Genomic DNA, 57671 nt, shown 5'->3' with positions numbered 1-57671 from the left:
GCGCAACGTTGTATTGACGGAGTCTTGCCACCGTTCAAGGTGTTCCGGCGCCGTGAGGCGCCCTGGGAGATGCCGCTCGATATGTGTGCGCAAAATCATCGTGCCCAGAGCCAGGATGAGCGAGTTGATGGCTGCCCACGTCAGATCGACGTCGGGGCGCGTCTCGCCGCGTTCATCCCGTTGCTTCCACCGAGCGATCCCAAGGTCCATCAGGGTGTCGAAGATCGTCATCCCCAGCGGGCTGCCGTCGAGGAGCGCGCGCCCGACATAGTCCACGACGTCGGGGTGCTCGGAGACCATCCGGGTCACCCGGTTACCCATTTCGTCGAGCGAGTCTGCCGGCGGCTCGGGTATTGGCCCCGCTACCGCCGCGATCACCACAGCCATGGCATGGTCATCGACGGCTTTGACAAGGCCGGCCTTAGTCGCGAAATGGTGTTGCACCAACCCCACGGACACTCCGGCGGCAGCGGCGACCGTGCGTAGCGATGTCGCCGACGCCCCGTACGTGGCGAAGCACTTCAGCGCCGCGTCCCGGATCCGCTCGGTACTCGATAGCGCGATCGCGCCAATGCCATCTGCGAGCGGCTGCACGGCTGTCATTCAAACGCCCCGGGGAGGAGAAGTCACACCCGACACGTAGACAATACATCTGTATCGTGTGACCATACAGACGTATTGTCGGACAGCCCGCCGTCTGGTGTCGACAGCGATTTCGGGGAGGCCAACGCCGTTGCACAACGACGCACGACCAGCTGCACAGACACCACGTAGCGACGTGATTGCTCTATGCCCTGGCAATGGCGCCATGGCGCCCGATGAAGCGCCGCTTGGCGCGTGCACGCGCGACCCCGATCGGTGGACTCAGACCGCCGATGAGGGCGCCAAGGCAATATGCCGTGCCTGCCCGCGACGCTGGCGGTGCGCTCAAGAAGCCTGTGAAACGCCGGCCGCTGAGGGCATCTGGGCCGGCATTCTGATACCCGAGGCCGGTCGCGGCCGCCAATTCGCACTCAGGCAATTGCGGTCGCTCGCTGAGCGCAATGGCTTTCCGGTTCGACACCCACAGCGAGTTGTCGCGCAATCGCCTGCCGGCGGTTCGATCGCTAGCTGATCGCAGGCGCGGCCAAATACTCTGTGGCGGTGACTGCGCGTTTGGCGGGCCATGTCGCCGTGGTGACGGGCGGCGCGTTGGGCATCGGCGGCGGTATCAGCCGGCGCCTGGCTGCGTCCGGCGCGCATGTGGTGCTGGCTGACATCGACGAGAGAGCGGCCGCCCTAACGCGCGGTTCGATTGTTGGGGCCGGCGGAGCCTGCACGGTTGTCGTCGGCGATATCCGCGACCGCAATGTGGTGGCGGATGTGACGGAAACAGCTCTGGCCGTTGATGATTCGCGAGTAGACATTCTAGTCAACAACGTCGGCGATTTCCGGCCGGCCGCCAAGACATTTCTGCACAGCACCGAGGAGCATTGGCAGACGCTCTACGAGCTCAACCTCTTGCACGTCCTGCGCATGTGTCATGCGCTGTTGCCCGCGATGGTGCGTCGTGGCAGTGGCGCGATCGTGAACAACGCGACGGTCGAGGCGTTCCGCGGCATTCCGTATGCCGCCGCGTACGCGGCATTCAATGCAGGTGTCGTCGCGTTCACCCGCAGCCTGGCTGTCGACGTCGCGCAGCACGGCATCCGGGTCAACGCGATCGCGCCCGATCTCGCCGACACGCCACAGACGCCGGCGGAACTGATGCTGCGGGGCCGTGATCCCCGCCTGATCAGGACGTGGATACCGGCCGGCCGGTTCGGGCAGCCCGACGATTACGCGGCCGTCGTGGAGTTCCTGGCCTCCGATGACGCGCGGTTCGTGACCGGCCAGACGATTCCCGTCGATGGCGGCACGCTGGCGGCTTCCGGTTGGTATGCCCGCGCCGACGGCAAGGGCTGGACGAATATGCCCAACGAGGCCTAACTGATGTCTTGACCTTCGGGCGGAACTGTCGCCATCGCCTTGCGAATCGCGTCTATCCGCAGCGCCTCGTTCGCCGGATACGTGCCCTCGCCGGTGAGGGATTGCATTTCTGTGGCACCCGCGTGATGCAATCCGATCAGTTCCCACTGGCTATCGAAAACGGGACTGCCGGAGCTGCCGGGTTCGGTTGGCGACCGGTAGTGAAGGCGCGTGTCGTTCTTGGCAAGCATCAAGTTGTCCTGGAGTGAGAATTGCGGCTGTTCTAGACCCCTTGGATGACCAATCACATATGCGCGAGCATTCGTGATGTCCACCGGAAACCTGCCGGCCACCGGGATGGTTTCGACGTCGTGCGGACATCCGTCGAGTTCCAACACTGTCGTATCGAGGTGTGGCCGATTGGATGGCTCATGCCACCACTGCCGCACGACTTTGAACTGCTTGGGGCCCTGAGCATCCGATTCAAGGCCATGGAAGACCACTACGGCGTCGTATGGTTTGAGTCCCTCTGGGATGACATGACCATTGGTCACCAAGACCGTTGAAGGCAGCGACGGGTGAAGCGCACTGCCCGCGACCAGGAATCCGGTGCCGATTCCGTCCTCGTTGCGGTTTTCTATCCTGGCGACTGCCCTGCATCGCAGCAATCCCTTGCGGTACCAGGTCAGGGACTGATAGCGATCGAATCCCAAAACCTTTTCCAGCTGTTGGCTTTCGAGGCTCTTGATCCGGCGGCTTGCGACGTCCTGGATCTCGACGTCGACGCGGCCGCCCTCTCTTTCGAGAAGCGCCGAGCGCAGCACCGGCAGCAGCGCGTTCCCAAGCATCTGGGTCGTGTCCAATTCCCACACCTTGAGCAACTGGCGCAGAAACGACGCTATGGAGAACGCGTCGGTGACGGGATCTTTGACGAAGCCCGCGCCTCGGCTCACGGCCTTCTCGACTTCACCGAGGGCCACATGGGCCTCGCACGCTGTTGCATGCGCCCAGGGGTCGGCGTCATTTTCTGCCGGCAGAGCGTCGAGCACCTCTCTGGCGATCTCGCATGCTCGCTTCCCAGCGTCGGAAGTGCCTGGCACCGTTATCTTCTCGCGGTCGGCGCGCGCTAGGAGTGCGACCGCATTGATGCCGGGCCAACCCTTTTGGGGGTCGTTGCCGTACAACCCGAGATATGCATCGACTGACCTACGCAGATACTCGGCACGCCGCTTGGGCGCCGTGGTCGTCAGGAAGAGCTCTTTGTAGCATCGGCCGACGCCGCCGCGGGCTTCGTCGCGTTCACGCTCGGACGTGCTTCGGTCCGCGACCACGTCGGTGTAGATGCGCAGTGCGACGGCCGTCCTGTCCCGGTCTATCAAGGCCTGCGCGTATCGTCGCCAAATCGCAGGCGTGGCTGGCTTATTCGCGAGTGCCGCGTCCGCGACCAACATCAGTGAGGCGTACTGTCGACTCGCCCGAAGCAGATCAAGCACCTCGATGACGTCGTCCTGCGACACGGCCGTCGCGGCATGCAGTTGACGGGCGTACTCGCCAGCAAGTTGTGACAGCGAATTCCAGTCGAAACGTTGGGCCGCAGTTGTCATTCGATCGACGATGCCGTCCTCCGTCGATCGACCCTTCCCCCTGTCCGTCACGAGAGAACCTCCCGCATGAACACACGCAACGGAGCCTGCCCGAGGTACTTGCCAATACTGTGCCGCCAGGTGCCGGAGTTCGAAACGCCAACGTCTTCGACGCGGACGACGCCGCTGTGTCGATAGTGCTCGCCGATCACGCGATCGAGGAACCCACACACGGGGTCGAGACCGTCGGATACGTTGGTCCACCTGCCCCCGACGAGGCGCTGGGAGGGCCAGCCATCGTGAGATGTCCACGGCGGGGTGAGGCCATCGCGTACCTCCGAAATACCAAGCGGGCTACCAACTGTCAGGAGCGCATCCACCTCGGGAACCCCGTCGACAGCTGCGAGAGCGTCGTAGGCGATGACGCTGCCGAGGCTATGCCCAACTACAAGATGCGGTCGTCGATCAGCGGCGTCCTGCAGCTTCTCCAGCACTCGAGCCCGGACGTCAGTCCGGATCTTGTACGTCTCGCCCGGCCTGGGACTGAATTCGGCGTTGAAAAGGAAGTGGTGCACGTCCCGCAGGAGTGCTCGCATCAGCCGACGCTTGAGAGCCGGCGGTAGCGGAATGGCCTCGAGTTTGGAGCCCGGCACGATGGGGTCGGGTGCCACCTCGTCGGGCGTGGCGGTCACCTCAGCAAGCCCGAGTTTCTGGCCGAGCCCTTCGACAAACAGACGCTGATCCTCCGGAACGTCGTCGAGCCACGTCATGTCCGCGTCCTCTGGATCAACGGTTCTCTGCACTTCGAGCTCCGATGACTCCTGTCCCGTCCCGGCAGGAATTGGACTCGGATAGAGCAGGTCGGCCCAATACACCATCGACGACGTCACACCCATCGCGTCGAGGTCGAGGCCGTCGTCGTCGAACAACGCCACCCGCCAGTCGTTGAGGAGGTCCTCCGGCGCAGGCTTGTTGCCGATCCCATGGATGAATGTCACGTGCGGCATGGCTCCCCCACTTCGTCTCGACCGGGCCTCAAGCACCGCATCCCCTCGGCAGCCCGTTGCAATCGACCGATCCTGGTGTATCAGAAAGCGCTGGCCCATCACGTTGCTTCTGTAAAGACACCGCAAATGCCGATCGCGGGTCGCCATGCGCGCGGTGATCGGTCGGCCCTCTTAAGGTGTGGACATGGAAGATCCGACGCCCTGATGTCGACTGCGGACGGCCCAGCGATCATCCGGGTAACCAACGCTGGAGATCTCGACAGAGCATTACGCGACAACGCTGTTCAAACCGGACGCGCCGTGCTGGCATGCGTGGGCGGGGCGTCGGGAATCGATGATGGTGACCTCGCCGCGCTCGCTGAATTGCTGACGACTCACGTCATCCCCATGGTGGACAAATGTTCGGCCACGATTGTCGACGGCGGGACCGACTCCGGCATCATGCGCTTGATCGGCCAAGCACGATCGGCGACAGATAGGTCGTTCCAGTTGATCGGGGTAGTCGCCGCGGGCACCGTGCGCGTGCCGGACTCAGCCGAACCGCACATCGACGACGCAGCAGATATCGAGCCGAATCACACACACATCGTCGTGGTGCCTGGTGACTCATGGGGCGACGAGACGCCCTGGCTCTCCGCCGTTGCGGACAACATCGCGAGCGATATGCCGTCGGCCACGCTGGTGATCAACGGTGGCGCGATAACCCTCGACGATGCACTTGCGAGCGTGCTCGCACAACGGCCCGTGATTGTATTGGCGGACTCCGGCCGTGCGGCTGACGAGATCGCCGGCGCGCAGACAGGACAGAGCGCGCGAGAATCCGCGCAGGCGATCGCTGACTCGCCGCTGACAACCGTCGTATCGATGCGCGACCCGGCTCGCTTGATTGCCGCGATCACGGACGCACTAAACCCGTGACCTGGCACGACATAGTGCGGGCGGTGGGACTCGAACCCACACGCTCTCTCGAGCACGGGCACCTAAAGCCCGCATGCCTGCCAGTTACATCACGCCCGCGGCGTGCCGATCCTACCGCTTCGCTCGGCTACGAATCTGTCGGCGGCGCCGCATAGCGTGAGGCCATGCGGTCTGCGGAGCAGTTCGACGCCGCCAAGCGCCTGATGGCGGCGGGGCTGAACGATTGTGAGATTGCACGCAAATCGGTGTGCCACGAACGACCGTGCGCGACTGGCGCCGGCGACCGCCGATCAGATCGCGAGACCTGGGTGCGCCCTGCGGTGTATTACATGACTTCTCGCAGCTGCCCGCAGAGGCGTACTGCTACGTGCTCGGTATGTATCTCGGAGATGGTTCCGTGTCAAAGAGTCGCCGAGTCTGGCGGCTACGGATCACGCTCGATAAGAAATACCCGGCGATCATCGACCGGTGTCGTCAGGCGATCGAGGTCTTGATGCCTGGCCAGCGCACGGGGATAGTGCAGCGAGTCGGCTGCGTCGACGTCTCGCTATTTTCGAAGCACTGGCCATGCGTGCTTCCCCAGCATGGCCCCGGTATGAAGCACACGAGACGAATCGCACTCGAGCCGTGGCAGCAAGCGCTCGTCGACCAGGCCACCGAGGAGTTCATTCTTGGTTTGATCCACAGCGACGGTTGTCGCGTCGTCGCGAATGATCGCGGAGTCATGAGCATCCGCTATCACTTCTCCAACCGATCCGAAGACATCATCGGCCTGTTCACCGCCGCACTCGACGCCCTCGAAATCCCCTGGACACGGTCGACCAAGTACATCGTCTCCATCTACCGCAAGGCCGCGACCGCTCGCCTCGACACGTTCATCGGACCCAAGGATCGCGCGGTACCGTTAAATGGTGTCCACTACGCGGCGTAGGAGACCGGCGCTCATCGCTCTGGTGACCGTCGGCGCCGCTGGCTGCCTGGCCCTGGCCTGGTGGCAGTGGACCCGCTTCGAATCAGCATCGGGCGACTTCCAGAACCTCGGCTATGCCCTGCAATGGCCGCTGTTCGCGGGCTTCTGCGTGTACGCCTACTACAAGTTCGTCCGCTACGAAGAGGCCCCGCCAGAGCCGAAGCGTGACGCCGTCACCGAGATTCCGCAAGACCTCCTGCCTGAACGACCAACGGCCTCAACGCAATCCGACGATGATCCCACCTTGCGGGAGTACAACGCCTACCTCGCCGACCTGGCCAAGAAAGACAAGGAACAACCGACGCCATGACCGAAGCGCCGACTACCCCCATTGAGACCATCCGTAAGGCGCTGCTGGGCTATCGCGTGCTGGCGTGGACCACCGGCATCTGGCTCATCGCCCTCTGCTACGAGATGGTCATGAAGTACGCCTTCCACGATGACTCACTGGGCTGGATCGCGGTCGTCCACGGCTGGGTGTACTTCGTCTACCTGCTGTTCACCGCAAACCTCGCGGTCAAGGTGCGCTGGCCCATCGGCAAGACCATCGGCGTGCTGCTGGCCGGCACGATCCCGCTCGTGGGCATCATCGTCGAACAGGTCCAAACCAGCGACATCAAGCAGCGGTTCAATCTCTAGTGTCGTGAGTTGGTCAGCGCGGACCACTATGCAAAGTGCCAACCTCGCAGCGACAATCACGGTGTTGCAGAAAAGCTCGGCCCAAACTGAGCGTGTGCGCGAGAGTTTCGCGAAACCCCGCGCATATCTTCAGATTCGAGCCGCCAGCTCCCGCAGCGCCGGCAGCAGCGCCGCCAATGCGCGGCCGCGATGTGAAACGGCGTCCTTCTCGGAAGGGCTCAACTCCGCGGCGGTCCGCGTAGAGCCCGAAGGCAGGAAGACGGGGTCGTAGCCGAACCCGCCGTCGCCGCGCGGCTCTCGCACGATGCTGCCGGGCCACTCCCCGCGGACCACGGTTTCTCCGTGCGCGTCGCCCGCCCCGTACACCAACGCAACCGCCGATACGAACGCCGCACCGCGCCGCTCATCCGGGACGTCGCCCATCTGAGCCAACAGCAGCGAGGTATTGCCAGAGTCGTCACCATGCCGACCCGACCAGCGCGCCGACAACACTCCCGGCATGCCGTTGAGGGCATCCACTTCCAGCCCGGAGTCGTCGGCCACCGACGCCAATCCCGTTGCGGCATAAGCGTCGCGCGCCTTCGCCAGCGCGTTCTCCTCGAACGTCGCGCCGGTCTCGGGCGCCTCGTCGAACGCGGGGACGTCATCCAGCGACAGCAGCGTCAAGCCCGACACCCCTGCCGCGTCGAGCACTCTTCGAAGTTCGGCCAGCTTCTTGCGGTTGCGGCTGGCGACAAGCAGCTCGGTCAGCTTCCGAACGCCTTCTTCGCCGGCTCCGCCGATTCCGGCAGTACACCCGGATACGGCAACTCCAACGCCTCGCGCTGAATCACGAAAATCTGCTCACACGCCGCCATCGCGGCGTCGAGCATCTTGTCCAATGTCGAGCGCGGGAACGTCGCGCCTTCCCCAGTTCCCTGGATCTCGACCAACGTCCCGGTATCGGTTGCGACGACGTTCATGTCCACCTCGGCGCGAGCGTCCTCCGTGTACGGCAGGTCGACGCGGATGCGACCGTCGACCACGCCGACACTGACCGCCGCGATCGCACACGACAGCGGCCGTGGATCGCTCAGCCGACCCGCCGCTGCCAGGTACGTCACCGCGTCGGCCAGCGCCACATACGCACCCGTGATGGCCGCGGTGCGGGTGCCACCGTCGGCCTGCAGCACGTCGCAGTCAATCGCAATGGTGTTCTCCCCCAGCGCCGCCAGGTCGATGCACGCCCGCAGTGACCGCCCGACCAGCCGACTGATCTCTTGGGTGCGGCCGCCGACGCGGCCCTTGACCGACTCACGGTCGGACCGGTCGTGGGTGGCGGCGGGCAGCATCGCGTACTCGGCCGTGAGCCAGCCCTGACCCGAGCCCTTACGCCAACGCGGCACACCCTCCGTGACGCTGGCGGTGCACATGACCCGCGTCTGGCCGAACTCCACGAGCACCGAACCGGCTGGATGGTTAGTGAAGCCCCGGGTGATGCGCACCGGACGCAACTCGTCGTCGAGCCGGCCGTCTTCTCGTCTGGACACGCGCCAACACTATCCGGTTGGTCCGACGGTGCTCAGGACCGCGTGACGTCAAATGCTTCGCCGCAGACGACGGCGTGCACCGGCCCGTCGAACTCGGCCTTCGCCTCACTGATGACGTCCTCACGGGCCGTCCACGGCGGAATGTGGGTCAGCAGCAGTTCGCCCACCCCGGCCTGGGCCGCGGCGCGACCGGCCTCGGTGCCCGACAGGTGCAGGTTGGGTGGCCGCGACTCCGAATGTGTCCACGACGCCTCGCACAGGAAGACGTCGGCGCCACGGGCGAGGTCGATCAGCATGTCGCAGTATCCGGTGTCACCGCTGTAGACCAGCGTCGCGCCGGACGGATCGGTGATCCGCATGCCGTAGGACTCAGTCGGGTGGCAGACCAGCCGCGGGCACACCGACAGCGAACCGATTTGCACGGGCTCGTTGTCGACCCAGTGCCGGATGTCGAAGATGTCGGAGAAGTCGTCGATCTCCCCACCCTCGGGCGACGACGCCGCACCCAGCCGCGCCCATGTGTTCGCCGGCCCGTACATCACGCCGCGCTCCTTGGCCGGTGACGGATGGTATCGCCGCCACACGAACAGGCCGGGCAGGTCGAGGCAATGGTCGGCGTGCAGATGTGAGAGCAGTACGTGTACTGAGTTCGGATCGGCGTGACGCTGCAATGCGCCCAGCACGCCGCCGCCGAAATCGACCACCAACGGTGGCGTGTCCGGGGCGGTGACAAGGTAGCCAGAAGCAGGCGAATCAGGCCCGACAACACTGCCGGAGCACCCCAGTACGGTGATTCGCACGCCCATTAGCTTGCCATGCCCGCTATCCGCGTGACGAAAACATCGACGCAATTCGCGACGCGAATCATCCTCGCGCGCCAACGTGACGTTGAACAGGTCGAACGCCATCGAGTGTCGGGCCAAGGAAACGAGCCGCAAGTGTGGTGAACGCCTCAGGATCACCCGTCGACTCGAACAGCCGGCGGGCGGGCGGAGAGTCGTGCGGACGCAGCACGTCGAGCTCGGTGAGCACTCGTAGCAAGTCCTTTGCGGTTTCTTCGGCACTGGACACCAAACTGACGTGCTCGCCCATTGCCAGTTGGATCAGTCCGGACAGCATCGGATAGTGGGTGCAGCCCAGCACCAGCGTGTCGACTTCGGCTCGCTGCAATGGCTCGAGGTACCCCTCGGCAAGCCCGAGCACCTGGCGGCCACTGGTGACGCCACGCTCGACGAAGTCGACGAATCGCGGGCAGGCCACACCGATCACCTCGGTGTCGCGGGCGGCCGCGAACGCGTCCTGATACGCGCCGGAGGAGATGGTCGCGGCGGTCCCGATGACGCCTATGCGCCCGTTGCGGGTCGCGGCGACCGCGCGGCGCACGGCAGGCAGGATCACTTCGATAACCGGCACCGGTGCGTATCGCTCGCGCGCGTCGCGAAGGCACGCCGACGATGCCGTGTTGCACGCGATCACCAAAGCCTTCACGCCCCGCTCGACCAGATCGTCACCGATCGCGAGCGCGTGGGCACGGATCTCCGGAATGGTCAGCGGCCCGTATGGACCGTTGGCGGTGTCGCCGACGTAGATGATGTCCTCGTCGGGCAGTTGATCGATGATTGCCCGCGCAACGGTCAAGCCACCGACGCCGGAATCGAAGATGCCGACGGGCGCCTGTGCTTGTCTGCTCTCCCCCTGCGCTACGCGCGGGAGGTGCCCCCACGCGCGAGCGCTCGTCGGCGGGGAGTTCACGGAGTCAGATATGGGTTGGCCGCTTTGCGTTTACGTGCCTCACGCGCTTTACGTTCGGGCCCGGACAGCAGGTACGCGGCAAGCACGCCGCCGATGGCCCCGCACAGGTGGCCCTGCCACGACACCCCCGGAGTGCCGGGCAGCACGCCGAGCAGGACGCTGCCGTAGACGAACAGCACGACAACGCCGACGACGATCTCCCACACCTTGCGGGTGAAGAACCCGAACACGATCAGGAACGCCAGCCAGCCGAAGATGAGGCCCGACGCGCCGATGTGGTTGGTCTCGCAGCGCACCCCGACGTAGGGGCACTGCGCGCCGACGTTGCCGATCAGCCACGTCCCGAACCCACCAACGATCCAGACGATCGCGGTGGCGAAGATGAACCGCGACATCCCGGCCAGCGTCATCAGGAAGCCGAGGATGAGCGCCGGAACGGTGTTGGCGATCAGGTGATCCCAGTTCGAATGCAGCAGCGGCGCGACGACGATGCCGAGCAGCCCGTCGGACTCCAGCGGCCGGATGCCGTTGTCGTCGAGGCGGTGGTTGGACAGCGAGTCGAACAGCTCGATGACCCACAGCAGTACGACGAAGCTGACGATCGTGACGCCGCCGACGATCCACGCCGGCCGCTTCTTCGGCTCCGGCGCGGGCGTGGCGGGATATCCCAACGGTCCGGTCATCGAATCTCCTTCGGCTTAGAAGATTGTATTTCAATCCGAGAGGGAGCCGATCCCAGAGGCACGCACGTGCCAAGCAGGGAATGTCGGTGATGGTGGTTAGGGTGCGGATATGTCGCGGTTCCGGCTATGCCCTACTCCTGACCAGGAGGCGGCACTGTCAGCGCATTGCCGGGATGCGCGGTATGTGTGGAATTTGGCGGTCGAGCAGCAGCAGCATTGGCGGCCGGGCCTTAAAGCGCCCGGCTATGTGGAGCAGTGCGCGCAGTTGACGGAAGCGCGCGCTGAGTACGGGTGGCTTCGGGCTGGGAGTCACACGGTGCAGCAGCAGGCATTGCGGGATTTTGCGCAGGCGATGCGGAACTTCTTCGCCGGCACGCACCGCCGTCCGAAATGGCGTAAAGCCGGTGTGCATGAAGGGTTTCGGCAGGTTGCGGTGAAACCGCATCACGTGGAGCGGCTGAACCGACACTGCGGCCGGGTCTGGGTGCCCAAGGTCGGGTGGGTGCGATTTCGCCTGTCGCGGCCGGTGCCCGAGCGTGTGAAGTCCTATCGGGTTACCCGTGATCGGGCCGGCCGCTGGCATATCGCCTTCGCGCATATCCCGGACCCGATCTGCGGTCCGGGCGACCGCAGCGTGGTCGGCGTCGACCGCGGTGTCGCTGTATCGGCCGCGCTGTCGACCGGCGAACTGCTGCACGTACCCGCCGTGACCCCGGGCGAGGCGAAGCGATTGAGGGTGTTGCAGCAGCGGCTCGCGCGCTGCCAGCGTGGCTCCAACCGCCGCGAAAAGACGAAACGGGCACTCGCGAAGTTGAAGTCCCGCGACAAGGATCGGCGCAAGGACTGGGTTGAGAAAACCACCACGGATTTGGCGCGCCGGTTCGACGTGATCAGGGTAGAAGCCCTCGACGTGCGGGCGATGACCCGCTCCGCGCGCGGCACCTCCGAACACCCAGGCGTCCAAGTCGCCCAGAAGCGTGGGCTCAACCGCGCAATTAGCCGCAGCGGCTGGGGTCAACTGATCGCGCGCTTGCAGCACAAGGCTTCCGGCCGGGTCGAGCAGATCCCGCCTGGGTACACGTCGCAACGATGCTCCGCATGCGGGCACGTCGCACCCGGGAACCGCAAGAGCCAAGCGGTCTTCGAGTGCGAAGCCTGCACTGCTGGTCGGTGCAACGCCGACGTCAACGCTGCACGCAATATCGCCGCCGGGCGGGCGGTGTCAGCACGGGGAGACCTCGCCGGTGGGCGGTCTGCGAACCGTGAACCTCAAGGCTCCACTCCCGCCGCGTAAAGCGTGGGATGGGGATTGGAATCCTAGGACTTCAACCCAAGGAGGACGTCAAGCCCATAGCTGCCCTTCCAATGCGTCTTCGGCATCATCCAGGCTACCGGCGTACGCACCGGTCGACAGATACTTCCAACCGGCGTCGGCGACGACGAACGCGATGTCGGCGCGCTCCCCCGCCTTCACCGCTTTTGCCGCCATGCCGAGTGCGGCGTGCAGCACCGCACCGGTCGAGATCCCCGCGAAGATGCCTTCGACTTGGACCAGTTCACGTGTGCGCTTGACCGCGTCGTACGAGCCGACGGAGAAGCGGGTGGTCAGCACGTCGGGGTCATACAGCTCGGGAATGAAGCCCTCGTCGATGTTGCGCAGCGCGTAGACACCCTCGCCGTAACGGGGTTCGGCGGCGACGATCGCAACGTCGGGCACCTGCTGGCGCAGAAACCGCCCGGTTCCCATCAGCGTGCCGGTGGTGCCCAAACCGGCGACGAAATGGGTGATTTCGGGGAGGTCGGCCAGCAGCTCGGGACCGGTGCCCTCGTAGTGCGACAAGGTATTGGCCTCGTTGCCGTACTGGTACAGCATCACCCACGAAGGGTTTTGGGCCGCAAGCTCTTTCGCGTGCGCAACCGCGGTGTTCGACCCGCCCTCGGCAGGCGAGTAGATGATCTTCGCGCCGTACAGCTCGAGCAGTTGACGTCGTTCGATCGAGGTGTTCTCCGGCATCACGCAGATCATCTTGTAGCCCTTGAGCAGCGCCGCCATCGCCAACGAAATGCCGGTGTTGCCGCTCGTCGGCTCCAGAATCGTCGCGCCCGGCTGCAACAGGCCCCGTCGTTCGGCGTCCTCGATCATCCGCAACGCGGGCCGGTCCTTGATGGAACCGGTGGGATTGCGGTCCTCGAGCTTGGCCCACAGCCGCACATGCGGAGCGTCATCCCAGCGTGGCGACAGCCGCTGCAGGCCGACCAGCGGAGTATTGCCCAGCGCTTGGAGCAGCGAGTCGTACCGGGTCACCGCGAGGCCCCGGTGGGATAGCTATGCCACTGCCCGCCTACGAGCGACTCTGTCGCTATCGCGACTTTGTCGCTGTGAGGCGGGCACTCAGACACGTGCCCCGGAGAGCGCTTGGGAGTCACGGCGCTAGCCGCCTGCGACGGCGGGCAGGATCGTCACCGAGTCTCCGTCGGAGATCTCGGTGTCCAACCCGCCGGAGAACCGCACGTCCTCGTCGTTGACGTAGATGTTGACGAAGCGCTGCAACTTGCCGTTGTCGACGAGGCGCGAGGAGATGCCGGAGTAGTTCGACTCGAGGTCACTGATGACAGCCTGCAACGTGTCGCCGGTGGCGGTGACACGTTTCTCGCCACCGGTGTGGGTGCGCAGGATCGTGGGGATGGAGACAGAAACTGACATAGGACGGCCTTTCTAGTACTGCTCAACGATTTTGACGGGCTCCTCGGTCACGACGCCGTCGACGATGCGGTAGCTGCGCAGCTCGTGCTCGTCGGGGTCACGGGTCGACACCAGCACGTAATGGGCTTCGGGTTCGGACGCGTAGGAGATGTCGGTGCGGCTGGGATACGCCTCGGTTGCGGTGTGCGAGTGGTAGATGACGACGGGCACCTCGTCGGCGTCGTCCATCGCGCGCCATACCTTGAGTTGCTCACCGGAGTCGAAGCGGTAGAACGTCGGGGAGCGTTCGGCGTTGAGCATCGCGATGAACCGCTCCGGACGGTCGGACCCCTCGGGGCCTGCGATCACCCCGCACGCCTCGTCGGGGTGGTCGGCGCGCGCATGGGCGACCATGGAGTCGACCAGGTCGGCTCTAATCACCAGCACGGACGTCTACCTCTCATTCGAACGCTCCGGGCAACATGTCCCGGTATGTCGGTATTCCGGCGACTGCCTCGGCCGCCAGGATGCCGACGAGCACCGCTTGAGCCAGGCAGTCCGCCGCTGCCGCCCCGACCGCGGTGATCAGCGCGGTCTCCGGCGACATCGATGCCGGTGTCGTCGGGTCCGGCGCCACCTCGATGGCGCCGGTGGCCAGCGCAAACACCGTATCGCCATCCAGTGGGGTGTGGCACGGCCGGATGGTGCGCGCGAGGCCGTCGTGCGCGGCGATGGCGACGCGGCGGCAGCCGGCCGGGCTCAGCGCCGCGTCGGTGGCGACCACCGCGATGGTCGTGTTCAGCGGGCTCAGCTCGGTGTGCCGGTCGGCGTACGCTGCGATCTGCTCGGCGGGCGGCGGCCTGAGTCCGAACTCCGCGATCTGGTACGCCAGCCAAGGCAGGCCGGTGGCCGGGTCGACGGCATCCCCTGCGGCGTTGACGACCACCAACGCCCCGACGGTCACGCCGGAGTCAAGCATCACCGACGCCGTGCCGACCCCGCCCTTGAGGACGCCGACCCTGGCTCCCGTCCCGGCGCCCACGGTGCCGAGCCCCACGTCGGTCCCGGCGCCTTCGGCGGCGGCGTAGCCGAACTCCGGCGTCGGCCGGCATTGCCATCCGCCAACCGGCAGATCGAAGACCACAGCGGCGGGCACGATCGGCACGACGCCGCCCTCCATCGCCACACCGCGGGCCTTGCCCTCGAGCCAGCTCATCACCCCGTCGGCCGTTGCCAACCCGTAGGCGCTGCCGCCGCTGAGCACCACAGCGTCGACGTGGCGCACGGAGTTGATGGGATCCAGCAGGTCGGTTTCCCGCGTGCCGGGGGCACCGCCCCTGCCGTCGACGGCGCCAACAGTGCCCGGCGGGGTCAAGACGACGGTCGTGCCGGTGGCCCAGCCGGACCCGAGCGTCACGTCGGGATCGAGCCGATGGTGATGTCCGACGAGAATCCCGCTGACGTCGGTGATGGCATTCATGATTTGCCCATCAAGCCGAGGACGAGATACTCCTGCAGCACCGTCAGCCACTGGTACACGTCCAGGTGTCCGGCCATCGGATCGTCGGCAGGCAACGCGTCGGGCCCGTTCGGCCCCACGTCAAGCATCGTGCCCAACGCCAACCGGACGTCGTTGACCGCCGCGGCCCACTGGTGGGCGTCGGCCTCGTTGAGCTCGAACTTGCCGCCGCCGTCCGGCAGGGTGTCGAGTACCCGTTGCGCCGCTTGACGTTTCGCGTCGATGATCTCGGGCTCGTGCAGGCTACGTAATGCACTGTTGAGGCTTTCGGCAGTACCGGAGCCGGCAGGGTGATCGGTCTGCGACCGGAAGAAGTCCGGCAACAGCCGCTTCATCGTGTCGTCCTGCGGAGGCTGTGAGTTACCGGTGTGAATCCCGGTTATCGCCTCGAGTTCGTCAGCGGGAGAAGAGGATTCGCGTTCTTCAAGCATCCCGAGCATCGATTGAACCAGGCTTGAAAGCAGCGCCGCCTCGTGTGAGGCTAGCGAGGACCGGAACCGCGGGCCGTCGGCGGTGTCGACCCGCTTCCACTTACGCACGTCTTCTTCAGCGGTCCTGCTGCATGGTCGCCCACAGGCCGGCGGCATGGAGCTTGGTCACGTCGACCTCCATGGACTCACGGCTGCCGGCCGACACCACGGCCTTGCCTTCGTTGTGCACCTGCAGCATGAGCTTGGTCGCGTGCGGCTCGCTGTAACCGAACAGCTTCTGGAAGACGTACGTCACGTATGTCATGAGGTTGACGGGGTCGTCCCAGACGAGCGTTATCCACGGGGTTTCCGTGGCGTCCGCGGTAGCAACGCCCCGCTCCTCGCGAGTTCCCGGTCGGGCCTTCGCCGGCGTAACCATGTTCTTCAGGATAGCGGGGGCCGACATGGCGGTTCGAACTACTACGGTTGCGGTGTGGCTTCGGCATCTCCGGCGTTACTCACCGACAAATACGAGTTGACGATGCTCGCCGCCGCATTGCGTGACGGCACCGCGCACCGGCAGACCTCGTTCGAGTTGTTCGCGCGCCGACTGCCGGACGGGCGTCGCTACGGCGTCGTCGCAGGCACTGCACGATTCGTGGAAACCTTGGCGCAGTTCAGGTTCGACGACACCGCACTTGCCTCGCTTGCGGATTTTCTGGACCAAGAGACGCTCGCGTACCTCGCCGACTACCAGTTCCGCGGCGACGTCGACGGGTACGCAGAAGGCGAGCTGTACTTCCCCGGCTCGCCGGTGCTGTCCGTGCACGGCACATTCGGCGAATGCGTGGTGCTGGAAACGCTGGCGCTGTCGATCCTCAACCACGACACGGCGATCGCATCCGCCGCCGCGCGCATGGTCAGCGCGGCCGAAGGCCGCCCGCTGATCGAAATGGGCTCGAGGCGCACCCACGAACAAGCCGCCGTCGCCTCCGCGCGCGCCGCCTACCTCGCCGGGTTCGCCGGATCGTCGAATCTCGAGGCGCAACGCCGCTACGGCGTGCCGGCCCTTGGCACCAGCGCACACGCGTTCACGCTCGTGCACACCACGGAAAACGGCCCTGACGAGAGGGCGGCGTTCAAGGCCCAGATCGAGGCGCTCGGTGTGGACACCACGCTGCTGGTCGACACCTACGACATCACCCAGGGCGTCGCCAATGCCGTCGAGGTGGCCGGACCCGAACTCGGTGCCGTTCGCATCGACTCCGGCGACCTCGGCGTGATGGCGCGCCAGGTCCGCGAACAGCTCGACGGCCTTGGCGCCACCAAGACCCGCATCGTGGTGTCCGGCGATCTCGACGAGTTCGCGCTTGCCGCGCTGGCCGCCGCACCGGTGGACAGCTACGGCGTCGGCACGTCGGTGGTCACCGGCTCCGGCGCCCCGACTGCCAGCATGGTTTACAAGCTCGTCGAGGTGGACGGCATGCCGGTGGAGAAACGCAGCACCCACAAGGAGTCCCACGGCGGCCGCAAACAGGCGCTGCGCCTCGCCAAGGAGACCGGCACCATCGTCGAGGAGGTCGTCTATCCGTTCGGCCGGCCGCCGCAGCAATCCGACTTGGTGGATCGACCGCTGACCGTCGAACTGGTCCGTGGCGGCGAACCGGTCGCCGACCTCGACATCGACGCGGCACGCAAGCGTGTTGCTGCGGGTCTGCACTGCCTGCCGTGGGACGGCCTCAAGCTGTCTCGCGGTGAACCGGCCATTCCCACCCGCATGATTCCGCCCGAGGGGTAGCCACGGGCGAGTCAGGGAAAGTCACCGAACTGCTGGCCAAGGCGGTCACCGCGCTGGGCGGCTCGGAGCGCCGCGGCCAGATCGAGATGGCCGAGGCGGTGGCGCATGCGTTCGACAGCGGCGAGCACCTCGCGGTGCAGGCGGGCACCGGGACCGGAAAGTCGCTGGCCTACCTGGTGCCTGCGATCGCGCGTGCAGTCGCCACGAACGAACCGGTGGTCGTGTCGACCGCGACCATCGCCCTGCAACGCCAGCTCGTCGACCGGGACCTTCCCCGGCTCGCCGACTCACTTGCCGACGAGCTGCCCCGTCGACCCGAGTTCGCGTTGTTGAAAGGACGCGGAAATTACCTGTGCCTGAACAAGATTCACAACGGCGCCGCAACAACCGAGCCCGATGAGCTGTCACAGGAAGAACTCTTCGAGCCGGTCGCCGCGACGGCGCTGGGCCGCGACGTGCAGCGGCTCATCACCTGGTCGTCGGAGACCGAGTCCGGTGACCGCGACGAGCTGAAGCCCGGCGTGCCGGACCGGTCGTGGTCGCAGGTCAGCGTCTCGGCCAGGGAATGCATCGGCGTCGCGCGCTGCCCGTTCGGCACCGACTGCTTTGCGGAAAAGGCCCGCGACAAGGCCGGCCATGCGGACGTGATTGTCACCAACCACGCCCTGCTCGCCATCGACGCGGTATCCGATGCCGCTGTGCTGCCCGAACACGAACTGCTCGTGGTCGACGAGGCACACGAGCTTGTGGACCGGGTGACCGGTGTGGCGACCGCCGAGCTGTCCGCGACATCGCTTGGCGTCGCTCATCGACGCGCCGCGCGGCTGGTCGACCCCGAACTCGCTCAGCGGCTGGAGGCCGCCACGGCGACGCTGTCGTCGGCAATCCACGACGCCACCCCCGGACGCATCGACGCGCTCGACGACGAATTGACCACCTACCTGACCGCACTGCGCGACGCCGCCAGCCGGGCCCGATCGACGATCGACACGTCGCCCAGCGATCCGAAGGCGGCCTCGGCGCGCGCCGAGGCGGTCACGGCGTTGAGCGACCTCGCTGACACGGCGACCCGCATTCTCGCGTCGTTCGTCCCCGCCATCCCTGATCGCACGGACGTGGTGTGGCTCGACCATGAGGACAACCGCGGCAGCGTACGCGCGGTGCTGCGGGTGGCGCCGCTGTCGGTGTCAGGGTTGTTGCGCGGCAGGCTGTTTGAACGGTCGACGACAGTGCTCACGTCGGCCACACTGACCATCGGTGGCACCTTCGATGCGATGGCCTCCGCGTGGGGTCTGGCCGGCGACGACGACAAGGTCGCCTGGCGCGGTATCGATGTCGGCTCCCCGTTCGAGCACGCGAAGTCCGGGATCCTCTACGTCGCCGCGCATCTGCCGCCGCCGGGACGCGACGGCACCGGCTCCGCCGAACAGCTCAACGAGATAGCCGCGTTGATCACCGCGGCGGGTGGGCGCACGTTGGGCCTGTTCTCGTCCATGCGGGCGGCCAAGGCCGCCGCCGAGATCATGCGTGAACGCCTCGACACGCCCGTGCTGTGCCAGGGCGAGGACACCACCTCGGCGTTGGTCCAGCGGTTCGCCGACGACGCCGAGACGTCGCTGTTCGGCACGCTGTCGCTCTGGCAGGGCGTCGACGTGCCTGGCCCGTCGCTGTCGCTGGTGCTCATCGACCGCATCCCCTTCCCGCGTCCCGACGATCCGCTCCTGACCGCCCGTCAGCGCGCGGTTGCCGCGCGCGGCGGCAACGGGTTCATGGCGATCGCCGCAAGTCACGCCGCCCTGCTGCTGGCGCAGGGTGCCGGGCGGCTACTGCGTCGAATGGATGACCGTGGCGTCGTCGCGGTGCTCGACTCTCGAATGGCCACCGCCCGCTACGGCGGCTATCTGCGGGCATCGCTGCCGCCGTTCTGGGCGACGACGGACCCGGTGCGGGTGCGCGGCGCACTCGAACGCCTCCGCGCAGGCGACTGAATTATCTATCCTGTCAGCGAATCCCCGTGCGCGCCGCCTCCGGCTCGCTGGCAGAATCGAAAGGCGGCGCAAATGGGCCGACACCACCTGGTAGGCGCGGTGGTCGCCGCCTGCTCGGCGCTGCTGCTCGCGGGCTGCACGACAACCCTTCAGGGCAACGCCGTTTCGGTGTTCGACGATCCGTTTCGGGTCGCGGGAATGCCCGCCACTGACGGCCCTACCGGCCTGCGTGACGACGCGGCCGAGCCAACCCGCGACGTCGAAGGCACCGACGGCGGCGACATCGACGAACTGGCCGGCCAGGCCATCAGCGACGTCGAGGAGTTCTGGGAAGGCGCATACAGCGAGACGTTCGACGGCGAATTCGTCCCAGTCGAGGCGCTGATCTCCTGGGATGCCAACGGATTTGACGGGGTGTTCTGCGACACGGACACCTATGGGCTCGTCAACGCGGCGTTCTGCTACGACGACGAGACTATCGGCTGGGACCGCGGCGAGTTGCTGCCCGCGCTGCGAGATGCCAACGGCGACATGGGCGTCGCGATGGTGCTCGCCCACGAATACGGCCACGCCATTCAGCGCAAGGCCGGGTTGACCAAGAAGAACACGCCGACTCTGGTTGCCGAACAACAGGCCGACTGCTTTGCGGGGGCATACATGCGGTGGGTCGCCGAGGACAAGTCGCCGCGTTTCACCCTCAACACCGGTGAAGGCCTCAACAACGTGCTGGCCGCCGTGATCGCGTTCCGCGATCCGCTGCTGAACGCCGACGATCCCGAGGTCGGCGTTGACGAGCATGGGTCTGCCTTCGAGCGGCTCTCAGCGTTCCAATTCGGTTTCACGGACGGCCCGTCGGCATGTGCGTCCATCGATATGCGAGAGATCGGCCAGCGCCGCGGCGATCTGCCCGTACTGCTGCCCGAGGATCAGACCGGCGAGTGGGAAGTCACCGAGGAATCGGTACGGACGATCGTCGATGCGATGGGCATCCTGTTCGAGCCCGCCAACCCGCCGGAGCTGAGCTTCGACGCCTCGCAGGACTGCCCGGACGCGCGGCCGAGCCCACCTGCGTCGTATTGCCCGGCGACCAACACCATCGTCGTCGACTTGGATGAGCTGGCGGAGATGGGCGCCCTGGCCGACGATGAGGAGGCCGGAGGTCTGGCCATCGGCGACAACACCGCCTACTCGGTGCTGGTGTCGCGCTACATGCAGGCGATCCAGCATGAGCACGGCGGCGTGGTGCTCGACAACGCCGAGGCAGCGCTGCGCACGGCGTGTCTCACCGGTGTGGCCACCACCAAGATGTCGAAGGACATCACCACACCCGACGGCAACACCATCGCGCTGACCGCTGGCGACGTCGACGAAGCCGTGTCGGGAATTCTCACCAATGGCCTGGTCGCCAGCGACGTCAACGGCGAATCGGTGCCGTCGGGCTTCTCCAGGATCGACGCGTTCCGCGTCGGGGTCCTCGGGGATACGGACCGCTGCTTCAAGCGCTTCCCGTAGTCGGCACCCTGCGCCGAAATAGAATTCCCGGCTGCTCGACGCGCCGTTTAGCGACCCGGAATTCTATTTCGGCGCCGGCCTTAGACCTTCTTGGTCACGCCGTACCACGCCACGATCGCGTCGGAGACATCCGTCGAGCGCGTCAAGAACGCATACGAGCGGATGAACGACTCGCCGACGCAGCCGTCGATCTTGATGCGGAAGCCGCTGATCATCACCCAGGGATCGGAGCCCTTGAACTCCTTCTTGGTCACCGGAACGAAGTTGATGATCCCTGGCTTGAGACCCACGGTCACACCACCGCCGAGGTTTCCCCCTATCCCTGGCAGGATTCCCTCAGGGACGGGCGAAATGATGTCGGTGCCGATGATTCCGATCGACGGGTTGATTCCCATGGTTCCGGTCAGTGACACGCCATTTGAGGTGCTCATGTCGATACCGCAGCCGATCTGATACCCGACTTCGAGCGTGCCTTGCGGTGGCTCGGATTCCTCCGGACCGGTCATCGATCCGTTGAAGATGCCACCGACCTCGTACTCGCGCGTCGAAATCGCCGTCGTCAACGGGGCAATCGAGGTTTGCTTTTCGTCCTTGGCCGACAAGGTGAGTGTCCAGCTATCCGGCGACGTCGTGACTGCCGGCGGCGAGGACTCCACGGCGCCCTCCGGTGGCGGCGGGGCGGCTTCGGCCGGCGGCGCCTCGGCGGCCACGGGCTCTACCCCGGGCTCGGGCTCGGCCCAGGCCGGACCGATATTCACACCTGTCATCAACCCGCAGGTGGCGAACACTGTGATGCCGCGCCGCAGCACACTTCGAACCGTCACAGCCGAGCCCTTCTCCGACGCGTCACGATAACTAGACGCCCAAATTGGGAACCTACCGCGAAGGGTTGCAGCGCCGAGACCGGTGCCCAAAAATCAGGTGTCGGCGGCTCAGATGGGCATCCGCAGCACGAACCCCGCCTCAAGCGCCACCCACGGCGCGCCGTCCGGGCCGATCGCCATGCCGTGTGGCTCGCTACCAGCAGGAAGATCGATCGTGACGATCTCGCCGTCGCCACTGACGCGGGCGATCTGATCGGCTCCCCACAGGCTCACCCATACGCCGTCGTCCGGGTCGGCGACCACCGCATGCGGCTTGCCTGGCAGATCGATCTCTTGGATGGCGCCGTCCATCGGGATGCGGCCCAGCTTGTCGGCGAGGATCTCGGTGAACCACACCGCGTCGTCGTGCGTCGCGGCGATGCCAACGGGTCCCGCTGCGGCAGTGGGTAATTCGCGCACCGTCACGCCGTCCGCCGGTATCAACCGGCCCACCGCATTGGCCTGATTGAGCGTGAACCACAACGCGTTGTCCGGGCCGGTCGTGATCATCGACGGTGCACCACCGACCGACGGCCAGCCAGACAACTCGCCGTCGGTCGAGATCCTGCCGATCTCGCCCGAGGTCATGGCGGTGAACCACAAGCCCTCATCCGCCCCGGCCGTGATGCCGAACGGCCCGCTGCCCTCGGGCAGCTCGAACGAACTCAACTCACCGGCAGTGGTAATCCGCCCGATCCGGTCATCGCCGGTCCGGGTGAACCACAGGGCACCATCGGGCCCGGCGGTGATGATCGACGGCCGAGAGTGCTCACCGACCGGATACACGGTGACGTCGCCATCGACGGTCACGCGTGCGATCGAGCCGGCGTGTACCAGCGTCACCCACAGTGCCCCGTCCGGCCCTGTCGCCAGCGCGTACGGTCCGCCGTCTATCGCAACCTTGAGGGCCGTCACGCGAGGGTGACGAGGCCGAGCTCGTTGTCGCCTGCCAGCAGCGCGTGATGGGGCAAGACGCGCACGGTGTACCCCACCGGACCGGCGACGGGCAACGGCGTCGTCGTCGAGAAGATGTCGTTGCCGCCGTCGGCAGTCCCGGTGTGCACCATCGTCACGGTCACCGGGTCTATCAGGGCGTCGCCGGCGTCGACGCGGCCCAGCACCGCTTGCACCTCCACCTCGTCGGGCCGCAGCCCGGCCAGCTGCACGGTTGCGGTCAGCGTCAGCTCGGAACCCAGCAGTGGCGTGTCAGGAAGGCCGTAGCTGTCGACGTCGGTGATCTGGATCTTCGGCCACGCCTCTTGGGCGCGCTGCCGGTAGTCGGCCAGCTCACGTGCGGCGCCGAACGGTTCCCCCGCGGCCCCTGGTTCGACGGTCTTGCGCAGCGACTGAGCCGCCGGCGCGTAGTACTTTTCGGTGTAGTCGCGGACCATCCGCGACGCCAACACCTTCGGGCCGAGCTCCATCAACGTGTGACGCACCATCTCCACCCAGCGCGACGGAATCCCTGCCTCGTCGCGGTCGTAGAACTTCGGCGCCACCGACTGCTCGAGCAGGTCGTAGAGTGCCGCGGCCTCAAGGTCGTCGCGCCGGCTCTCGTCGGCCAGCCCATCGGCGGTCGGGATCTCCCACCCGTTCTCGCCGTCGTACCACTCGTCCCACCACCCGTCGCGGATGGACAGGTTGAGCCCTCCGTTGAGTGCGCTCTTCATTCCGGAGGTGCCGCACGCCTCCAGCGGCCGCAGCGGGTTGTTCAGCCACACGTCGCAGCCGTAATACAGCTGGCGTGCCATCGACATGTCGTAGTCGGGCAGGAACGCGATGCGGTGCCTGACCTCCGGGCGATCGGCGAACTTGACCACTTGCTGGATCAACGCCTTGCCGCCGTCGTCGGCCGGGTGCGACTTGCCTGCCACGATGAGCTGGATCGGGCGTTTCTCGTCGAGCAGCAGCTTCTCCAACCGGTCCTCGTCGCGCAGCATCAACGTGAGCCGCTTGTACGTCGGAACTCGTCGGGCAAACCCGATGGTCAACACGTCGGGGTCGAAAGCCGTTGCTATCCAGCCCAATTCGGCATCCGATGCGCCGCGCTCCAGACATGAACGGCGCATCCGCGCGCGAACGTCATCGACCAGCGCTTTGCGCAGTTGCGAGCGGATCGACCAGATGTGCTCTGAGTCGACCTGTCGAAGTCGCTGCCACACCGCGGGCTCACTTGGCGAGTCGGCTCCGATCAACTCGCGGCCCAGCTCCAGCCACTGCGGCGCCGCCCACGTCGGCGCGTGCACGCCATTGGTGATCGACCCGATCGGCACCTCCCTCGGATCGAAGCCGGGCCACAGCTCGTTGAACATATGGCGGCTGACCAGGCCGTGCAGCAGCGAGACCCCGTTGGCTCGCTGGGCCAGGCGCAGGCCCATGTGCGCCATGTTGAACTTCGACGGGTCGTCTTCCGCGCCGAACGCGATGATCCGGTCCAGCGAAACCCCTGGCAGCAACCGGGAGCTGGCACCAGACGGGTTACCGGGCGGGCTGCCGAAGTAGCGCTTGACCATCTCGACCGGGAACCGGTCGATTCCTGCAGGGACCGGGGTGTGCGTGGTGAACACGGTGGAGGAGCGCACCACCGTCAGCGCGGTGTCGAAGTCCAGCCCGGCGTCGATCAACTCCCGGATGCGCTCGGCGCCGAGGAACCCGGCGTGGCCCTCGTTCATGTGAAACACCTCAGGCGAAGGCAGGCCCTCGACCTCGGTGAACGCGCGAATTGCCCGGACCCCGCCGATGCCGGCCAGAATCTCCTGCTTGATGCGGTGTTCCTGATCGCCGCCGTACAGCCGGTCGGTGACGCCGCGCAGGTCGTGTTCGTTCTCCGGGATGTCAGAGTCCAACAGCAGCAACGGGATTCGCCCAACCTGCGCGATCCAGATGCGCGCCCGCAGCTGATTGTCGTCCGGCAGATCCAGCGCAACGAGCACGGGGTTGTCATCGCCGTCGGTGAGTAGCCGCAACGGCAGGCCCTGAGGGTCAAGGGATGGGTAACTCTCGTGCTGCCAACCGTCGGCGGTCAGTGACTGCCGGAAGTAGCCCGAGCGGTACAGCAACCCGACCGCGATAAGGGGCAGACCCAGGTCGGATGCGGACTTCAGGTGATCGCCGGCCAGGATGCCCAGGCCACCGGAGTAGTTCGGCAGCACCTCGGCGACGCCGAACTCCATCGAGAAGTAGGCGATGCCGTTGGGTAGCTCGGCACCTTCGGAGACCTGCTGCTGGTACCACAGCGGCCGGGTCAAATAGTTGTCCAGATCCGCCACAAGTCCGTCGAGGCGCTGCAGGAACGACTCGTCGAGGACCAGGTCGTCCAGCCGTTTGGGGCTGACCTGCCCGAGCAGTGCGACCGGGTCGTTGCCGACCTGCTTCCAGAGCTCGGGATCGATCGCCTCGAACAGATCTTGGGTCGGCTTGTCCCACGACCAGCGCAGGTTGATCGAGAGCCGTTCGAGCGCGGCCAGACGATCGGGAAGATGTGCGCGGACGGTGAACCGTCGGAGGGCTTTCACGCGAGTCAACCTTACTGTCATTTCGAGTCTGTGCAGCGATGAGCGTTTGCGCGACGAGCAGAAGCGCCGCCGGCGCCGGACTGCTTCACCCGCATCGGATTGGGCAGCCCACTACGGTGGGTATAGGGCGCGACGAAGCTGAAACGAATACCAAGCGACGACACAGACGACACAGCGGCCCGAACGCGGCCGCGCCAGTGTAAGGAGTGGTGGGGTGGCCGGTCGTATCGGAATCGATGACGTGGCCCCTGTGGTTTCCGGCGGGCGATACCCGGCCAAAGCAGTCGTGGGCGAGGTTGTGCCGGTACGGGCCACGGTGTGGCGCGAGGGGCACGACGCGGTCGCGGCCACGCTCGTCGTCCGATATCACGGCACGGCCTATCCGAAACTGGCCGAGGACCCGCCAGGGCACGTCAAGACCCCGCCACCGATACCCATCGCGGATGTGGTGATCCCTGCCTCGCGGAAGAAACCGCAGCTGTTGCCGATGTCGACCGGACGCACGCCGGACGTTTTCCACGGGGCGTTCAGCCCCGACAGCGTCGGCCTGTGGACGTTCCGGGTGGACGGGTGGGGCGACCCCATCGCGACGTGGCGCAAGAACGTGACCGCCAAACTCGACGCAGGTCAAAGTGAAGGCGAGCTGTCCAACGACCTGCTCTTGGGTGCCCGGCTGCTGGAGCGGGCCGCGACGGGCGTGCCCCGCCAGTCGCGCTACCCCCTGATCGACGCGGTCGCGCGCCTGCGTGAGCCAGGTGACCCGTTCACCCGCGCCGGCGCGGCTCTCGCACCAGAAGTGAGCGCCCTACTGGAGCAGTATCCGCTGCGCGAATTGGTCACTCGCGGAGAGCAATACGGCATCTGGGTGGACCGGCCACAGGCCCGCTTCAGCTCGTGGTATGAGATTTTTCCCCGGTCCACCGGCGGCTGGGATGCGCAGGGCAATCCGGTGCACGGCACTTTCGCGACGGCAACCAAGGCGCTTCCGCGCATCGCCAAAATGGGCTTCGACGTGGTGTATCTGCCGCCGATCCATCCGATCGGCAAGGTGCACCGCAAAGGCCGCAACAACAGCGTGACCGCCGCACCGAAGGATGTCGGCTCGCCGTGGGCCATCGGCAGCGACGAAGGCGGCCACGACGCCATCCACCCGAAGCTGGGCACCATCGAGGACTTCGAGGACTTCGTGGCCGCTGCGCGTGACGACGGCATGGAAGTGGCGCTTGATCTTGCGCTGCAATGCGCGCCCGACCACCCTTGGGCGCGGAAGCATCCGGAGTGGTTCACGGTGCTGCCCGACGGGACGATCGCCTACGCGGAGAACCCGCCGAAGAAATACCAGGACATCTATCCGCTGAATTTCGACAACGACCCTGCCGGGCTCTACGAAGAAGTGCTGCGGGTCGTGCGCTATTGGATCTCCCACGGCGTCAAGATATTTCGTGTGGACAACCCGCATACCAAGCCGCCGAACTTCTGGGCCTGGCTGATCGGAGAGGTGAAGAACGAGGACCCGGACGTGTTGTTCCTTTCGGAGGCCTTCACCCGCCCTGCGCGGTTGTACGGGCTGGCCAAACTCGGGTTCACGCAGTCCTACACGTACTTCACCTGGCGCACCGCGAAGTGGGAGCTCACCGAGTTCGGCCAGCAGATCGCCGAGCACGCCGACTATGCCCGGCCGAACCTTTTCGTCAACACGCCCGACATCCTGCACGAGAGTCTGCAGCACGGTGGTCCTGGCATGTTCGCCATCCGCGCCGTGCTGGCATCGACGATGAGTTCGGCATGGGGCGTGTACTCCGGCTTCGAATTGTTTGAGCATCGCGCGGTTCGGGAAGGCAGCGAGGAGTACCTCAACTCGGAGAAGTACGAGCTGCGCCCCCGCGACTTCGACGCTGCACTGGCCGACGGTGAATCGCTGGAGCCATTCCTGACCAGGCTCAACGAGATTCGCCGGGTGCACCCGGCGCTGCACGAGCTACGCACGATCAAGTTCCATCACCCCGACAACGAGGCATTGCTGGCGTACAGCAAGTTCGACCCTGTGACCGGTGACCAGGTTCTGGTCGTGGTAACGCTCAACCCGTACGGACCGGAGGAGGCGACGCTGTGGCTGGACATGGAGGCGTTGGGCATGGAGCACTACGAGCGCTTCTGGGTGCGCGACGAGATCACCGGAGACGAATACCAGTGGGGGCAGTCCAATTACGTGCGGATCGATCCCGCCAGAGCGGTGGCCCACGTGCTGAACATGCCCCAGATACCGGCCGACCGACGATTGAACCTGCTGCGTAGGGAGTGATGAAATGACGCAGACCAAGCATGACGCCAGTCCGCATCTGCGGCCGCATACCGCCGACCTGAACCGCCTGTTGGCCGGTGAACACCACGACCCTCATTCGATCCTCGGCGCGCACGAGTACAGCGACCACACCGTGATTCGGGCCTACCGCCCGCACGCCACCAAAGTCACGGCCCTGGTGGGCGGTGAGCGCTACCCGTTCAGCCACATCGAGTCAGGGCTGTTCGCGGTCGCACTACCGTTCACGAACCTCGTCGACTATCGGCTGGAGGTCAGCTATCCGGGTGCCAACGGTTCGACCGACGTGCACACCATTGCCGACGCGTACCGCTTCCTGCCCACACTCGGCGAAATGGATCTGCACCTTTTCGCCGAGGGCCGCCATGAACGGCTGTGGGAGGTTCTCGGTGCTCACCCCCGCTCGTTCACCACAGCCGACGGCGTCGTCGATGGCGTGTCGTTCGCCGTGTGGGCACCGAACGCCAAGGGCATCAGTCTGATCGGCGAGTTCAATCACTGGGACGGCAACGAGGCTCAGCTGCGGGTGCTCGGCTCGACGGGCGTATGGGAACTGTTCTGGCCCGGTCTCGAAATCGGCAGCCTCTACAAGTTCCGCGTGCATGGCGCGGACGGCTCGGTGACCGACCGCGCCGACCCGATGGCATTCGCCACCGAGGTACCGCCGAAGACGGCATCGAAGGTCACCGCCAGCTCCTACACATGGAGCGACGACGACTGGATGGCCCAGCGCGCCCGCCAGAATCCTGTGTTCGAGCCGATGAGCACCTACGAGGTGCACCCGATGTCGTGGCGGCCGGGTCTGAGCTATCGCCAGCTGGCCGACGAGCTCACTGAATACGTTGTGTCCCAGGGCTTCACACACGTCGAACTGATGCCGGTCGCAGAGCACCCGTTCGGCGGTTCGTGGGGCTATCAGGTGACGTCCTATTACGCGCCGACGTCACGGCTGGGCACTCCCGACGAATGCCGGTATCTGATCGACAGGCTCCATCAGGCCGGCATCGGCGTGATCATGGACTGGGTGCCTGCCCACTTCCCGAAAGATGCGTGGGCGCTGGGCCGATTCGACGGCACACCGCTCTACGAGCACTCCGACCCGCGCCGCGGCGAGCAATTGGACTGGGGCACCTACGTATTCGACTTCGGCCGGTCAGAGGTGCGCAACTTCCTGGTCGCCAACGCGCTGTACTGGCTGCAGGAATTCCACATCGACGGCCTGCGCGTGGACGCCGTCGCCTCGATGCTGTACCTGGATTACTCACGGCCGGAGGGCGGCTGGACGCCGAACATCTACGGCGGCCGGGAGAACCTCGAGGCGGTGCAGTTCCTGCAGGAGATGAACGCCACGGTGCACAAGGTGGCGCCGGGAATCGTCACCGTCGCCGAGGAGTCCACGTCGTGGCCGGGTGTTACCCGCCCGACAAACCTTGGCGGCCTTGGCTTCTCGATGAAGTGGAACATGGGTTGGATGAACGACACGTTGGAGTTCATCAAGCGTGATCCAATTCACCGCAGCTACCACCACCACGAAATCACGTTCTCGATGCTCTACGCGTTCAGCGAGAACTTCGTGCTGCCCATCAGCCACGACGAGGTGGTGCACGGCAAGGGCACGCTATGGGGCCGGATGCCCGGCAACGATCACGTGAAGGCCGCAGGGCTGCGTGGACTGCTGGCCTATCAGTGGGCGCACCCGGGTAAGCAATTGCTGTTCATGGGCCAGGAATTCGGCCAGCGCGCCGAGTGGTCCGAAGAACGCGGCGTCGATTGGTACCAGTTGGACGAAGGCAGCTTCTCCAGCGGTATTCAGCGGTTCGTGCAGGACATGAACGGCATCTACCGAACCCGGCGCGCACTGTGGTCGCGAGACGCCAACCCCGAGGGTTACTCGTGGATCGACGCCAACGACTCGGCCAACAACGTGCTGAGCTTCCTGCGCTCCGGCGACGACGGCTCGATGCTGGCGTGTGTGTTCAACTTCTCCGGCTCCGAGCACGCGCGCTACCGGCTGGGGTTGCCGCATGCGGGCACCTGGCGTGAGGTGCTCAACACGGATGCGGATATCTACAACGGCACAGGCATTGGGAACTACGGCGCTGTCGAGGCGACCGACGACCCGTGGCACGGTCGTCCCGCGTCGGCGGTGATGGTGCTGCCACCGCTGGCAGCGTTGTGGTTTGAGCCGGCCTAGTTTCCTGCGCGAGCAGACGCAAATGTGCCCATTTCAGGCCGAAATGGGGCACTTTTGCGTCTGCTCGGCGAACTAGTAGAGCGCGTTCGCCAGCTTGCGCCGGCCGGCGATCACTTCGGGATCTGCCGGGTCGAAGAGGTCGAAGAGCTCGATCAACCGGGTGCGGACGCTGGTGCGCTCGTCACCGGCTGTCCGCTTGACCAATGCGATCAACCGCTCGAAGGCCGCAGCGATGTTCTGCTGCAGGATCTCCACATCGGCTGCGGCGAATGCCGCTTCGATGTCGGCAGGCGCTGCGTCGGCGACCGCAACCGCGTCGGGCCGGTGCGCCGTGGCGCGCTGCAGAAACGAAATCTGACGCACCGCGCCCTTGGCTTCGGCGTGGTTGGGATTGGCGTCGAGGATCGACCGATAGGCCGTCAGCGCGGCGTCGAAATCGCCGGCGTCCAGATGCTCGCGGGCCTGCGCCAGCTCCGGGTCGACCTGTTCGGGTGCATCGCCGTCTGCCGCGCCCTCGAGCTTGCCCGCGGTGGCACTCAGCAGCGAGTCGACCCACTTACGCAACTGCTCCGGCGGCTGCACACCCTGAAAACTCGACAGTGGTTGGCCCGCAGCCAAAGCCACCACCGTCGGGACAGCTTGCACACCGAACATCTGCGCCACGCGAGGCACGGTGTCGACGTTGACCGTTGCCAGGGACCACTTGCCGCCGTCGGCTGTCTCCAGGTTCGCAAGGGCATCGGCAAGGGCGACGCTCGCCTCGCTGCGGGGCGACCACAGCAGCACCACTACCGGAACTTGATTGGACCGGACCAGCACCTCGGCCTCGAGGTTGGCCTCGGTGATCTCAACGCCGCTGGGCGTACTTGCGCCTGGGGCAGCACCTTCGCCGGTGGCAGCTGCTCGCTGCTTGAGGGCCGACAGGTCAACGGCACCGGCCATGGCGGGCGCAATGGGAGGTCGGGGACGTGTCACGCCTACAAGTCTGTCACGTCGTTTCGGGTGCTGACCGGCCCGCCTGCGCGACCGCCATTGCCCCGCGAGCGGCCCCCATCCGGCCGGTGCGATCGGCCCATATGAGGAAGATCACACTGCACAGTGGCACGATGCTCGCCAGCAACGCCAGCGACCATGTGCCCGCTGCCCATTTGAATGCGATTCCGGCGAGCAGCCCAAACACCACGAACGCGATGAAGATCAGCCCGTGGGCCATGCCGAAAACCTTGACGCCGACCTCAGTTCGCGGACTGCCCAGGTATTTGAAATACATGCCGATCAGCAATCCGACCCAGCTGACGGCCTCCATCAGGGCGACGAGGCGAAACCATCCAGCAACGGACCGAAGATCGAAAGCGCTTGTCATGGCCGCCATTGTGCCGGAAAACGGCACTAATTACTACAAGGCGTCGTAGACCGCTATCCGGCGCGCAGCACCAAGGCGTCGCCCTGCCCGCCGGCGCCGCACAGCGCTGCCACCGCGTAGCCAGAGCCGCGTCGTGCCAGCTCAAGGGCGGCGTGCAGGGTGATCCGCGCACCGGACATGCCGATCGGATGCCCGATGGCGATGGCGCCGCCGTTGACGTTCACCTTGGCGGGATCGACGCCGAGCTCCTTCATCGACGCCAGGGCCACGGCGGAGAACGCCTCGTTGATCTCGATGACATCGAGCTGATCGACCGAGATGCCTTCGCGCGCAATGGCCTTCTTGATGGCGTTCGCCGGCTGGCTCTGCAGGGTGGAGTCCGGGCCGGCGACCACGCCATGGGCGCCGATCTCGACGAGCCAGCTCAAGCCCAGTTCTACGGCCTTGTCCTTGTTCATCACCACCACTGCGGCGGCGCCGTCGGAGATCTGCGACGCCGAGCCCGCGGTGATGGTGCCGTCCTTACGGAACGCGGGTCGCAAGCCCCCGAGCGATTCCGTGGTGGTGTTGGCGCGGATGCCCTCGTCTTCGGCGAACTCGATCGGATCACCCTTGCGCTGCGGGATCTTTACCGGCACCACTTCGTCGGCGTAGACGCCGTCTTTCCATGCCGCGGCGGCCTTTTGGTGCGACCCCGCAGCGAACTCGTCCTGCTGTTCGCGGGTGAACTGGTCGACGTCGTTGCGTTGCTCGGTGAGTGCGCCCATCGGCTGGTCGGTGAATACGTCGTGCAAACCGTCGTACGCCATGTGGTCGAGCACCGTGACATCGCCGTATTTGTATCCACCGCGGCTGTCCATCAGCAGGTGCGGCGCCTTCGTCATCGATTCCTGGCCACCCGCGACGACGACGTCGAACTCACCGGCCCGGATCAGCTGATCGGCCAGCGCAATCGCATCGATACCGGACAAACACATCTTGTTGATTGTCAGCGACGGCACATCCCACCCGATGCCTGCGGCGACCGCGGCCTGCCGTGCGGGCATTTGCCCTGCCCCGGCGGTCAACACCTGGCCCATGATCACGTATTCGACGGCCGAGGCCGGGACTCCCGCTTTCTCCAATGCTCCGGAGATCGCGATGGCACCCAGATCGCTGCCCGAAAAATCCTTCAGCGAGCCCATCAGTTTTCCGACAGGCGTACGGGCTCCAGCAACGATCACAGATGTCGTCATTCGTACCTCCAAGGCATTGGTCAGCCGACTGTGTGGCCGATTACACATACGCAAACATTCGGGTAAAGGTTACCGTTACGTTATGACGACCGAGCACGTAGATGCACGTCCGGTGCTCGCCAGCGCCCTGGTGACGGCCATCGACCACGTCGGCATTGCCGTGCCCGACCTCGATGTCGCGATCAAGTGGTATCACGACCACCTCGGCATGATCGTGCTCCACGAAGAGGTCAACGAGGATCAGGGTGTGCGCGAGGCGATGCTGTCCGTTCGCGGCGCTCCCGTCGGGAGTGCGCAAATCCAGCTGATGTCCCCGCTGGACGAGACCTCGACCATCGCCAAGTTCATCGACAAGCGCGGCCCCGGCCTGCAGCAACTGGCGTACCGAACCAGCGATCTCGATTTGCTGTCCGAGCGGCTTCGCGAGCAAGGCGTGCGGCTGCTCTACGAGACGCCGCGCAAGGGCACGGCAAACTCGCGGATCAACTTCATTCATCCCAAGGATGCTGGCGGCGTTCTGGTCGAGCTCGTCGAGCCAGCCAGCGACATCGACGCTCACTGAGCCGCTACGACCACTTCCGCGTCGGGCCGCGCGTTGCCCGGTGCGTCCAGCAGGGCGTGTGCCAGTGACGCCGGTCGTCCACTGACTGCTCCCCCAGCTCGGCAGGCCATACCACCAAGTGCGCTGTCCCAGAGCGGATCTCGTGGTCGCAACCCGGGCAGCGATAGATCTTGGTTGCGCGCGCTCCTGCGATCGGCCGGACTTCGTACTCATAGCCGTCGGCCCCGGTTTCGATCCGACGGCTCACCGGCAACGGCGGCGACGAGCGTTGCCGGCGTGGCGGTGTCCGGCGCCGAGGCATGCCGGCCAGTTTAGGCCGTCAGAAGAGCTTGTACTCGTCACTGACCATCCCGCGCATCTGGTCGTAGTCCAAAGTCACGCAACGGATCCCGCGGTCGGTGGCCAATGTTCGAGCCTGCGGCTTGATCTGCTGGGCAGCGAAGACCCCTGCGACGGGCGCCAGCACCGTGTCGCGATTGAGCAATTCGAGGTAGCGAGTGAGCTGCTCGACCCCGTCGATCTCACCGCGGCGCTTGATCTCCACCGCCACCGAGCGGCCCTGCTCATCGCGGCACAGCAGGTCGACCGGCCCGATGGGCGTCATGTACTCCCGCCGCACCAGCGTGTACCCGGTTCCGAGTAACTCGACGTGTTCGGCAAGCAAGGCCTGTAGATGGGCCTCGACGCCGTCCTTCACCAGTCCGGGATCGACACCGAGCTCGTGACTGGAGTCGTGCTCGATGTCTTCGACCGTGATGCGCAGCTGCTCGCCCGCCTTGTTCTCGACCACCCAGACCGGCGCCGGTCCGTCGGGTTCCTCGACGAGCCAGCATGGTGGGCTCATCCAGTTCAGCGGCTTGTACGCACGGTCGTCGGCGTGCACGCTCACCGATCCGTCGGCCTTGAACAGCAGCAGTCGCCGGGCGGAGGGAAGGTGGGCGGTCAGGCGTCCGATGTAGTCGACGGTGCACTGGGCGATCACGAGACGCACCCGAACCACCTTAGGTGCTGGGCCGGCAACTTAGGCTGAGGCCACCATGAACTCCAGGAAGAGCGTCGCGCATCGGCTGGGCCGGGTCCTGGAAACGATGACCCGGCAGAGCGGCCGGCTGCCCGATACGCCCGAGTATGGGTCGTGGTTGTTGGGTAAGTCGTCCGAGAGTCAGCTCCGTCGACGCATCCGCATCCAGGTGATCCTGACGGTCTTCATTCTTGGGGCCAACGTGCTTGGCATCGCGACGGCGCTGCTGTTGGTCGGGGTGGCGTTTCCCGTGCCGAGCGTCTTCAGCGACGCCCCGTTTTGGATCACCTGGGTGGTGTGTCCGGCATACATCGTTGCGGCCCTGATGATCGGGACGTTCTGGATCACCCGGCGCACGGTCAATTCGCTGCGCTGGGCCATCGAGGAGCACACACCGACGCACCGGGATCAGCTCAACTCGTTCCTGGCGCCGTGGCGGGTGGCGAAGGCGCACCTTGTCCTGTGGGGAGTAGGGACGGCGCTGTTCACCACGCTGTACGGCTTGCAGGACTCACGGTTCATTCCCCGGTTCTTGTTCACCGTCAGCTTCGCCGGCGCCATCGTCGCAACCGCCTGCTACCTGTTGACCGAGTTCGCGCTGCGTCCGGTGGCGGCACAGGCGCTTCAAGCGGGCCCACCGCCGCGTCGGCTGAGTGCGGGAATCATGGGCCGGCTGATGACGGTGTGGCTGCTGGGCTCGTTGCCCGTCGTCGGCGTCGCACTGCTTGCGGTGTTCGCCGTCACGCTGCAGAACCTCACACCCACGCAGTTCGCCATTGCCGTAGGCATTTTGGCGATTGTGGCGCTCATCGTCGGCTTCATGCTGATGTGGATCGTGTCGTGGCTCACCGCCACCCCGGTGCGAGTGGTGCGCGCCGCGCTCAAACGTGTCGAACAAGGCGACCTGGACTGCAATCTGGTGGTATTCGACGGCACCGAACTCGGCGAACTGCAACGCGGCTTCAACACGATGGTGGAAGGCCTGAAGGAACGCGAGCGGGTGCGTGACCTGTTCGGCCGCCATGTCGGGCGCGAAGTCGCGGCCGCCGCGGAGCAACAGCGACCCAAGCTCGGCGGCGAAGAACGCCATGCCGCAGTCGTTTTCGTCGACATCATCGGCTCAACGGAGTTGGTGACAAGCCGGCCGGCGGTCGAGGTAGTCGACCTGCTCAACCGCTTCTTCGCGGTCATCGTCGAAGAGGTCGACCGCCATCACGGCCTGGTCAACAAGTTCGAGGGCGATGCAGCGCTGGCGGTGTTCGGCGCGCCTGTCACGCTGGAACACCCTGAGGATGAGGCGCTACTGGCGGCGCGCGCCATCGCCGAGCGGCTGAACAATGAGGTCCCGGAGTGCCAGGCCGGTATCGGCGTGGCGTCAGGTCAGGTCGTCGCCGGCAATGTCGGCGCGAAGGAACGCTTCGAGTACACCGTGATCGGTGAGCCGGTCAACGAAGCCGCCCGGCTGTGCGAGCTTGCCAAGGACACTGAGAGCCGACTGCTCGCGTCGTCGGAAACCGTGTCGAACGCCACCGAAAATGAGCGCAGCCATTGGACTTTCGGCGACACCGTCACCTTGCGCGGGCATGACGAACCGACGCGGCTGGCGCTGCCTGTCTGAATCGGCCTACTTCCAGGCGAACACCGGTTGCTCGAGCTCGTCGACCGGGTCATGGCGACCTTCCAGACACAGCCACCGCAGTTGCAACAACACAGCGCCCGTCGGTGCGTGGATGAGGTGGTCGCCCAGCGGTATTTGCACGACCGGCCGGGGGCTCTCGGGGATGGTGATGAACCGCGGCGAATCATCGCGTTGAAGGTGGTGTAGCCCCACCCGATACACCGCGACCACCTCATCCGGTGCGGGACGCGGGTCGAGCCGGCCGCCGCCCCAAATCACCACCGGAGTGATGACGTAACCGGACCGTGTCGGGTAGTCATCGAGCAGGCCCAACACCGCCGAAACAGGCAGCCTAACGCCAACCTCTTCGTCCAGTTCCCGCAACGCGGCATCGACCGCGGTTTCGCCCGGGTCCACGCGGCCGCCAGGCAGTGCCCACTGGGCGGCATGCGAGGAAAGACGAGATGCCCTGCGGCACATTAGAAATGCAGCACCACCCGATACGTTGAACATGTGACCGAGGCTGGGTTCCGGCATCGGTCGGCCGTCGACCCAATCGTCCGCAGGCGTCGGGTCCACCCTGTCCTCACCGACCACGGAGTCGACCAGCACCACAGCGACCGCGGCGTGGCGTTTCGTCGGGTCGGTCACGGTGCGACGGTCGTGGCCTGCCAAACATGTTTGGCACTGCTCACGCAGCGCGGCGTCGTAGCTGATCGTCACCGTTCGACCATAGACGGCGGCCTTTCTCAGGTGTCGTTGCCATTGCTCGCCGCCGCACGAATTCGCCTTATTTCCGCATACCGCCGCACACGGCGATGTCGTCGCCGGTGACGAACGATGACGCGTCACTGGCCAGATACAAGGCGGGGCCGACGATTTCAGACAGATCGGCGATACGGTGTTGCGGGTTCATGCTCGCCAGCAGCGACAATGCCCCCGGCTGAAAGCGCTCAGCGTCAACGAGTAGCTCGGTGGCGAACGGTCCCGGGCACAGGAGATTCACCCGGACCGCCCACGAGACCCACAGATTGGCCATGGATATCGTGAGATTTCGCAGCGCAGCCTTCGACGCGCTGTAGATCACCGATACCGGGTTCGACGGATAGTAGGTTTCCATCGAGCCTATGTTGATGATGCTGCCGCCACCGTGGTCGCGCATGACGGGAGCCACGCATTGACTCATACGCAAGGCTCCCTCGACGTTGACGCTGAACACCTTGCGCCACAATTCGAGCGAGACCTCGTTGAGGTCTTGCACCGCTGGGTTGATGCCAGCGTTGTTGACAAGTACATCGATGGGGCCGCACTCGTTGACCACGGCGTCGACAAAGCCGGGGATGGCATCCCAATCTCCGACGTGGCACGCCAAACCCATCGCTTTGCCGCCGCCGGCGCGGATGTCGGCGGCGACCTCATCGCAGGCTTGTTGCTTTCGGCTGGATACCACTACTGACGCGCCGGCCCGTGAAAAACCTTCCAGGATGGCGCGTCCGATGCCGCGGGTCGACCCGGTCACCACCGCGACCCGTCCGGTGAGGTCGAACAGAGCTTGAGGATGTTCCACAGTCATACACTCCTGATCCATAGGAACGCTCTACGGCGCGCAATTGCGTGCACCGCAGTTGTCGTGTCGGCCATCAGCTTTGCCACTGGTAGGCGCCGAAGACCGGGGCGATGACCACGCCCGGCGGTGCCCGCAAAACGTCGGGAATCGCGCGCACGGCTGTCATGGCGACCGCCAGCTGCCCGCCGGACGTGTCGAGGTCGGCGATCGGCTCATTGCCGATGGTCAGATCCAGCTGCAGCGCCGGTGACCCGTCAATACGCACGCGCACCAGGAATTGGTTCTCCCCGGGGACTTGCCAGCCGAGCAGCTCGGTGGACGTCGACCATAATTCTTCGGCGACCAGGACTCGGCTGCCGCGCCGGTAGGCCGTCCACGTCAGCCGCTGGGCGACGACGGTGCCGGCAGGCAATGTCGCACAGCGAACCACTACATCGCTTGTGTGGGTGGTGGTTTCGACCCCGCGCTCGATGCGGTCGATGTCCAGCCCGAGCACATCGGCGGTGGCCGCCAGGGCCTGTTCGTATTGCAGGGACACGGCGCGGAACATGGGCGAGTCGATGGTGATGTCCTCAGGGCGCTTGCCCATTCCCATCAGGTCGACCAGCATGCTGCGCTGCGAGATACCCGAGCAGTCGACGAATTCCTGAACGGTGATCCGATCGACGCGCTGTGACAGTGCGGTAAGGCTGGTGGCCAGGCGCTCGAAGACGTATCCGGGATGCTCGCCCGCCGCGTGGAACCGCACGCCGTTGCGCAGGCAGGCGTCGGTGATCCTGGCACACGCATCCGCGCCATAGGTCGGCAGGTGGTTGTACGACGTGGTCGTGATCACGTTCTTGCCCGACTCGAGCAGGGCCACGACGTCGCCGGTGGTGTCGTCGCCGAACGCCTTACTCGCCGCGTGCAAGACGAGGTCCGCGGGCTGTGCCAGGATTTCGGCCTTGTCGCCGGTGACAAACACTCCTGTCGGGCCACGATTCACGAGGGCTCCGGCATCGACGCCGATTTTGTTTGCGCTGTAAGCGAATACGCCGACAAGCTCAAGTTCGGGGCTGTCGATGACCTCACGCAGCGCAGCGGCGCCGACCGGACCGGTCGCCCACTGAATGACCCGAACGGTCACGGCACCGTCGACGGCTCGATGAGGCCTTCGATCGTGGCATGGAGGACCGACCGGCTCCCGTCCGGCAGCACGCGACGCGCCACAAGGAACTCGCTGCCGACCCAGCCGTGGCGGATGAACTTTCCGAACCGTAGCCGGGTCCCCGGCGCGCCGGTCGCGGCCGGGAGCATCTTGATCTTTTCTAGCGCGTCTTTGACTGCCGGCCCGGTCAACGGCCGCGCGGTAGCCAAGGCGGTCATCATCAGTCGGCCGATGTCGTAGCAGTAGAGGGGAAAGAAGTACTCGGGCCGTCGCCCGTACCGTTCCTCGAACCGGTCGAGGAAATCTTGCGCTGTCGAGTTGCGCTCGTCGTACTGGTCCAGCCCGATCCACCCGGCGAGTTGCTCGCGCCACCACCGGCCCGTCGCCGCAAACTCGAACGCAGTGGTGGTGTAGCGACGCGGCATCCAACCGATGGCTTCCAGTGCGGCGTTCATTCCGATGATGCCCAGGCCGAATCCGACGTGTATGAGGGCATCGGGCTTGTCTGCGGCCAGAGTCGCCATCGCATCCCGATTGTCCGTCTCGACCTGTGGGATGGGCACCTCGGCGGTAATGGTCAACCCAGCATGCTCGCAGGCCACCCGCGTGGTGCGCAGGTATTCGTGTCCGATCAGGGAGTCTTCGAACGCGATGCCCACCGTGCGACAGCCGTCCAGGGCGGCCACGGTGGCCATGATGATGGGTTCCTCTTCCATCGACCCTGCGGGCAGCCCGAACACCCACTCCCCCAGCATGCTTTCGGAGGCGCCCATGGTGATAATCGGCACCTGCGCCAGGTCCTCGACGTACCGGCGCAGCGCGACGCCGTTTTCGGAGACCCATGGACCGAAGATCACAAGGGCGTCTTCCTCGACCAGCTCGTCGAAAGCGTCGCGCACCGAGCGAAAGGAGCCGTTGGGCAGTCCCTGGACCGCACGCACGACGAATTCGATTGGGCGCTCCAGAATTCCGCGCTCCAGATAATCATCGGCGACCAGCTGTAGCGAGGGCAGGACGTTCTCGTCGAAGCTGCCATCGGCGTCGAGATAGTCGATGAGCAGCCCGACACGAGCCGGAGTCAACTTGGCGGCCATGCGAAACCTCCTGTGAAGCGTGCCGTGTCGGCCAGGTCCATAACGCCCGGCCGCGCCGCGGTGACGACGGGAATGGCGTGTACCGCGTGCATGGCCGTGGCCAGACAACCCATTTCGGTGTGGTCCTCACCGTTGGTGCCCAACAACAGGTTGCACCGAAGTGTCGGTGCGCCGTCGAACTCGACCTCGTAGCCTTCGCGCGTCGACCAATCGGGGGCGACGTCGTCGTCGAGCCAGGTGACATGCTCGACAGCGATCGTCACCGGACCGCAGTCGGCGTGCACACCTAGTTTCATGGCAGCGACGGTTCCGGCTGGGATCACTCCGGCAGCGACGTGGAGTTCGGTGTCGGTGACTGCAGTCTCGCGAAACGCTTCGACGGCGGCGACCTTGAGCCCCAGCGCCTTGGCCAGCACGCTGGCCGTGCCGACGAAAGCGCCGCGTGCCCGGTCCGGATTGCTGAGCAGCGCGGCGGTGGACTCCGGCGGCTGGCCGTAGCCCATCACGTCGACCAGCATCTGCCTGCTCGGGTAGCCGGCGTAGGACAGCGCTTCGCGCACCGTGATCCGTCCACAGCGCGCCGACAGCCGAGACAGCACCGGGGCCACGGCCTCCCCCCAGAATCCCGGAAACAGACCGACGCCGAGAAACGAACTTCTGCCCTGCTCGCACGCGGCGGCAATGGCGGCGCCGCGGCCAGGATCGAAAGCGTGAACGTCGATAAAGGAGCTGCCGGTGGCGATCACGTCGATTCCGGCCGCCAATAGCTCAGCGACGTCGGCGAAGCACTCGTCGGGGTACTTCTCCACAGTACCCATATATAGAACGACATCCGGCGCGGCTGAGACGATGTCTGCGCTGACGTCGGTTGCGAGCATGCCTGTCGTTGCGCGGTCAGCCAGCGCTCCCGCGTCACGGCCGGCCTTGGCGGGGTTATAGACCCGCACACCGACCAGGTCCAGACCCGGGGTGTCGATTAGGACGCCAAGCGCCAACCGGCCGGTGGTGCCGGTGGCCCATTGCGCGACCCGTATCGGGGTCACGTCGGCCACGACAGCTGCAGGTCGGGAACGAATCTCAGCGGGGGTCGGTAGCGGACCTCGTAGCCAGGCGCGAGCGTGTATTCCGGTATGCGCCGGTGCCATTCGCGCAACGCGATGCGAAGCTCGCGACGGGCGAGGTGTGAGCCCAAGCAACGGTGTGCCCCACCACCGAACGCCAGGTGCGGATTGCCGCGTCGGTCCAGGTTGACCTCAAGCGGGTCGGAAAATTCGGCCGGGTCGAGGTTGGCCGAACTCAAGTTGACCAGCACGTGGTGCCCCGCGCCCACCTCCTGATCACCGAGTCGGTTGTCCTCGCGAGCCCACCGAACGACGAAGGGCACCGGTGTTTCCCAACGCAGCAGTTCTTCGACAGCTCGATCGATGACATCAGGTTCCGTGGCGATTCGATGGCGCTGCTCGGGATGGCGAGCGAGGTAGGCCCAAAAGCAGGTTAAGGAATCGGTGACAGTGTCAAGACCAGCGGTCAGCAAGACAAAACAGGTGGACAGCGCCTCGTCGCGGGTCAGCCTCTCGCCGTCCGTCTGCTCACTGATGAGCGCAGACAGGATGTCGTCGCAGGGAGATGCCGTGCGCTCGTCGAGTATGTGGTCGAAGTAGGCGTAAACCTCTTGGGCGGTCTCACGCTGGATCGCCGAACGCGCGTCGGCGGTCATCTCGGAGGTTCCGGGATGAAGAAGCCCATCGCGCAGCCGCACCAGCGTGTCGAGCTGTTGCCACGGCAGTCCCATCAGGCCAAGGAACACCGACGAGGGAAACAATTCGGCGAATTCCGCTGTGAAATCGCATGTTCCGCGACCGATAAATCCGTCGATAAAGTGGTTGACCCGTTCGGTGATATCGGCTTCCTGCGCCTGCATGCGCCGGGGCGAAAACAGCGGGTCGAGCACTTTTCGATACCGGCCGTGGTCGGGCGGATCGATACCCAGCGGTATCAGCGGACGCGTGTTGCCCTGCTCAACCAGGTCCGCCGAGGAGAACATCTCAGGGTTCTGCAGGGTCTCGTTGACCAGCTTGCGCGAGCTAACCATGACGCTGCGGCCGAGCCTTAAGGCGCTTTGTTTGACCAACGCGTGATTGCGTGGCTGCGGATCAGCCGCAGACAGCACCGTGGTGCTCTGACCGTTGACGAAGTCGAATCGCGCAACCGGGGCGTCGGCTCGCTTGGTGGCGCTCATACCCAACCCTTCCGACATTTCCGACTCCGACGCAACGTACCTCAGCGTCGCCTCAACCGTCCAGGCATACCTCTAGATGTTTAGGTAGCGACGAGTCCGTCACCGCACGCAGTGATCAGGTCTGGTGCGTGCTACCACCAGGGCCAGCTGATGCCGCTCATCGGGAAGTCGGTCACCGTTGGATGGTCGACGCCGTAGCGCGGAGGCCTACCGCTCAGAGATGATGGTTGAGGTCGACGAGGGTGTCGGCGCGTCCGCCGAGCAGCGATCGGCGCAACCGCGACATGTGGGTGTCCCAATGCGCTTGCGCCCCATCCCCGTCGCCGCCTGCAATGAGGTCCACCAACACCTCGTGGGAACGAACCTGGCGACGCAACGCTGTCGCGGGTTGATCGCGGAGGCGGATACGCGCGTCGACGATCGCCCGTGCGATGACCTCGTTGAGCGTCTCCGTCATCAGGATCAGCGTTTGGTTTCCGGCGAGATACACGAGCTCACTGTGAAAGCGAACCATGGCGTTGGTGGCCGCCAGCGGATCGTTCACGGTGCGCTTCTGTTCGACGATGACCTCGCGCAGCTGGCTCGCCGCGCGCTGATGACTGCGGGAGGTGGCCACCATCCTTGCCGCGGCCGGCTCGATGACGGCGCTGGCATCGAACACATCGGCCAGTGAGACGCTGCGTGACTGCAGCACGAGTGCCGCCGCGCGCGCGGTCATGCGCTGGTCGGGTCGGTGAACCACCACGCCACCGAGAGCCCCACGCATGACAGAGATCAGACCGTCGGCTTCCAGGATCCGCAATGCTTCCCGCAGGGAAGGTCGTGACACGTCGAACCGTTCGAGCAGATCGGCCTCGGTGCCCAGCAAGTCTCCCTCGTCGAGTCCGCCGGTGATGATCAGCCCGCGCATCTCCTCGGCGATCTGCTTGGGCTTGCCCGCCGGCGCACTGTCCGCACTCGGTCGGCCCTTGACCGTTGTTGTCCGTTTCGCCACGTCTCTCCCTCTACCAACCGATCCTGGCCACGCCCAGGACTCGCGCGGCCGATACCCGGTGGTACACCCCAGCGGCATCGAGACGCCCGTCCCCAAATTATCCGACATTTGTCGTCGTCTTCGCTCAGGTCGTCACCATGATTCCGCGCAGTCGGTCACCGAACACGCGGGGGTCTGGCTCGCTTGCAGCCACCTAGGCGGGTTGACTGGACGACATCGTCCATCCGACTGGCGACCGTCAGTCAGATGCGGCTTTACAAACGATACATCTAGAGGTTTAAATGGCGCTAGTCTGCCCGGCCCACGGGCTTGCGTCGAAAAGGCGATAGATATGCGTGAAACTGCCCGATTAGACGCGTATTACGATCCCTACGATTTCACCATCGACGACGACCCCTATCCGGTGTGGAAGCAGCTGCGCGAGCAGGCGCCCCTGTACTACAACGAGAAGTACGGCTTCTACGCGCTGAGCCGCTACACCGACGTCGCCGACGGCCTCTACAACTGGCAGACCTTCCGGTCGGGACGCGGCACGGTCCTCGACATCATCTCCAGCGGAGTGGACGTTCCGCCGGGCCTCGTGCTCTTCGAGGATCCGCCGCTACACGACATGCACCGGCGGATCCTTTCACGGGTGTTCACGCCGAGACGGATGGCAGCTGTAGAACCCATCGCTCGGCAATTCACCGTCGCCGCACTCGATCCGCTTGTCGGCGCCGACGGGTTCGATTTCATCGACAACCTGGGCGCATGGATGCCGATGCGCACCATCGGCGCCCTGCTCGGCATCCCCGAGCACGATCAACCGACGATGCGCGACAACACCGACAAGGCAATTGCACTGAGGTCCGGGGACCCGAAGAATCGGGCGGCAGTTCCGGGGAGGGTGTTCGAGCCACCCAACCTCGGCATGATCGCCGAGTACGTCGACTGGCGCACCAACAATCCCGCCGACGACCTAATGACCGATTTGATCCACGCCGAGGTCGAAGAGGAAGACGGCACCAAGCGCCCACTGACGCGCACCGAGATTCTGACCTACATCAGCACCATCATGGGCGCAGGCAGCGAAACGACCACTCGGCTGATCGGTTTTGCCGGCCAGCTCCTGTCGGACCACCCCGATCAACGCCGTGAGATCGCCGACGACCATTCGCTGATACCCAATGCCGTTGAAGAGGTGCTGCGCTACGAGGCGCCCTCGCCGGTGCAGGCGCGCTACGTCGCATCCGATTCCGAGCACTACGGTCAGACGGTTCCCGAGGGATCGGTATTGCTGCTCATCAACGGATCGGCCAACCGCGACGAGCGCCGCTACCCCGACGCCGACCGCTTCGACATCCACCGGCGGGCAAGCCACCTCAGTTTCGGTCAGGGGCTGCACTTCTGTCTGGGCGCTGCCCTAGCGCGCATGGAGGCCCGGGTCGCCCTTGAAGAGGTTCTCAACCGCTGGCCGGCCTGGGAGGTCGATTACGCCGCAGCAGTCCGTTCACACACCGCCAGCGTGCGGGGTTGGTCGAAGCTTCCGGTCAGGACGTAGCCCTCGCCGAGGGCGTCACTACGAAAGAGACCCGTATGAAATCCAAAGCCGCAGTCCTTCACGGCGTCGGTCAGGACTGGGACGTCACAACCATTGACATCGATCCGCCGCGCGGCGGCGAGGTTCTGGTCAAGATGGTCGTTGCGGGCATCTGCCACTCCGACGACCACTTCGCCACCGGTGACAGCGTGCCCGACGAGAATATGGTCGCCGCCATGACGGCCGCCGGAATGCCCGTCCCCGAATGGTTTCCGCTACTCGGCGGGCACGAAGGAGCCGGCATCGTCGAGGAGGTCGGCCCGGGTGTGACGGCGCTCAAACCCGGGGACCACGTTGCGGTGTCGTTTCTGCCGTCCTGCGGCCGGTGCCGATGGTGCGCGACGGGATCGAGCTTCCTGTGCGATATCGGCGCAAACATGTTCAGCAAGAACATGATCACGGACGGGACACCTCGCCGCCACCTGGGCAGCGAGGACCTGATGGCCCTGATGCAGGTCGGCACCTTTTCCGAGTACGTGGTGGCATCCGAACGGTCTCTGATCAAGGTCCACGACTGGATTCCGCTGGAAGCCGCCTCGCTCGTATCCTGCGGCGTCACAACCGGATTCGGGTCGGGAACCGTCAGTGCGGGCACCAGACCCGGCGACACGGTCGTGGTGATCGGGGTCGGCGGAGTGGGCATGAACGCAGTACAGGGCGCGCGAGCAGCCGGAGCCAAGTACGTCGTAGCCGTGGATCCGGTCGACTTCAAGCGGGACGTCGCCCCCTCCTTCGGCGCGACGCACACCGTCCCCGACGCCGGTGCGGCGTTGGAATTGGTCAATGAGATCACCTGGGGCGCCATGGCTGACGCCGTCATTATCACCGTCGGCGTCGTTGACACGGGCTTGGTACCGCTGGCGATGATGCTGACCCGCAAGGGCGGCACCTGCGTAATCACCGCGATGACACCGATATCCGATATGAACGTGCCGATCATCCTGGCTGACATGGTCAACTCGTGCAAAACCCTCAAAGGCTCGCTGTACGGGGAGATGAACCCGCGGGCAAGCATGCCGATGCTGCTGTCGATGTATGAAGCCGGCGACCTCAAACTCGACGAGCTCATTACGCGCCGATACAAGCTCGACGAAATCAACGATGCGATCAAGCATTTGCGCGATGGACGCAACATCCGCGGTGTCATCGACTTCTCTGCCGCCTGATCCCATCCGCTATGCCGAAGGAGAACCGCATGCCAGAACGTATCGACTTCGATGTCCGGGTTGAGCCGCCGTCCTTGGACCACTATCGGCGCGGGTGGGTGCCCGGACCTGGCGCGGCCTTAGCCGGAATGTGGATCGGCGCTGTGGTCGCCGACGCGTCTGGACAGGAGTACTGGGGATTACGGGGAGCCGATGACTTCCTGGTCGGCATGACCCACGTGGTGTCGCCCATCACCGGATTCAAAAAGCTCAAGAAGACATTCGACCCCGATCCACCCCACTTGTTCGACGAGTACTCGACAATCGACTGGTTCGAGCCGATGGACTATGTCGACAGCGGCATCGGGGTCCAGCTGAACTACTACAGCGGGCGCATCGATCGCGACGCCGACGGTCTTCACTGGTACGACGCGAGCGGGCGGTGGGAGATCCACGGCACGAAGGCCAGCGACATCTTCACGGTCCACGTACCGACACAACAGGGGATCGACGACGAGGTCTACTACCGCCACGAACTGCTCTGGGCCACCGGCAAAGTCGACGGCATGGACGTTTCGGGCTATCTGCATCAGGACTACGCCTACGGTCCGCCCGACATGGTCTACCCCGAACTGCCGATCGCCCGACAGCTGCAGGGCATGTGGGTGTCATGGCTGCACGAGTACGACGACGGTTCCCTGGGCGGCGGCTGCCTATGGCAAGGCCGCGACGGTCTGCCCTTCGGGCCGGGCTATCAGCTCAAGGACGGGATCACCACGGCCCATGATGACGTCATCGCCACACCGATCTTCGATGGCATCGGCAAGTTGACAACACTGGACGTGTCCATCGGCGACGATACGTACTCGTTCGCTTTTGACACCGCCGGGAGCTTCATCCACTTCTTCGGTCGCCTGACCGACAGCTCGACGGGTAAGCAACCGGCCCGCAGTTGGTGCTGGGTCGAGTACGCCGCGGGCATGCTGACACCGGAGATCCTCGACCTCATGATGCAGCGCTTCCGGCTCGCTCGCGGCCGCTGACAGGCAGCAGCGTCACTCAATCTTGGTCAGGCGGAACGGCATTTCGATGACGAGTGGCTTGTTGATGCCGCAGCCGCCGCTGACCCCGACGGTGCGGTCCCAGCCGGAGAAGGTCGTCACGGCGGCAAAGCTTGGCGCGCCGCTCAGGTCCGGAGAGAAATAGAGCAACTGTTCTGCAGGCGCGGCCGTACCGTCCTTGCACGGCTCCCAGCCCTCGAGGTGGCGGCGCACGTGCCACAACCCGGCCGCTTCACAGTTCATCGGAGCGGTCCATCCCTGGCTGCTGATGACCTGCCCGGCGCAGTTGGGAAACGCCTCGGTGCACGACGAGGTGACTGTCCAGGTGCTCGTCACCGTCGCTTCGTCGCGATACACCTGGTTGGTCTGCGCCCACACCCCGTCCGAGACGGCGGCGAAGGTTCCGTTCGGCGTGGGATCACAATAGGCCGCACCGGCCGGCGGGGCCGTGCCCAACGCCCCGATGATTCCCGAGGCCAGCAAGACCACAGCCGACGTTGCGCGGCTTGCCGATGGGCGCGTTGGCGCGCGTGGCTTGTTTTTCACGTGTGCTCCGTCAGGATCAGGTCTTTCCATGTCTTGGTGGCTCCCGGGGCGACCAAGTCGGACTGTTGATAGGTCAATCCGTCTGGTGTGACGTATCTGCCGGTGGCCGGGTCGTACTGCGCGAAGGCCAGCGATGGGCCCGGCACAGATCGGTTGCCGCTGAAAGCACTTGGCGCGGCGGGCACACCGCCGCCGATGTCCAGCGGCGGAGGTACCGCAGCCGGGGGCGGTCCAGGCGCCTCGGGCGGAACGCTCGCGCCGCTGTCTGAAGCTGCCGCGGGCACCGGTGGTTCACCCGCGGGCACTGGTGGCCCCGGAAGCGGACTGCGCGGCGTGCCCTCGACTGGAGCGTAGAGGTGATCGTCGCCGTTGATGCGATCATCGAGCGGCACGCCTTGTGCGATCAGGTTCGGGTCAAGCGGGTAGGGGCCCAGTAAGTGTTGACGCATGGCCAGCGGCTGATAGGGCTTGTCGTTATTGCAGATCTCGACGGTTGGCGCGCGCTTGCCGGGTTGGCCGATACACGGGTAGTTGCGCGCCCCGCGCACGGCGATCGGAGAATCCTGCGGCAACTTGCAGTACAGACCGTCAGGAGTGTCGACCTCGGTGGTGTCTTCGGGGGATCGCCACTGGTTGGGCGGCAGGAATCCGGCTGTGCACGAGGGGGGATCGCCCTCGGTGATGGCGAAGTCGCCCTGCCCGATGCCTGTCGGATTGTGGTCGGGGGCAGCCGACAGGATATTGGCGACGAAGGGCGGCAACAGGACCAGCACCTGCTCGAGGCTCGGGCGATAGGTCACCGCGACCTGGCCGATGGTCGTCAGATTCGCCAGCAGTACCGGCAATGTGGGTTTGATCTGGTCGAGCAGGCTCGACGCCTCGTTGGCGGCGCCGGGTGCGTCGCGCAGCACCGTGCGCACCTGCGGGTCGTTGGTCACCAGCTGTCCAGTGATGCCGGCCAGGCTGCGCGTCCACGTCCGGATCGCATCGGTGGTGTCGGCCTGCGAATCCAGCAGTGGCACTGCGTCTTGCACCAAGGTTCGTGTGCGGTCGCTGGCGCCGTTGAGGTCACTGGTAAACCTGGCCGACGAATCAATGAGCGACCCGAGGTCGTAACCGGCCCCGTTGAATGCGCGAAACGATTCGTCGAGTAACTCGCCGAGTTTGTCCTTGGGGATGCTGCCGATGAGCGAACTCGTCTGATCCAGTAGCGGTCCGACGGCCTGTGGGATCGTCGTGTCGGTCATGGCGATGAGCGAACCGTCACGCAGGTACGGCGGCGAGTCGGAACGGGGCCGAAGATCGACATACTGTTCGCCCACCGCGGAGACGCTGCGCACATCGGCCTGCACGTCAGCCGGAATCAGGGGCGAGGAATTCAAAGACAGCGTCGCTTTCGCACCCTCGCGCGTCAACCGCACCGCGGTGACCTTGCCGATCTGCACGCCGCGGTAGGTGACGTTGGAAAACCGATACAGGCCACCGGTGCTGGGCAACTCCAGCGTGACAGTGATGCGGCCCACGCCAAGCAAGGTGGGTGCCTGCAGGTAGTTGAAAACCATGACGAGCACGCCGACGATCGAAGCGATCGTGAAGACCACCAATTGGATTCGGACGAAACGCGTGAGCATCTAACGACCACCTTTGTCCATGGGCGGGAAGTCAGGAGGTGTCATGACGTTGTTGAACGGCGGCAGCGGTACGGCTTCGGCGGGATACGGGACGGGCGCCGTTGGCAGGCCCGACCCCAATGGCACGCTGGGTGGTGGAGCGGTGGGAGGGGGCACGGGTCCCCCCGGTGTGATCACAGGCGGGCCCGCCGGTGGTGGCGGCGGCGGCACTTCACTTCCAGCCGGTGGAACCGACAACGGAAGACCGAGTGGATTCTTGGTGTAGTACCAGTCGTAGCCCGGATCCCCCGGCGCCGGTACCAGCTCGGCCCCGTCGACACCCCAGCGGGTGCCCAGGAACGCTGTTCTCTTCAGGCGCGGCACCGTGATGTCGCCAACGGCAAAGAGATTCATATAGTCGCCCTTTAATCCGCGATCAATGATGTTCTGGCCGTACGGGAAAACCGTCGCGTACACCAGTGCGTCGTCGATTCCCGGTCCGACATCTGCGAGCGCGCGAATCGTTGGCTCCAGGTTCTGCAGGTTCTTGACCAGGTCGGCCTGCGTGTCGTCAATCACCCCGGTCGCGGTATCGCTGAATACGCGCAACTTCTCGAGGGCGGTAATGATGCGCGGCGTCTCGGCGTTGAGCACGTCCAGCGCGGGCGGTATCGCGCGCAGCGCCTCGCTGATTACATCGCGCTGCCCAGCCAGGGTGCCGGCCAACCTATTCAGCTGTTGGATCGAGGCGATGATGTCGCCTCGCTGGCGGTCCAGAACTCCCACGAAGGTGTCCAGCCGAGTGATCAGATCACGCACGGCATCTTGGCGTCCCGACAATGCGGCGTTGAAGTTGTGAATGATGTCGCCGATCTGGCCCAGACCACCGGTATTGATCACCGCGGATAACGACGACAGGGTCTGCTCGGTCGAGGGATAGGTCGACGATTTGTTCAGCGGCATCGTGGCACCGGCTTCGAGCCGTCCGGCCGGCCGCTCACCGGGAGGCGGATCCAACGCCAGATGCATTGATCCCAGCAGGCTGGTCTGCCCGACAGTGGCGACCGCGTTGGCGGGCACGACGGTGCCCGGCTGCACCCATACCTCGACGTTGGCGTGCCAGTGTTGCACCTTCATCTTGCCGACGCTGCCGACCACGACGTCATCAATCATGACCGGTGAATTGGATTCCAGTGTGCCGACATTGGCGATTTCAACGTGGTAGACGTTGGCGCCAGGGCCGCGTCCCACCGTGCCGGGCAGTGGAAGCGAGTTCACGCCCTGGAATGCACAACCGCTGGCCGTGAGCACCGCGCAGGTGCCGACAACGAGCACTGCACGGAGCCGATGCCGCCCGGTCATGATGGTGGCGCCCCGTCGCTCGGTGCCGGCCCGGGCGGTCCGGCCGGTGCCGGTGCAGCGGGCGGCGACGGGGGCAGCAGCAAGTTCTCCACGCTTGGCGGCGCGGGCGGCGGCGCCCCAGGATAGACCGCCGGTGACGGGAATGCGGGCAACGGCGTATTCAGACCGGGCGGCGGTACGGGTTGGTTCCACCCGGGCGGAGGTGGCACGTCGCCGTTCAGCCCGGTGTATGCCGAAAATGCCGGCGGCGACTCCGGCGACTCCGGTGGCCCCGGTGGTGCGCCGGCGTCGCCCGGCGCCAGGTTCGGGTCGGTGTAGATGAGGTTGCGTGGGGCCGGCGACAGATAGGGGTTAATCGGAATTGGCAGGTTGTTGAAGTTGAGCAGCCGCAGCGCGGGACCGAGGTATTGAGCACACAGCTTCGCCGTCTCCGGCGCGGTGGTGTTCTTGACCGCGCCGACTGCAGAGCAGAAGAAATGTAGGGGGTTCGAGAAGTTCGTCAACGACACCGATCCCAGGATCGTTCCGGTGTCCGCGTTGTAGTCGGCGTAACCATTGGAGATCGCGGGTCCCGCGACGTGCAGCAGCTGTTCGAGGTCGTTGCGGTGTTCGGCGAGGTTTGTGGTGACGTTGGCCAATCGCTGAACCTGTTCGCTTGTCTTGTCTCGGGTTTCGGCGATGAAGCGCTGGACTTCGCCGACAGCTGTCGACAGGTTGGTCAGCGCGGCGTCGAGGTCGGATCGGTTGTTGTCGACCACGCTCGTCAACGTCGCGAAGTGGTCTTGGAATTGCACGATTTGTTGGTTGCTGTCGCGAAGCGCGGTGACAAACACCTGCAGATTGTTGATGGTGTCGACGATGTTTCCGCTGCCGTCGGCCAGAATCCGGCCCACGCCCGACAGTTGGGACAGCGTCTGTCGCAGCTTGTCGCCGTTGCCGGCCAGCGCGCTGGCGGCGCTGTCGATAAACCGCGCTACCGACGGGGTCGACACGTCGCTGCTGGGTCCCAAATCAGTTGCCAGTCGCATCAATTGGGCCTTGACCTCGTCCCACTCCACCGGTACTGCGGTGCGTTCGATGGGAATGACACCGCCGTCGGGCATCGTGGGGCCACCCGACCCGGGGCCGCTGGACCGATGGGCGGGGGTGAGCTCGACGTAGCGCGCCGCAACGAGATTCGCGGCGACAATCACTGCTTGGGCGTCGGCGGGGATGAGCACGCCGCGGTCGACATTCATCACCAGCTTCACACGGTTGGTCTGCGGCTGGATTGATGCGATGTGGCCGACTTTGACTCCCGCAACCCGTACCTGGTCGCCGGGATAGATCGCGGTCGCGGCGGCGAAGTAGGCGCTGATCGTCGTCGGGCGGAATACCGTTTCACGTACCAGGAATACCGACGCAGCGCTGATTAGCCCGACCAACACCGCCGCGACGGCGAGAACAAACCTGTTGCGCGGCATCAGTTTCCCCCGCGTTCGTGAGGTTGCGGGATCCCGTTGTATGGGAACGGTATCTCCGCACGGGGCCCGGCGTTGTCGGGTGGTTGTCCAGCGTCCACGCCCCGGCGGAATCCGAATGCGTAGTCCAGGAATGGCTGCAGCAGTTGGGGCATACCGATATTGGCGATCATGGCTTGGTAATAGGGTCCGCTGGAAACGATCTCACCGGTGGTGAGCATGTACTTGGACAATCCGGGCAGGGCTTTGGCGATGTTGTCGCGGTTCTTTTCCAGCACCGCGGTCACCGCGTTGAGTTTGTCCAGCGTGGGCGCCAGCTTTGCTTGGTTGTCGTGCACCAACCCTGATAGCTGCTTGGCGACCGCGGAGGTGTTGCCCAGCAGCTCGACGATCGCCTGGCGCTGCTGCACGAGAACGTCCAGCAAGAGGCGGCCATCGAGGATCAGGGTGTTGACCTGTTGGCTGCGCTGCGACAAGATCCCGCTGATATCGCGGACGTTCTCGAACAGATCGCCCAGCGTCTGGTTGCGCGCGTTGAGTGCCCGAGATAGGCGGGTCAACCCGTCGAATGTCGGCCCCAACTGAGGTGCGATCGCGTCGATTGTCGCCGACAGTGTGTCCAGCGACTGGTTGAGGGTCTGTGTGTCGGTGCCGGCGATATCGGTTGTGAGGTCACTGACCGCCTCGGTTATCGAGTACGGCGAGGACGTGCGCGACGACGGAATGACCGCGAAGGGAGCCATCCTGCCCGGACCGGCAGGCTTGAGGGTCAGCACCCGTTGGCCGAGCAGCGAACCCGTCTGGATATGGGCGGTGGTGTCGGATCCGAGCCGGGGCGTGGATTTCAGGGAAAACGTCACCAGCGCCTCGCCGTTGTGCAGCGCAACGTCGGAGACTGACCCCACCTCGACGCCCGACAACATCACGTCGTTGCCGGCGGTCAGTCCCCCGGCTTGGGCGAACGACGCCTGGTATCTGATGGCGGTGCCCATCGACAGCAGCTGCTCGGGCCGCAGTCCGACGGCGATGACAAGCAGGATTAAGACGACCCCGAGGAAGCCGGCCCTGATCAGCTTGGTGCCGCGATATTTCAGCATCAGTTGTCGGAGCACCTTCCGGTTTCTTGTCTGAGCCAGGGGAAGACCGCGGTCCGACCCTGAAGGTCAGTCACCCGCAGAGTGACTCCACAGAGGTAATAGTTGAAAAAGCTGCCGTATGCGCCCAGCCGCGCCAGCTTGCGGTAGTTGTTGGGCGCCTTCTGCAATCCTGCGTCGATGTGCTCTTTGTGAAGATCGAGGTTCGGGGCGAGCCGGTTGAGCTCGTTGACCGTGCCCGCCAACGGTGCGCGGGCGTTGGTGAGCAGGTCCGCCAGCGATGCGGTTCCGTTGTCGAGTGATTCGATCGCCTCGCCGATCGCATCCCGGTCGGCGGCGAGGCCGCTGATGAACTGCTGCAGCCGGTCCACAGTGCCCGAGAACTTGTCGCCGTCGGCGGCGAGTGTGCCCGCCGCTATGTTCAAGTTGTCGATCAGCTGTTGAACGACTTGGTCGTTGTCGGCCAGGTCGTTGGTGAACGATGAGGTTTGTGCGAGCAGCGACTGCAGGGGTTCGCCTTGGCCCTGCAGCACCTGCAGCAGCGACTGGGTCAACGCGTTGACGTCCTGCGGATTCAGGCCTTGGGTCACCGGTTTGAGCCCGCTGAGTAGCAGGTCGAGATCAAGTGCCGGCGACGTGCGGTCGATGGAAATCTGCGAGCCGGCCGCCAACGTGCTCGTCGAACCCGGGCCGTCAACCAGTTCGAGATAGCGGTCCCCGACCAGGTTCAGGTAGCGCACGGCAGCCTTGGTGCCGGCGGTGAACACGATGTCACGATCGGCATCGAAGGTCACCAGCACGGAATTGTCTTCGCGCAGCGACACACTCGCGACCGTGCCCACCCGAACGCCCGCTACCCGTACGGAATCTCCGGACTTCAGACTCGACGCGTCGGCGAACACCGCCGAATACGTATTCTCCGAACCCGTTCTGTACTCGCCGAAAACGAAGAAGAGGAAGCCGCTGAGCACCGCCATCACGACCGCGAAGATCCCGAATCTGGGCAGGGCGCCGCACCATATCGACCTCAACCCGGTTGCCCGATCTGTGCGGTGTTGCGCGGCGGTCCGTCGATGGGTCCGAACAACCACGTCTTGAGTGCATCGGAGTTCAGCAGAATGCCCTGGTTCCCGTATTTCGCCGGGTTGATGCCGACATCAGCCACGACGTAGGGCGGCCGCGCCTCGTACGGGATGTTGGGCAGGCCCGCGACGCATTGCGGACCCCCCGTTGCCGCCACTTTGGGTAGGTCGCCGGGATAGCGGTAGCGTTCCTTGCCCAGCACGAAGCCCGCATTCACCATGGCGCCCGGAACCTGCGGCTGTTTGACGTAAGCCGCCAACGTCATGCCGCCCAACATGCAGTACAGGGCCCGGTTGTATTGGTTGGTCAGGTCGGTGGTCGGCACCAGCAGGTGCACGACATCGGTCAACGGTTGTCGGTTGGTGCTCAGCACGTCGTTGCCGATGTCAGCCAACCCGATAGTGCTGACCAGCAACGCGTCCAAGTTGTGCTGTTCGTCGACGATTGTCTGGCTGATGCGGGTGGCGTTGGCGGTAACGGCGAGGAGATCGGGGGCCGCGTCGGCATAAGCGCTCAGGACCGAGGGCGCTACCGCCAGGTCGTGGCTCAAGGCCGGCAGACTCGGTTCCAGCGTCGCCAGAAACGAGTCCAGATCCGATAGCATCTGGCCGATTTCGTGGCCTCGTCCATTGACCGCAGCCGCGATCGCACCAAGGGTCTGGTTGAGCTTTGCGGGATCAATCTTCGACAGCACCGACGTGAGCTTCTCGAACACCGTGTTGATCTCCACCGTCACCTGTTGGGCGGCGAGCACTTGGCCGGGATACATCGTCTTGGGCGACGGCTCAGCAGGCGGGATCAGCTGAACGAACTTCGCGCCGAACACCGTTGTGGAGGCAATACTTACCAGCACGTTTTCCGGAATGAGCGGCAACTGCGACGGATCCATCGCAAGGTGAAGGACCGCACGGCCATCCGGCAATGTCTGCAACGAGGAGACTTTGCCGACCTGAACGCCGCGCAATTGCACCTTGGCGTCCGGGTTCATCACCAACCCGGCGCGCGGCGACAACACCGTCACCGGCACCCCGGGGGTGAAACCACCGCGAAACAGGACCGCCACCAGCGCGACGATCAGCACGAGTACCAATACCGATGCCAGGCCCGCCAGCGGCCGAACGTATCCGGGCATCGTCCTGGCATTTCGTGTCGTTGGCGCGCCGGTGCTCGCGGTCTCCCTGGAGGACTCGAGCCGCGCGACCTCACCCACTTGTCTGCCCACAGCCCTCCACTTCGGTACGCGCCTAGGCGCCATCTGCCGACCTGAGTTACTGCCGCTTCGTCATGCCCGTCCGCCCAACCCTCGCTGGACTCTTTCCATACCTCTAGAGGTATACCGCGCATCGTACGATACTCGCGGCATTCTTGGGTAAGAGATCAGGCTCTTCAAACGCGATTGACCAACGCTCCTCGCCGCCTTCCGACAGCGGCGCCGACGACTTCCTGGGGCGCGCGCCTCCCGCGTGCTTCGACCTTTCGGTGCCAGTCAACACCGTCGACGCCGACGCGTATCAGCGCGTAAATGCTGTTCTCCCTTATGAATAAGGGAGTTCAAAGAGGTTTCGGGCCCGACCGGCCGCCGATGCTCTCCTTCGATATTCGCCATAGCTGGCATCCGTCTAGCTAAATGCCCAATTCTGTCGTCAGCTCCTCCGCGGTACGACCAAGCAATACCGGCGCGTCAGCGATAGATCCAGATGTATCTATACGGTTCTCGCTGCTTGGACGACGCTCTTTTATGTCACGTGTGACACGGCATCTGAGAATGTGTCGCGTGAGTTGAGAACCTAGACCTACTACTACGCCGGCCAGCACATGGTGTTGCGACGACGATGTCGATTTTCCGCCAGTGATGTCGGTGGGTCCGTGTAATTGTTTGAGGCATGCACGAGGACTTCGACCGCTGCTACCGGGCCGTCCAGTCAAAGGACGCCCGGTTTGACGGCTGGTTCGTCACCGCCGTGCTCACTACAAAGATCTACTGCCGGCCCAGCTGTCCGGTGCGTCCGCCGTATGCCCGCAACATGCGGTTCTACCCCACCGCAGCGGCCGCGCAGAAGGCGGGCTTCCGGGCCTGCAAGCGCTGCCGGCCAGATGCGTCACCGGGCTCGCCGGAGTGGAATGTGCGCGGCGATGTCGTAGCCAGGGCTATGCGGCTCATCGCCGACGGCACGGTTGACCGCGAGGGTGTCACCGGATTGGCGGCCCGCGTCGGCTACACGACCCGGCAGCTCGAACGGATGCTGCAGGCAGAGGTAGGCGCGAATCCGCTGGCCCTCGCCAGAGCACAACGAAGCCAGACCGCCCGCGTGCTGATTGAGACGACCGAGCTGCCGTTCGGCGACGTCGCGTTCGCCGCCGGGTTCTCCAGCATCCGCCAGTTCAACGACACGCTCAGGACGGTGTGCGATCTGACGCCGACCGCATTGCGCCAACGGGCGCGAAACAGAATCGGACGCGACGACGCCGGCGCTGCGAGCGCGCTGTCGCTGCGGCTCCCGGTGCGCACACCGTTCGCATACGAGGGGCTGTTCGGCCACTTGGCGGCCAGCGCGGTGCCTGGCGTCGAAGAAGTCCGCGACGGCGCCTTCCGGCGAACGCTGCGGCTGCCGAACGGAAGCGGAATCGTAAGCCTCACACCATATCCCGATCATGTGGAGTGCCAACTGGTCTTGGACGACTTCCGCGATCTGGCCACCGCGATCGCCCGGTGCCGTCGACTGCTTGACCTCGATGCCGATCCCGAGGCCGTCGTCGACGCCCTGAGCGCGGACACAGGCCTCAGCGCACTGATCGCCAAGGCGCCCGGTCAGCGAATACCGCGCACCGTCGACGAACCAGAGTTGGCACTGCGCGTGGTCCTCGGTCAGCAGGTGTCACTCAAGGCTGGCCGCACGCATGCCGGGCGCATCGTCGCCGTCTACGGCCAGCCGGTGGCCGACGTCAACGGCGGTCTCTCCCATGTGTTTCCGGCAGTGGAGCACCTGGCCGAGATCGATCCGGCACACCTGGCATTTCCCAAGTCCAGACAGCGGTCATTGATCGCCCTCATCAAGGCGCTGAGCGAGGGCGATGTGGTGCTGGACGCGGGGTGTGACTGGAACCGCGCCCGCGAGCAGCTCCTGTCGCTGCCCGGCATCGGCCCGTGGACCGCGGAGGTGATCGCCATGAGAGGTCTGGGAGACCCCGACGCGTTCCCGGCCGCTGATCTCGGCGTGCGAGTGGCCGCTGAACACCTGGGCCTGCCAGCCGATCCGCGCCCGCTCACAGAGCACAGCGGACGGTGGCGTCCGTGGCGGTCATACGCCACCCAGCATCTGTGGACGGCCCTTGATCACGCGGTCAACGAATGGCCGCCGAAGGAGAAGTGATGGAATCACTGCAATTTCGCTCGATAGACAGCCCGGTGGGGAAGCTGACCTTGGCCGGCAAGGACGGTCGGCTGATGCACCTGCGGATGGTTGACCAGACGTATGAGCCGAGCCGTGACGGCTGGGAACCCGACGATGCAGCGTTCCCCGAAGCCGTCGATCAACTCGAGGCGTATTTCGCGGGCGAGCGGACCGACTTTGACTTGGAGTTGGATCTGGTTGGCACAGCCTTCCAGCGTCGGGTCTGGGAGGCGCTGCTGACGATCCCGTACGGGGAGACACGGTCTTACGGCGAGATTGCCCTGCAGATCGGGTCCGCCGGTGCATTTCGCGCTGTTGGGTTGGCGAATGGCCACAATCCGATTGGCATCATCGTGCCGTGCCATCGGGTGATCGGTTCCAATGGCAGCCTGACCGGATACGGCGGCGGGCTCGATCGAAAAAGGGCTTTGCTTGAATTGGAGAAAAAGCGTACGGCGCCCGCGCTATTCGACTGAAAGGCAATAAAAATGCCTCTGCCCTCCAATCGAAATTGGAGGGCAGAGGACTTAATTTGTGTTCGGCGGTGTCCTACTTTTCCACCCGGGTTGGGTAGTATCATCGGCGCTGGCAGGCTTAGCTTCCGGGTTCGGGATGGGTCCGGGCGTTTCCCTGTCGCTGTTACCGCCGTAACTTTATTCACTCGTTTTT

General features: G+C 65.1%; 55 protein-coding genes, 1 tRNA gene and 1 rRNA gene (1 of these 57 running past the window's edge). 19 read left to right on the top strand and 38 right to left on the bottom strand.

Going from position 1 to position 57671, the window contains the following annotated elements:
• Positions 1-603, bottom strand: partial view of a TetR/AcrR family transcriptional regulator gene (locus tag VFH65_RS17615; RefSeq protein ID WP_353323166.1) — the 5' portion only. The gene continues 48 nt to the left of window position 1, outside the view; only the first 603 of its 651 coding nucleotides appear in the window; it begins with the start codon at positions 601-603; its stop codon lies off the left edge, out of view.
• A 205-nt stretch (positions 604-808) separates the two neighbouring features.
• Here VFH65_RS17615 and VFH65_RS17610 point away from each other — a divergent pair, with 205 nt between their 5' ends.
• Together VFH65_RS17610 and VFH65_RS17605 are read left to right on the top strand one after the other, a co-directional pair.
• Positions 809-1114 carry a WhiB family transcriptional regulator gene (locus tag VFH65_RS17610; protein WP_353323164.1) on the top strand — a complete coding sequence of 102 codons (306 nt, stop codon included), beginning with the start codon at positions 809-811 and terminating at the stop codon, positions 1112-1114.
• A 29-nt stretch (positions 1115-1143) separates the two neighbouring features.
• The gene (locus VFH65_RS17605; protein WP_353323163.1) at positions 1144-1968 is read left to right on the top strand and encodes an SDR family NAD(P)-dependent oxidoreductase; all 825 of its coding nucleotides are present in this window, start codon (positions 1144-1146) and stop codon (positions 1966-1968) included.
• Here VFH65_RS17605 and VFH65_RS17600 read toward each other — a convergent pair.
• Together VFH65_RS17600 and VFH65_RS17595 are read right to left on the bottom strand one after the other, a co-directional pair.
• The gene (locus VFH65_RS17600; protein ID WP_353323161.1) at positions 1965-3551 is read right to left on the bottom strand and encodes a serine protease; all 1587 of its coding nucleotides are present in this window, start codon (positions 3549-3551) and stop codon (positions 1965-1967) included. The two genes, VFH65_RS17605 and VFH65_RS17600, sit on opposite strands and share 4 nt — an antisense overlap.
• 47 nt (positions 3552-3598) lie before the next feature.
• Positions 3599-4537 carry a hypothetical protein gene (locus tag VFH65_RS17595; protein ID WP_353323160.1) on the bottom strand — a complete coding sequence of 313 codons (939 nt, stop codon included), beginning with the start codon at positions 4535-4537 and terminating at the stop codon, positions 3599-3601.
• A gap of 204 nt (positions 4538-4741) precedes the next feature.
• On the opposite strand from VFH65_RS17595, the gene VFH65_RS17590 reads away from it, so the two are divergent.
• The gene (locus VFH65_RS17590; RefSeq protein ID WP_353323158.1) at positions 4742-5455 is read left to right on the top strand and encodes a hypothetical protein; all 714 of its coding nucleotides are present in this window, start codon (positions 4742-4744) and stop codon (positions 5453-5455) included.
• Between the two features lie 15 nt (positions 5456-5470).
• Here VFH65_RS17590 and VFH65_RS17585 read toward each other — a convergent pair.
• Positions 5471-5554: transfer RNA gene (locus VFH65_RS17585), tRNA-Leu, on the bottom strand.
• Positions 5555-6050: 496 nt separating this feature from the next.
• On the opposite strand from VFH65_RS17585, the gene VFH65_RS17580 reads away from it, so the two are divergent.
• Genes VFH65_RS17580 through VFH65_RS17570 form a run of 3 tightly spaced genes read left to right on the top strand, consistent with a single transcriptional unit; the run spans position 6051 to position 7064 of the window.
• Positions 6051-6386 (top strand): hypothetical protein, encoded by a 336-nt coding sequence (locus VFH65_RS17580; protein ID WP_353323156.1) that lies wholly within the window; start codon positions 6051-6053, stop codon positions 6384-6386.
• The gene (locus VFH65_RS17575) at positions 6367-6735 is read left to right on the top strand and encodes a hypothetical protein (protein ID WP_353323155.1); all 369 of its coding nucleotides are present in this window, start codon (positions 6367-6369) and stop codon (positions 6733-6735) included. Before VFH65_RS17580 ends, VFH65_RS17575 begins: the two co-directional genes overlap by 20 nt.
• A complete protein-coding gene (locus VFH65_RS17570; RefSeq protein WP_353323153.1) occupies positions 6732-7064 on the top strand; it encodes a DUF3817 domain-containing protein in 333 nt (110 codons plus the stop codon). The genes VFH65_RS17575 and VFH65_RS17570 overlap by 4 nt, the downstream gene beginning before the upstream one ends.
• A gap of 129 nt (positions 7065-7193) precedes the next feature.
• Here the strand turns inward: VFH65_RS17570 and rdgB are convergent, their stop codons facing one another.
• The 5 genes from rdgB to VFH65_RS17545 form a co-directional block, all read right to left on the bottom strand.
• Positions 7194-7814: an RdgB/HAM1 family non-canonical purine NTP pyrophosphatase gene (rdgB, locus tag VFH65_RS17565; protein ID WP_414688441.1), complete on the bottom strand. Its 621-nt coding sequence runs from the start codon at positions 7812-7814 to the stop codon at positions 7194-7196.
• Complete coding sequence (gene rph, locus VFH65_RS17560) at positions 7811-8593, bottom strand: ribonuclease PH (RefSeq protein ID WP_353323152.1); 783 nt, start codon at positions 8591-8593, stop codon at positions 7811-7813. The genes rdgB and rph overlap by 4 nt, the downstream gene beginning before the upstream one ends.
• 32 nt (positions 8594-8625) lie before the next feature.
• Positions 8626-9399 (bottom strand): cyclic nucleotide-degrading phosphodiesterase, encoded by a 774-nt coding sequence (locus VFH65_RS17555; RefSeq protein WP_353323151.1) that lies wholly within the window; start codon positions 9397-9399, stop codon positions 8626-8628.
• A gap of 58 nt (positions 9400-9457) precedes the next feature.
• Positions 9458-10255: a glutamate racemase gene (gene murI / locus VFH65_RS17550; RefSeq protein WP_353323173.1), complete on the bottom strand. Its 798-nt coding sequence runs from the start codon at positions 10253-10255 to the stop codon at positions 9458-9460.
• A gap of 86 nt (positions 10256-10341) precedes the next feature.
• On the bottom strand, positions 10342-11028 hold the full coding sequence (locus tag VFH65_RS17545; protein WP_353323150.1) for a rhomboid family intramembrane serine protease: 687 nt from the start codon (positions 11026-11028) through the stop codon (positions 10342-10344).
• Positions 11029-11137: 109 nt separating this feature from the next.
• Between VFH65_RS17545 and VFH65_RS17540 the strand changes: the two genes are divergently transcribed.
• Positions 11138-12322 (top strand): RNA-guided endonuclease InsQ/TnpB family protein, encoded by a 1185-nt coding sequence (locus VFH65_RS17540; RefSeq protein WP_353323148.1) that lies wholly within the window; start codon positions 11138-11140, stop codon positions 12320-12322.
• A gap of 48 nt (positions 12323-12370) precedes the next feature.
• On the opposite strand, the gene VFH65_RS17535 is transcribed toward VFH65_RS17540, so the two are convergent.
• The 6 genes from VFH65_RS17535 to clpS form a co-directional block, all read right to left on the bottom strand.
• Positions 12371-13333: a cysteine synthase gene (locus tag VFH65_RS17535; protein ID WP_353323146.1), complete on the bottom strand. Its 963-nt coding sequence runs from the start codon at positions 13331-13333 to the stop codon at positions 12371-12373.
• A 126-nt stretch (positions 13334-13459) separates the two neighbouring features.
• Positions 13460-13732: a MoaD/ThiS family protein gene (locus tag VFH65_RS17530; RefSeq protein WP_353323145.1), complete on the bottom strand. Its 273-nt coding sequence runs from the start codon at positions 13730-13732 to the stop codon at positions 13460-13462.
• A 12-nt stretch (positions 13733-13744) separates the two neighbouring features.
• On the bottom strand, positions 13745-14158 hold the full coding sequence (locus tag VFH65_RS17525) for a M67 family metallopeptidase (protein WP_353323144.1): 414 nt from the start codon (positions 14156-14158) through the stop codon (positions 13745-13747).
• Positions 14159-14171: 13 nt separating this feature from the next.
• Positions 14172-15191, bottom strand: a complete 1020-nt coding sequence (locus tag VFH65_RS17520; protein WP_353323142.1) for a P1 family peptidase — start codon at positions 15189-15191, stop codon at positions 14172-14174.
• Positions 15188-15769, bottom strand: a complete 582-nt coding sequence (locus tag VFH65_RS17515; protein ID WP_353323140.1) for a DUF2017 domain-containing protein — start codon at positions 15767-15769, stop codon at positions 15188-15190. Before VFH65_RS17515 ends, VFH65_RS17520 begins: the two co-directional genes overlap by 4 nt.
• A 7-nt stretch (positions 15770-15776) precedes the next feature.
• Positions 15777-16079, bottom strand: coding sequence for an ATP-dependent Clp protease adapter ClpS (gene clpS / locus VFH65_RS17510; RefSeq protein WP_353323138.1), 303 nt, complete (start codon positions 16077-16079; stop codon positions 15777-15779).
• A 54-nt stretch (positions 16080-16133) separates the two neighbouring features.
• Here clpS and VFH65_RS17505 point away from each other — a divergent pair, with 54 nt between their 5' ends.
• The 3 genes from VFH65_RS17505 (at position 16134) to VFH65_RS17495 (ending at position 20938) form a co-directional block, all read left to right on the top strand.
• Positions 16134-17438, top strand: coding sequence for a nicotinate phosphoribosyltransferase (locus tag VFH65_RS17505; protein ID WP_353323136.1), 1305 nt, complete (start codon positions 16134-16136; stop codon positions 17436-17438).
• Between the two features lie 29 nt (positions 17439-17467).
• Positions 17468-19426, top strand: coding sequence for an ATP-dependent DNA helicase (locus VFH65_RS17500; RefSeq protein ID WP_353323171.1), 1959 nt, complete (start codon positions 17468-17470; stop codon positions 19424-19426).
• Between the two features lie 72 nt (positions 19427-19498).
• On the top strand, positions 19499-20938 hold the full coding sequence (locus tag VFH65_RS17495; RefSeq protein ID WP_353323134.1) for a neutral zinc metallopeptidase: 1440 nt from the start codon (positions 19499-19501) through the stop codon (positions 20936-20938).
• 80 nt (positions 20939-21018) lie between these two features.
• On the opposite strand, the gene VFH65_RS17490 is transcribed toward VFH65_RS17495, so the two are convergent.
• The 3 genes from VFH65_RS17490 to VFH65_RS17480 form a co-directional block, all read right to left on the bottom strand.
• Positions 21019-21705 carry an MspA family porin gene (locus VFH65_RS17490; protein ID WP_353323169.1) on the bottom strand — a complete coding sequence of 229 codons (687 nt, stop codon included), beginning with the start codon at positions 21703-21705 and terminating at the stop codon, positions 21019-21021.
• Positions 21706-21870: 165 nt separating this feature from the next.
• On the bottom strand, positions 21871-22716 hold the full coding sequence (locus tag VFH65_RS17485) for a virginiamycin B lyase family protein (protein ID WP_353323133.1): 846 nt from the start codon (positions 22714-22716) through the stop codon (positions 21871-21873).
• Positions 22713-25316 carry a glycosyltransferase family 1 protein gene (locus VFH65_RS17480; RefSeq protein WP_353323132.1) on the bottom strand — a complete coding sequence of 868 codons (2604 nt, stop codon included), beginning with the start codon at positions 25314-25316 and terminating at the stop codon, positions 22713-22715. Before VFH65_RS17480 ends, VFH65_RS17485 begins: the two co-directional genes overlap by 4 nt.
• A 214-nt stretch (positions 25317-25530) precedes the next feature.
• On the opposite strand from VFH65_RS17480, the gene VFH65_RS17475 reads away from it, so the two are divergent.
• Entirely contained in the window at positions 25531-27618 is a 2088-nt protein-coding gene (locus tag VFH65_RS17475; protein ID WP_353323131.1) for an alpha-1,4-glucan--maltose-1-phosphate maltosyltransferase, read from the top strand.
• 4 nt (positions 27619-27622) lie between these two features.
• On the top strand, positions 27623-29830 hold the full coding sequence (gene glgB / locus VFH65_RS17470; protein ID WP_353323130.1) for a 1,4-alpha-glucan branching protein GlgB: 2208 nt from the start codon (positions 27623-27625) through the stop codon (positions 29828-29830).
• Positions 29831-29902: 72 nt separating this feature from the next.
• On the opposite strand, the gene VFH65_RS17465 is transcribed toward glgB, so the two are convergent.
• The 3 genes from VFH65_RS17465 to VFH65_RS17455 are packed head-to-tail and all read right to left on the bottom strand — an operon-like array spanning position 29903 to position 32428.
• Positions 29903-30805 carry a tetratricopeptide repeat protein gene (locus VFH65_RS17465; RefSeq protein ID WP_353323128.1) on the bottom strand — a complete coding sequence of 301 codons (903 nt, stop codon included), beginning with the start codon at positions 30803-30805 and terminating at the stop codon, positions 29903-29905.
• Positions 30806-30818: 13 nt separating this feature from the next.
• A complete protein-coding gene (locus VFH65_RS17460; protein WP_353323127.1) occupies positions 30819-31202 on the bottom strand; it encodes a DUF3817 domain-containing protein in 384 nt (127 codons plus the stop codon).
• Between the two features lie 44 nt (positions 31203-31246).
• Positions 31247-32428, bottom strand: a complete 1182-nt coding sequence (locus tag VFH65_RS17455) for an acetyl-CoA C-acetyltransferase (protein ID WP_353323126.1) — start codon at positions 32426-32428, stop codon at positions 31247-31249.
• Between the two features lie 82 nt (positions 32429-32510).
• Here VFH65_RS17455 and mce point away from each other — a divergent pair, with 82 nt between their 5' ends.
• Entirely contained in the window at positions 32511-32990 is a 480-nt protein-coding gene (mce, locus tag VFH65_RS17450; RefSeq protein ID WP_353323124.1) for a methylmalonyl-CoA epimerase, read from the top strand.
• A 4-nt stretch (positions 32991-32994) separates the two neighbouring features.
• Here the strand turns inward: mce and VFH65_RS17445 are convergent, their stop codons facing one another.
• Together VFH65_RS17445 and nucS are read right to left on the bottom strand one after the other, a co-directional pair.
• Positions 32995-33291 (bottom strand): hypothetical protein, encoded by a 297-nt coding sequence (locus VFH65_RS17445; RefSeq protein ID WP_353323122.1) that lies wholly within the window; start codon positions 33289-33291, stop codon positions 32995-32997.
• Between the two features lie 18 nt (positions 33292-33309).
• The gene (gene nucS / locus VFH65_RS17440) at positions 33310-33981 is read right to left on the bottom strand and encodes an endonuclease NucS (RefSeq protein WP_353323121.1); all 672 of its coding nucleotides are present in this window, start codon (positions 33979-33981) and stop codon (positions 33310-33312) included.
• 46 nt (positions 33982-34027) lie between these two features.
• On the opposite strand from nucS, the gene VFH65_RS17435 reads away from it, so the two are divergent.
• Positions 34028-35629, top strand: coding sequence for an adenylate/guanylate cyclase domain-containing protein (locus tag VFH65_RS17435; RefSeq protein WP_353323120.1), 1602 nt, complete (start codon positions 34028-34030; stop codon positions 35627-35629).
• 6 nt (positions 35630-35635) lie between these two features.
• Here the strand turns inward: VFH65_RS17435 and VFH65_RS17430 are convergent, their stop codons facing one another.
• The 7 genes from VFH65_RS17430 to VFH65_RS17400 all read right to left on the bottom strand — a co-directional run bounded on the left by VFH65_RS17430 (position 35636) and on the right by VFH65_RS17400 (position 42670).
• Positions 35636-36352: an NUDIX hydrolase gene (locus VFH65_RS17430; RefSeq protein ID WP_353323119.1), complete on the bottom strand. Its 717-nt coding sequence runs from the start codon at positions 36350-36352 to the stop codon at positions 35636-35638.
• Positions 36353-36419: 67 nt separating this feature from the next.
• Positions 36420-37202 carry an SDR family NAD(P)-dependent oxidoreductase gene (locus tag VFH65_RS17425; RefSeq protein ID WP_353323117.1) on the bottom strand — a complete coding sequence of 261 codons (783 nt, stop codon included), beginning with the start codon at positions 37200-37202 and terminating at the stop codon, positions 36420-36422.
• Between the two features lie 67 nt (positions 37203-37269).
• A complete protein-coding gene (locus tag VFH65_RS17420) occupies positions 37270-38322 on the bottom strand; it encodes a dihydrodipicolinate synthase (RefSeq protein ID WP_353323115.1) in 1053 nt (350 codons plus the stop codon).
• The gene (locus tag VFH65_RS17415) at positions 38319-39437 is read right to left on the bottom strand and encodes an ABC transporter substrate-binding protein (RefSeq protein ID WP_353323114.1); all 1119 of its coding nucleotides are present in this window, start codon (positions 39435-39437) and stop codon (positions 38319-38321) included. Before VFH65_RS17415 ends, VFH65_RS17420 begins: the two co-directional genes overlap by 4 nt.
• Positions 39422-40489 (bottom strand): dihydrodipicolinate reductase, encoded by a 1068-nt coding sequence (locus VFH65_RS17410; RefSeq protein WP_353323113.1) that lies wholly within the window; start codon positions 40487-40489, stop codon positions 39422-39424. Before VFH65_RS17410 ends, VFH65_RS17415 begins: the two co-directional genes overlap by 16 nt.
• On the bottom strand, positions 40477-41676 hold the full coding sequence (locus VFH65_RS17405; protein ID WP_353323112.1) for a cytochrome P450: 1200 nt from the start codon (positions 41674-41676) through the stop codon (positions 40477-40479). Before VFH65_RS17405 ends, VFH65_RS17410 begins: the two co-directional genes overlap by 13 nt.
• A gap of 214 nt (positions 41677-41890) precedes the next feature.
• Entirely contained in the window at positions 41891-42670 is a 780-nt protein-coding gene (locus tag VFH65_RS17400; RefSeq protein ID WP_353323111.1) for a FadR/GntR family transcriptional regulator, read from the bottom strand.
• A 331-nt stretch (positions 42671-43001) separates the two neighbouring features.
• On the opposite strand from VFH65_RS17400, the gene VFH65_RS17395 reads away from it, so the two are divergent.
• Genes VFH65_RS17395 through VFH65_RS17385 form a run of 3 tightly spaced genes read left to right on the top strand, consistent with a single transcriptional unit; the run spans position 43002 to position 46437 of the window.
• The gene (locus VFH65_RS17395) at positions 43002-44210 is read left to right on the top strand and encodes a cytochrome P450 (RefSeq protein WP_353323110.1); all 1209 of its coding nucleotides are present in this window, start codon (positions 43002-43004) and stop codon (positions 44208-44210) included.
• 35 nt (positions 44211-44245) lie between these two features.
• A complete protein-coding gene (locus tag VFH65_RS17390) occupies positions 44246-45415 on the top strand; it encodes an NDMA-dependent alcohol dehydrogenase (protein WP_353323109.1) in 1170 nt (389 codons plus the stop codon).
• Between the two features lie 29 nt (positions 45416-45444).
• Positions 45445-46437: a hypothetical protein gene (locus VFH65_RS17385; RefSeq protein WP_353323108.1), complete on the top strand. Its 993-nt coding sequence runs from the start codon at positions 45445-45447 to the stop codon at positions 46435-46437.
• A gap of 12 nt (positions 46438-46449) precedes the next feature.
• Here VFH65_RS17385 and VFH65_RS17380 read toward each other — a convergent pair whose 3' ends face one another.
• Genes VFH65_RS17380 through VFH65_RS17350 form a run of 7 tightly spaced genes read right to left on the bottom strand, consistent with a single transcriptional unit; the run spans position 46450 to position 54742 of the window.
• Positions 46450-47001 (bottom strand): hypothetical protein, encoded by a 552-nt coding sequence (locus VFH65_RS17380; protein WP_353323107.1) that lies wholly within the window; start codon positions 46999-47001, stop codon positions 46450-46452.
• A complete protein-coding gene (locus VFH65_RS17375; protein WP_353323106.1) occupies positions 46998-48632 on the bottom strand; it encodes an MlaD family protein in 1635 nt (544 codons plus the stop codon). Before VFH65_RS17375 ends, VFH65_RS17380 begins: the two co-directional genes overlap by 4 nt.
• Positions 48633-49973, bottom strand: a complete 1341-nt coding sequence (locus VFH65_RS17370; RefSeq protein WP_353323104.1) for an MCE family protein — start codon at positions 49971-49973, stop codon at positions 48633-48635.
• Positions 49970-51436, bottom strand: coding sequence for an MCE family protein (locus tag VFH65_RS17365; RefSeq protein ID WP_353323103.1), 1467 nt, complete (start codon positions 51434-51436; stop codon positions 49970-49972). The genes VFH65_RS17370 and VFH65_RS17365 overlap by 4 nt, the downstream gene beginning before the upstream one ends.
• Entirely contained in the window at positions 51436-52530 is a 1095-nt protein-coding gene (locus tag VFH65_RS17360) for an MCE family protein (protein WP_353323102.1), read from the bottom strand. Before VFH65_RS17360 ends, VFH65_RS17365 begins: the two co-directional genes overlap by 1 nt.
• Positions 52530-53558 carry an MCE family protein gene (locus VFH65_RS17355; protein WP_353323101.1) on the bottom strand — a complete coding sequence of 343 codons (1029 nt, stop codon included), beginning with the start codon at positions 53556-53558 and terminating at the stop codon, positions 52530-52532. The genes VFH65_RS17360 and VFH65_RS17355 overlap by 1 nt, the downstream gene beginning before the upstream one ends.
• Positions 53555-54742: an MCE family protein gene (locus VFH65_RS17350; protein WP_353323099.1), complete on the bottom strand. Its 1188-nt coding sequence runs from the start codon at positions 54740-54742 to the stop codon at positions 53555-53557. Before VFH65_RS17350 ends, VFH65_RS17355 begins: the two co-directional genes overlap by 4 nt.
• Positions 54743-55493: 751 nt before the next feature.
• Here VFH65_RS17350 and VFH65_RS17345 point away from each other — a divergent pair.
• On the top strand, positions 55494-56981 hold the full coding sequence (locus VFH65_RS17345) for a DNA-3-methyladenine glycosylase 2 family protein (protein WP_353323098.1): 1488 nt from the start codon (positions 55494-55496) through the stop codon (positions 56979-56981).
• Complete coding sequence (locus tag VFH65_RS17340; RefSeq protein WP_353323097.1) at positions 56981-57478, top strand: methylated-DNA--[protein]-cysteine S-methyltransferase; 498 nt, start codon at positions 56981-56983, stop codon at positions 57476-57478. Before VFH65_RS17345 ends, VFH65_RS17340 begins: the two co-directional genes overlap by 1 nt.
• Before the next feature lie 60 nt (positions 57479-57538).
• On the opposite strand, the gene rrf is transcribed toward VFH65_RS17340, so the two are convergent.
• Positions 57539-57652 (bottom strand): 5S ribosomal RNA (gene rrf / locus VFH65_RS17335).
• Between the last annotated feature and the right edge of the window lie 19 nt (positions 57653-57671).

Source organism: Mycobacterium sp. (assembly GCF_035697385.1).
Taxonomy (GTDB): Bacteria; Actinomycetota; Actinomycetes; order Mycobacteriales; family Mycobacteriaceae; genus Mycobacterium.
Note: the sequence above shows the minus strand (reverse complement) of the source record. Positions and strands in the feature narration are given on the sequence as shown.

Bases quoted from the DNA above. Each gene is read 5' to 3' on its own strand.
- VFH65_RS17370 (WP_353323104.1), bottom strand. From the start codon at position 49,973: ATGACCGGGCGGCATCGGCTCCGTGCAGTGCTCGTTGTCGGCACCTGC.
- VFH65_RS17375 (WP_353323106.1), bottom strand. From the start codon at position 48,632: ATGCTCACGCGTTTCGTCCGAATCCAATTGGTGGTCTTCACGATCGCT.
- VFH65_RS17445 (WP_353323122.1), bottom strand. From the start codon at position 33,291: ATGCCTCGGCGCCGGACACCGCCACGCCGGCAACGCTCGTCGCCGCCG.
- VFH65_RS17520 (WP_353323142.1), bottom strand. From the start codon at position 15,191: ATGAATGCCATCACCGACGTCAGCGGGATTCTCGTCGGACATCACCAT.
- VFH65_RS17555 (WP_353323151.1), bottom strand. From the start codon at position 9,399: ATGGGCGTGCGAATCACCGTACTGGGGTGCTCCGGCAGTGTTGTCGGG.
- VFH65_RS17595 (WP_353323160.1), bottom strand. From the start codon at position 4,537: ATGCCGCACGTGACATTCATCCATGGGATCGGCAACAAGCCTGCGCCG.
- VFH65_RS17570 (WP_353323153.1), top strand. From the start codon at position 6,732: ATGACCGAAGCGCCGACTACCCCCATTGAGACCATCCGTAAGGCGCTG.
- VFH65_RS17415 (WP_353323114.1), bottom strand. From the start codon at position 39,437: ATGGCCGCCAAGTTGACTCCGGCTCGTGTCGGGCTGCTCATCGACTAT.
- VFH65_RS17405 (WP_353323112.1), bottom strand. From the start codon at position 41,676: ATGAGCGCCACCAAGCGAGCCGACGCCCCGGTTGCGCGATTCGACTTC.
- VFH65_RS17590 (WP_353323158.1), top strand. From the start codon at position 4,742: ATGTCGACTGCGGACGGCCCAGCGATCATCCGGGTAACCAACGCTGGA.
- VFH65_RS17360 (WP_353323102.1), bottom strand. From the start codon at position 52,530: ATGCTGAAATATCGCGGCACCAAGCTGATCAGGGCCGGCTTCCTCGGG.
- clpS (WP_353323138.1), bottom strand. From the start codon at position 16,079: ATGGTTACGCCGGCGAAGGCCCGACCGGGAACTCGCGAGGAGCGGGGC.
- VFH65_RS17345 (WP_353323098.1), top strand. From the start codon at position 55,494: ATGCACGAGGACTTCGACCGCTGCTACCGGGCCGTCCAGTCAAAGGAC.
- VFH65_RS17530 (WP_353323145.1), bottom strand. From the start codon at position 13,732: ATGTCAGTTTCTGTCTCCATCCCCACGATCCTGCGCACCCACACCGGT.
- mce (WP_353323124.1), top strand. From the start codon at position 32,511: ATGACGACCGAGCACGTAGATGCACGTCCGGTGCTCGCCAGCGCCCTG.
- VFH65_RS17540 (WP_353323148.1), top strand. From the start codon at position 11,138: ATGTCGCGGTTCCGGCTATGCCCTACTCCTGACCAGGAGGCGGCACTG.
- VFH65_RS17495 (WP_353323134.1), top strand. From the start codon at position 19,499: ATGGGCCGACACCACCTGGTAGGCGCGGTGGTCGCCGCCTGCTCGGCG.
- VFH65_RS17435 (WP_353323120.1), top strand. From the start codon at position 34,028: ATGAACTCCAGGAAGAGCGTCGCGCATCGGCTGGGCCGGGTCCTGGAA.
- VFH65_RS17395 (WP_353323110.1), top strand. From the start codon at position 43,002: ATGCGTGAAACTGCCCGATTAGACGCGTATTACGATCCCTACGATTTC.
- VFH65_RS17365 (WP_353323103.1), bottom strand. From the start codon at position 51,436: ATGCCGCGCAACAGGTTTGTTCTCGCCGTCGCGGCGGTGTTGGTCGGG.
- VFH65_RS17390 (WP_353323109.1), top strand. From the start codon at position 44,246: ATGAAATCCAAAGCCGCAGTCCTTCACGGCGTCGGTCAGGACTGGGAC.
- VFH65_RS17425 (WP_353323117.1), bottom strand. From the start codon at position 37,202: ATGACTGTGGAACATCCTCAAGCTCTGTTCGACCTCACCGGACGGGTC.
- VFH65_RS17340 (WP_353323097.1), top strand. From the start codon at position 56,981: ATGGAATCACTGCAATTTCGCTCGATAGACAGCCCGGTGGGGAAGCTG.
- VFH65_RS17610 (WP_353323164.1), top strand. From the start codon at position 809: ATGGCGCCCGATGAAGCGCCGCTTGGCGCGTGCACGCGCGACCCCGAT.
- glgB (WP_353323130.1), top strand. From the start codon at position 27,623: ATGACGCAGACCAAGCATGACGCCAGTCCGCATCTGCGGCCGCATACC.
- VFH65_RS17455 (WP_353323126.1), bottom strand. From the start codon at position 32,428: ATGACGACATCTGTGATCGTTGCTGGAGCCCGTACGCCTGTCGGAAAA.
- VFH65_RS17350 (WP_353323099.1), bottom strand. From the start codon at position 54,742: ATGCCCGGATACGTTCGGCCGCTGGCGGGCCTGGCATCGGTATTGGTA.
- VFH65_RS17385 (WP_353323108.1), top strand. From the start codon at position 45,445: ATGCCAGAACGTATCGACTTCGATGTCCGGGTTGAGCCGCCGTCCTTG.
- VFH65_RS17600 (WP_353323161.1), bottom strand. From the start codon at position 3,551: ATGACAACTGCGGCCCAACGTTTCGACTGGAATTCGCTGTCACAACTT.
- VFH65_RS17580 (WP_353323156.1), top strand. From the start codon at position 6,051: ATGAAGCACACGAGACGAATCGCACTCGAGCCGTGGCAGCAAGCGCTC.
- VFH65_RS17545 (WP_353323150.1), bottom strand. From the start codon at position 11,028: ATGACCGGACCGTTGGGATATCCCGCCACGCCCGCGCCGGAGCCGAAG.
- VFH65_RS17490 (WP_353323169.1), bottom strand. From the start codon at position 21,705: ATGACAGGTGTGAATATCGGTCCGGCCTGGGCCGAGCCCGAGCCCGGG.
- VFH65_RS17460 (WP_353323127.1), bottom strand. From the start codon at position 31,202: ATGGCGGCCATGACAAGCGCTTTCGATCTTCGGTCCGTTGCTGGATGG.